General features: G+C 70.4%; 48 protein-coding genes and 3 tRNA genes (1 of these 51 only partly in view). 35 read left to right on the top strand and 16 right to left on the bottom strand.

Annotation, left to right across the window (positions count from 1 at the left end; translation table 11 throughout):
* The 11 genes from dnaA to J7E97_RS00305 form a co-directional block, all read left to right on the top strand.
* Positions 1-925: the 3' portion of a chromosomal replication initiator protein DnaA gene (dnaA, locus tag J7E97_RS00355; RefSeq protein WP_215021223.1), read on the top strand. Its footprint begins 896 nt before the window's first position; only the last 925 of its 1821 coding nucleotides appear in the window; its start codon lies beyond the left edge, outside the window; the stop codon is at positions 923-925.
* A gap of 879 nt (positions 926-1804) precedes the next feature.
* Positions 1805-2935: a DNA polymerase III subunit beta gene (dnaN, locus tag J7E97_RS00350; protein ID WP_215021222.1), complete on the top strand. Its 1131-nt coding sequence runs from the start codon at positions 1805-1807 to the stop codon at positions 2933-2935.
* Positions 2936-3128: 193 nt separating this feature from the next.
* A complete protein-coding gene (gene gnd / locus J7E97_RS00345; protein ID WP_215021221.1) occupies positions 3129-4004 on the top strand; it encodes a phosphogluconate dehydrogenase (NAD(+)-dependent, decarboxylating) in 876 nt (291 codons plus the stop codon).
* Positions 4005-4108: 104 nt separating this feature from the next.
* A complete protein-coding gene (gene recF, locus J7E97_RS00340) occupies positions 4109-5299 on the top strand; it encodes a DNA replication/repair protein RecF (RefSeq protein WP_215021220.1) in 1191 nt (396 codons plus the stop codon).
* Positions 5296-5847, top strand: a complete 552-nt coding sequence (locus tag J7E97_RS00335; protein ID WP_215021219.1) for a DUF721 domain-containing protein — start codon at positions 5296-5298, stop codon at positions 5845-5847. Before recF ends, J7E97_RS00335 begins: the two co-directional genes overlap by 4 nt.
* A gap of 350 nt (positions 5848-6197) precedes the next feature.
* Positions 6198-8255 (top strand): DNA topoisomerase (ATP-hydrolyzing) subunit B, encoded by a 2058-nt coding sequence (gene gyrB / locus J7E97_RS00330; protein WP_308346115.1) that lies wholly within the window; start codon positions 6198-6200, stop codon positions 8253-8255.
* A gap of 40 nt (positions 8256-8295) precedes the next feature.
* Entirely contained in the window at positions 8296-10935 is a 2640-nt protein-coding gene (gene gyrA / locus J7E97_RS00325; protein ID WP_215021217.1) for a DNA gyrase subunit A, read from the top strand.
* An 86-nt stretch (positions 10936-11021) separates the two neighbouring features.
* Entirely contained in the window at positions 11022-11567 is a 546-nt protein-coding gene (locus J7E97_RS36750) for a DUF3566 domain-containing protein (protein ID WP_374224089.1), read from the top strand.
* A 118-nt stretch (positions 11568-11685) separates the two neighbouring features.
* A tRNA-Ile gene (locus J7E97_RS00315) sits at positions 11686-11759 on the top strand.
* Between the two features lie 146 nt (positions 11760-11905).
* A complete protein-coding gene (locus J7E97_RS00310; RefSeq protein ID WP_208809277.1) occupies positions 11906-12040 on the top strand; it encodes a DLW-39 family protein in 135 nt (44 codons plus the stop codon).
* 166 nt (positions 12041-12206) lie between these two features.
* A complete protein-coding gene (locus J7E97_RS00305) occupies positions 12207-13508 on the top strand; it encodes a hypothetical protein (RefSeq protein WP_215021215.1) in 1302 nt (433 codons plus the stop codon).
* A gap of 61 nt (positions 13509-13569) precedes the next feature.
* On the opposite strand, the gene J7E97_RS00300 is transcribed toward J7E97_RS00305, so the two are convergent.
* On the bottom strand, positions 13570-14901 hold the full coding sequence (locus tag J7E97_RS00300) for a serine/threonine-protein kinase (RefSeq protein WP_215021214.1): 1332 nt from the start codon (positions 14899-14901) through the stop codon (positions 13570-13572).
* A gap of 32 nt (positions 14902-14933) precedes the next feature.
* Positions 14934-15485, bottom strand: a complete 552-nt coding sequence (locus J7E97_RS00295; protein ID WP_215021213.1) for a DNA-binding protein — start codon at positions 15483-15485, stop codon at positions 14934-14936.
* A 161-nt stretch (positions 15486-15646) separates the two neighbouring features.
* Between J7E97_RS00295 and J7E97_RS00290 the strand changes: the two genes are divergently transcribed.
* Positions 15647-15719, top strand: a tRNA-Ala gene (locus J7E97_RS00290).
* A 654-nt stretch (positions 15720-16373) separates the two neighbouring features.
* Here J7E97_RS00290 and J7E97_RS00285 read toward each other — a convergent pair.
* Both J7E97_RS00285 and J7E97_RS00280 read right to left on the bottom strand, forming a co-directional pair.
* Positions 16374-18773, bottom strand: coding sequence for a 2OG-Fe(II) oxygenase (locus tag J7E97_RS00285; RefSeq protein WP_215021212.1), 2400 nt, complete (start codon positions 18771-18773; stop codon positions 16374-16376).
* A 228-nt stretch (positions 18774-19001) separates the two neighbouring features.
* On the bottom strand, positions 19002-19553 hold the full coding sequence (locus J7E97_RS00280; RefSeq protein ID WP_215021278.1) for a Uma2 family endonuclease: 552 nt from the start codon (positions 19551-19553) through the stop codon (positions 19002-19004).
* Positions 19554-20397: 844 nt separating this feature from the next.
* Between J7E97_RS00280 and cseB the strand changes: the two genes are divergently transcribed.
* The 4 genes from cseB (at position 20398) to J7E97_RS00260 (ending at position 26000) form a co-directional block, all read left to right on the top strand.
* The gene (gene cseB / locus J7E97_RS00275; protein ID WP_215021211.1) at positions 20398-21093 is read left to right on the top strand and encodes a two-component system response regulator CseB; all 696 of its coding nucleotides are present in this window, start codon (positions 20398-20400) and stop codon (positions 21091-21093) included.
* Positions 21094-21099: 6 nt separating this feature from the next.
* Positions 21100-22356 carry a HAMP domain-containing sensor histidine kinase gene (locus J7E97_RS00270; RefSeq protein WP_215021210.1) on the top strand — a complete coding sequence of 419 codons (1257 nt, stop codon included), beginning with the start codon at positions 21100-21102 and terminating at the stop codon, positions 22354-22356.
* 220 nt (positions 22357-22576) lie between these two features.
* Positions 22577-23368 carry an ABC transporter ATP-binding protein gene (locus J7E97_RS00265; protein ID WP_374224088.1) on the top strand — a complete coding sequence of 264 codons (792 nt, stop codon included), beginning with the start codon at positions 22577-22579 and terminating at the stop codon, positions 23366-23368.
* 70 nt (positions 23369-23438) lie between these two features.
* The gene (locus J7E97_RS00260) at positions 23439-26000 is read left to right on the top strand and encodes an ABC transporter permease (protein WP_215021209.1); all 2562 of its coding nucleotides are present in this window, start codon (positions 23439-23441) and stop codon (positions 25998-26000) included.
* A 102-nt stretch (positions 26001-26102) separates the two neighbouring features.
* Here the strand turns inward: J7E97_RS00260 and J7E97_RS00255 are convergent, their stop codons facing one another.
* Positions 26103-26651, bottom strand: a complete 549-nt coding sequence (locus J7E97_RS00255) for a Uma2 family endonuclease (protein WP_251053514.1) — start codon at positions 26649-26651, stop codon at positions 26103-26105.
* A gap of 217 nt (positions 26652-26868) precedes the next feature.
* On the opposite strand from J7E97_RS00255, the gene J7E97_RS00250 reads away from it, so the two are divergent.
* The gene (locus J7E97_RS00250; RefSeq protein WP_215021207.1) at positions 26869-27549 is read left to right on the top strand and encodes an NAD(P)H-dependent oxidoreductase; all 681 of its coding nucleotides are present in this window, start codon (positions 26869-26871) and stop codon (positions 27547-27549) included.
* A gap of 130 nt (positions 27550-27679) precedes the next feature.
* On the opposite strand, the gene J7E97_RS00245 is transcribed toward J7E97_RS00250, so the two are convergent.
* The gene (locus J7E97_RS00245) at positions 27680-28588 is read right to left on the bottom strand and encodes a helix-turn-helix transcriptional regulator (protein WP_215021206.1); all 909 of its coding nucleotides are present in this window, start codon (positions 28586-28588) and stop codon (positions 27680-27682) included.
* A gap of 340 nt (positions 28589-28928) precedes the next feature.
* On the opposite strand from J7E97_RS00245, the gene J7E97_RS00240 reads away from it, so the two are divergent.
* Entirely contained in the window at positions 28929-30377 is a 1449-nt protein-coding gene (locus J7E97_RS00240; protein ID WP_215021205.1) for an MFS transporter, read from the top strand.
* A 267-nt stretch (positions 30378-30644) separates the two neighbouring features.
* Here J7E97_RS00240 and J7E97_RS00235 read toward each other — a convergent pair whose 3' ends face one another.
* Positions 30645-32114: a hypothetical protein gene (locus tag J7E97_RS00235; protein ID WP_215021204.1), complete on the bottom strand. Its 1470-nt coding sequence runs from the start codon at positions 32112-32114 to the stop codon at positions 30645-30647.
* A 474-nt stretch (positions 32115-32588) separates the two neighbouring features.
* Here J7E97_RS00235 and J7E97_RS00230 point away from each other — a divergent pair, with 474 nt between their 5' ends.
* On the top strand, positions 32589-33407 hold the full coding sequence (locus tag J7E97_RS00230; RefSeq protein ID WP_215021203.1) for an isocitrate lyase/phosphoenolpyruvate mutase family protein: 819 nt from the start codon (positions 32589-32591) through the stop codon (positions 33405-33407).
* 145 nt (positions 33408-33552) lie between these two features.
* Here J7E97_RS00230 and J7E97_RS00225 read toward each other — a convergent pair whose 3' ends face one another.
* Positions 33553-35061, bottom strand: a complete 1509-nt coding sequence (locus tag J7E97_RS00225) for an MFS transporter (protein WP_215021202.1) — start codon at positions 35059-35061, stop codon at positions 33553-33555.
* A 152-nt stretch (positions 35062-35213) separates the two neighbouring features.
* Between J7E97_RS00225 and J7E97_RS00220 the strand changes: the two genes are divergently transcribed.
* Positions 35214-35693 carry a MarR family winged helix-turn-helix transcriptional regulator gene (locus J7E97_RS00220; RefSeq protein ID WP_215021201.1) on the top strand — a complete coding sequence of 160 codons (480 nt, stop codon included), beginning with the start codon at positions 35214-35216 and terminating at the stop codon, positions 35691-35693.
* Between the two features lie 112 nt (positions 35694-35805).
* Positions 35806-36294 (top strand): LysM peptidoglycan-binding domain-containing protein, encoded by a 489-nt coding sequence (locus J7E97_RS00215; protein WP_251053491.1) that lies wholly within the window; start codon positions 35806-35808, stop codon positions 36292-36294.
* An 82-nt stretch (positions 36295-36376) separates the two neighbouring features.
* On the opposite strand, the gene J7E97_RS00210 is transcribed toward J7E97_RS00215, so the two are convergent.
* Positions 36377-37174 carry a DUF5324 family protein gene (locus tag J7E97_RS00210; RefSeq protein WP_308346111.1) on the bottom strand — a complete coding sequence of 266 codons (798 nt, stop codon included), beginning with the start codon at positions 37172-37174 and terminating at the stop codon, positions 36377-36379.
* Positions 37175-37324: 150 nt separating this feature from the next.
* On the opposite strand from J7E97_RS00210, the gene J7E97_RS00205 reads away from it, so the two are divergent.
* Both J7E97_RS00205 and J7E97_RS00200 read left to right on the top strand, forming a co-directional pair.
* On the top strand, positions 37325-37852 hold the full coding sequence (locus J7E97_RS00205) for a peptidylprolyl isomerase (RefSeq protein WP_215021200.1): 528 nt from the start codon (positions 37325-37327) through the stop codon (positions 37850-37852).
* Positions 37853-38092: 240 nt separating this feature from the next.
* A complete protein-coding gene (locus J7E97_RS00200) occupies positions 38093-38986 on the top strand; it encodes a rhomboid family intramembrane serine protease (RefSeq protein ID WP_215021199.1) in 894 nt (297 codons plus the stop codon).
* Between the two features lie 129 nt (positions 38987-39115).
* On the opposite strand, the gene crgA is transcribed toward J7E97_RS00200, so the two are convergent.
* Entirely contained in the window at positions 39116-39370 is a 255-nt protein-coding gene (gene crgA, locus J7E97_RS00195; RefSeq protein WP_215021198.1) for a cell division protein CrgA, read from the bottom strand.
* Positions 39371-39461: 91 nt separating this feature from the next.
* Between crgA and J7E97_RS00190 the strand changes: the two genes are divergently transcribed.
* The 6 genes from J7E97_RS00190 to J7E97_RS00165 all read left to right on the top strand — a co-directional run bounded on the left by J7E97_RS00190 (position 39462) and on the right by J7E97_RS00165 (position 43405).
* On the top strand, positions 39462-40238 hold the full coding sequence (locus J7E97_RS00190; protein WP_215021197.1) for a DUF881 domain-containing protein: 777 nt from the start codon (positions 39462-39464) through the stop codon (positions 40236-40238).
* Positions 40207-40974, top strand: a complete 768-nt coding sequence (locus J7E97_RS00185) for a class E sortase (protein WP_215021196.1) — start codon at positions 40207-40209, stop codon at positions 40972-40974. Before J7E97_RS00190 ends, J7E97_RS00185 begins: the two co-directional genes overlap by 32 nt.
* Positions 40975-41039: 65 nt before the next feature.
* Positions 41040-41240, top strand: coding sequence for a hypothetical protein (locus tag J7E97_RS00180; RefSeq protein WP_215021282.1), 201 nt, complete (start codon positions 41040-41042; stop codon positions 41238-41240).
* On the top strand, positions 41237-41875 hold the full coding sequence (locus J7E97_RS00175; RefSeq protein ID WP_215021195.1) for an aminodeoxychorismate/anthranilate synthase component II: 639 nt from the start codon (positions 41237-41239) through the stop codon (positions 41873-41875). Before J7E97_RS00180 ends, J7E97_RS00175 begins: the two co-directional genes overlap by 4 nt.
* Positions 41872-42678 (top strand): class E sortase, encoded by an 807-nt coding sequence (locus J7E97_RS00170; RefSeq protein ID WP_215021194.1) that lies wholly within the window; start codon positions 41872-41874, stop codon positions 42676-42678. Before J7E97_RS00175 ends, J7E97_RS00170 begins: the two co-directional genes overlap by 4 nt.
* Positions 42679-42688: 10 nt before the next feature.
* A complete protein-coding gene (locus tag J7E97_RS00165) occupies positions 42689-43405 on the top strand; it encodes a class E sortase (RefSeq protein WP_215021193.1) in 717 nt (238 codons plus the stop codon).
* A gap of 183 nt (positions 43406-43588) precedes the next feature.
* On the opposite strand, the gene pknB is transcribed toward J7E97_RS00165, so the two are convergent.
* The 6 genes from pknB to J7E97_RS00135 form a co-directional block, all read right to left on the bottom strand.
* Positions 43589-45619, bottom strand: a complete 2031-nt coding sequence (gene pknB, locus J7E97_RS00160; RefSeq protein WP_215021192.1) for a Stk1 family PASTA domain-containing Ser/Thr kinase — start codon at positions 45617-45619, stop codon at positions 43589-43591.
* 215 nt (positions 45620-45834) lie between these two features.
* On the bottom strand, positions 45835-47301 hold the full coding sequence (locus tag J7E97_RS00155) for a penicillin-binding protein 2 (RefSeq protein ID WP_215021191.1): 1467 nt from the start codon (positions 47299-47301) through the stop codon (positions 45835-45837).
* Entirely contained in the window at positions 47298-48734 is a 1437-nt protein-coding gene (locus J7E97_RS00150; RefSeq protein WP_215021190.1) for an FtsW/RodA/SpoVE family cell cycle protein, read from the bottom strand. Before J7E97_RS00150 ends, J7E97_RS00155 begins: the two co-directional genes overlap by 4 nt.
* A 31-nt stretch (positions 48735-48765) precedes the next feature.
* Entirely contained in the window at positions 48766-50244 is a 1479-nt protein-coding gene (locus tag J7E97_RS00145) for a PP2C family serine/threonine-protein phosphatase (protein WP_251053488.1), read from the bottom strand.
* Between the two features lie 147 nt (positions 50245-50391).
* Positions 50392-50898 (bottom strand): FHA domain-containing protein, encoded by a 507-nt coding sequence (locus J7E97_RS00140; protein ID WP_215021188.1) that lies wholly within the window; start codon positions 50896-50898, stop codon positions 50392-50394.
* A 10-nt stretch (positions 50899-50908) separates the two neighbouring features.
* Entirely contained in the window at positions 50909-51781 is an 873-nt protein-coding gene (locus J7E97_RS00135) for a DUF3662 and FHA domain-containing protein (RefSeq protein WP_215021187.1), read from the bottom strand.
* Positions 51782-52073: 292 nt separating this feature from the next.
* On the opposite strand from J7E97_RS00135, the gene J7E97_RS00130 reads away from it, so the two are divergent.
* The 6 genes from J7E97_RS00130 to J7E97_RS00105 all read left to right on the top strand — a co-directional run bounded on the left by J7E97_RS00130 (position 52074) and on the right by J7E97_RS00105 (position 57659).
* Positions 52074-52156: transfer RNA gene (locus tag J7E97_RS00130), tRNA-Leu, on the top strand.
* A 212-nt stretch (positions 52157-52368) separates the two neighbouring features.
* Positions 52369-54063 carry a histidine kinase gene (locus J7E97_RS00125; protein WP_308346110.1) on the top strand — a complete coding sequence of 565 codons (1695 nt, stop codon included), beginning with the start codon at positions 52369-52371 and terminating at the stop codon, positions 54061-54063.
* A gap of 23 nt (positions 54064-54086) precedes the next feature.
* Positions 54087-54734 carry a response regulator transcription factor gene (locus J7E97_RS00120; RefSeq protein ID WP_215021273.1) on the top strand — a complete coding sequence of 216 codons (648 nt, stop codon included), beginning with the start codon at positions 54087-54089 and terminating at the stop codon, positions 54732-54734.
* 57 nt (positions 54735-54791) lie between these two features.
* Positions 54792-56240, top strand: a complete 1449-nt coding sequence (locus tag J7E97_RS00115; protein ID WP_215021186.1) for a DUF2252 domain-containing protein — start codon at positions 54792-54794, stop codon at positions 56238-56240.
* A gap of 138 nt (positions 56241-56378) precedes the next feature.
* Entirely contained in the window at positions 56379-57212 is an 834-nt protein-coding gene (locus J7E97_RS00110; RefSeq protein WP_215021185.1) for a hypothetical protein, read from the top strand.
* 102 nt (positions 57213-57314) lie between these two features.
* A complete protein-coding gene (locus tag J7E97_RS00105) occupies positions 57315-57659 on the top strand; it encodes a rhodanese-like domain-containing protein (protein ID WP_215021184.1) in 345 nt (114 codons plus the stop codon).
* Positions 57660-57671: the final 12 nt, after the last annotated feature.

Here is a 57671-nt window from a genome sequence, read left to right as displayed (position 1 = left end):
GTACAACCCCCTCTTCATCTACGGGGAGTCGGGCCTCGGCAAGACGCACCTGCTGCACGCCATCGGGCACTACGCGCGGAGCCTCTACCCCGGGACCCGGGTGCGGTACGTGAGCTCCGAGGAGTTCACCAACGAGTTCATCAACTCCATCCGCGACGGCAAGGGCGACGCCTTCCGCAAGCGCTACCGCGAGATGGACATCCTGCTCGTCGACGACATCCAGTTCCTCGCGAGCAAGGAGTCGACGCAGGAGGAGTTCTTCCACACCTTCAACACGCTCCACAACGCCAACAAGCAGATCGTCCTCTCCTCCGACCGGCCGCCCAAGCAGCTCGTCACCCTGGAGGACCGGCTCCGCAACCGCTTCGAGTGGGGCCTGATCACGGACGTCCAGCCGCCCGAGCTGGAGACCCGCATCGCGATCCTGCGCAAGAAGGCCGTCCAGGAGCAGCTCAACGCCCCTCCGGAGGTCCTGGAGTTCATCGCCTCCCGCATCTCGCGCAACATCCGCGAGCTGGAGGGGGCGCTGATCCGGGTCACGGCCTTCGCGAGCCTGAACCGGCAGCCGGTCGACCTGGGCCTGGCCGAGGACGTCCTGAAGAACCTGATCCCCGGCGGCGAGGACAGCGCGCCCGAGATCACCGCCAGCGACATCATGGCCGCCACCGCCGACTACTTCGGCCTCACCGTGGACGACCTCTGCGGCTCCTCGCGCAGCCGCGTGCTCGTCACCGCCCGGCAGATCGCCATGTACCTGTGCCGTGAGCTCACGGACCTCTCCCTGCCCAAGATCGGGGCGCAGTTCGGCGGCCGCGACCACACCACCGTCATGCACGCGGACCGCAAGATCCGCGCCCTGATGGCGGAACGCCGCTCCATCTACAACCAGGTAACGGAGCTCACCAACCGCATCAAGAACGCCTGACACGGGTCCCGTGAAGGGCCTTACGGGCGCCGTCAGGCCTCCCCAAAACGCTTTCAGAGGGCGCTCCCGGGTCACTTCGGGGGGCGCCCTTCTTCGTGCGTGCGCCCCCGATCTGTTCGAATACGCCCCCTTGGAGCCAAGTCATCCACAGATCGGGCGACTTTCTTCCGTCCACACCCTGGGGACGGCCCGCGTCGCCCACAAAACTATCCACAGGGCCCAGGCATGAGACACCATCAGGGCTGGTCAGCCCCCTGTGGAATTGTGAGCAACCGTTGTCCACAGGCTGTGGACAGAATTTTCATCCACAGGCCCGTCCACCGCGTTGTCCACCGGCGGTCCACAGCTTGCGGTGTCCTGTGCACAGGATCAGACGACTTCCCCACACCGTTGTCCACTGTTCGGCAACGAAGGAGCCCCTCTCACCGCCCCGAGTGAAAGCGGTCACACTGAAGTCGACGTTTGGGTTGTGGAGTACTCGGGAAAACCTGGGGACGCACCTGTGGAGTAATCGGGGTCACCTGGGGACGGCCTGTGCAGAACTTTTCGTTCTCCACAGAGACACGGGGTTGTCCACCGGTGTCACCCACAGGGTGTGGGGATAAAAAACGCGGCCTGACCTGCGAAAACGGGCTTATCCACCGTTTCCACAGGCCCTACTACTACCCCCATAGAGAGAGAAGCCGGTTTCGGTTTTCAAGCAGGCCCTGTGCACAACTCGGTGGATCGGCCTCCCCAACACCTCGCTCCCGACTTGACCGCCAGCAGCGACGACTGTCGGCGCCGTAGGTCAGACTGGTCCCCGGCATCGGTCGAGGCATCGACGAGCCGACGACGAAGGCCGGCAGACGAGCGAGCAACAGCAGGAGGCGGTTTCCGGTGAAGATCCGGGTGGAGCGCGACGTACTCGCGGAGGCGGTGGCCTGGGCTGCTCGTAGCCTCCCGGCCCGGCCGCCGGTGCCCGTTCTCGCGGGCCTGCTGCTCAAGGCCGAGGAGGGCAAGCTGTCCCTCTCCGGCTTCGACTACGAGGTCTCGGCCCGCGTCTCCGTCGAGGCCGACGTCGAGGAGGACGGCACCGTCCTGGTGTCCGGCCGGCTGCTCGCCGACATCTGCCGCGCCCTGCCCAACCGGCCGGTGGAGATTTCCACAGACGGTGTACGGGCGACCGTGGTCTGCGGCTCCTCCCGGTTCACACTCCACACCCTGCCTGTGGAGGAGTACCCGGCGCTGCCGCAGATGCCCACCGCGACCGGCACCGTGCCCGGCGAGGTCTTCGCCTCCGCCGCCGCCCAGGTCGCCATCGCCGCCGGCCGCGACGACACGCTGCCCGTGCTGACCGGTGTCCGCATCGAGATCGAGGGCGACCGCGTCACCCTGGCCTCCACCGACCGCTACCGCTTCGCGGTCCGCGAGTTCCTGTGGAAGCCCGAGGACCCGCAGGCCTCCGCCGTGGCCCTGGTCCCCGCCAAGACGCTGCTGGACACCGCCAAGTCGCTCACCAGCGGCGACACGGTCACCATCGCGCTGTCGGGCTCCGGCAAGGGCGAGGGCCTCATCGGCTTCGAGGGCGCCGGCCGCCGCACCACCACCCGCCTCCTCGAGGGCGACCTGCCGAAGTACCGCACGCTCTTCCCGACCGAGTTCAACTCCGTCGCGGTGATCGAGACCGGCCCGTTCGTCGAGGCCGTCAAGCGCGTGGCCCTGGTGGCCGAGCGCAACACCCCGGTCCGCCTAAGCTTCGAGCAGGGCGTGCTGATCCTGGAGGCCGGCTCCTCCGACGACGCACAGGCTGTGGAGCGCGTCGACGCGAAGCTCGAGGGCGACGACATCTCGATCGCCTTCAACCCGACCTTCCTGCTGGACGGCCTGAGCGCGATCGACTCGCCGGCCGCGCAGCTCAGCTTCACGACCTCGACCAAGCCCGCGCTGCTCAGCGGCCGCCCGGCCGTCGACGCCGAGGCCGACGAGGCGTACAAGTACCTGATCATGCCGGTCCGCCTCTCCGGCTGAGGCCGCGAGACAGCAAGCACATCGTCGGGCCCGGTCACGCTTCCCGCGGGGCCGGGCCCGACGTCGTCCCTCCGGGCCGCCCGGAGTGCCCGTGGAGCCCGGCCCCGCGGCCCGGCGTAGGCTCGGGACGGGGAAGGTCCCGGGCACCCGGGGCCCCCGGCACAGACGGCCACAACGCTTAAGGAACCACCTGATGGAGCTTGGTCTCGTCGGTCTCGGCAAGATGGGCGGCAACATGCGCGAGCGCATCTGCCGCGCCGGCCACACCGTCATCGGATACGACCGCAACCCGGACCTCGCCGATGTCCACAGCCTGCGGGAACTTGTGGACAGCCTGCAGGCCCCCCGCGTGGTGTGGGTGATGGTCCCGGCGGGGGCGGCGACCCAGTCCACCGTCGACGAGCTCGGCGAACTGCTCTCGCCCGGCGACATCGTCGTCGACGGCGGCAACTCGCGCTGGACCGACGACGAGAAGCACGGCGCCGAGCTGGCCGCCAAGGGCATCGGGTTCGTGGACTGCGGCGTCTCGGGCGGTGTCTGGGGCCTGGAGAACGGCTACGCGCTGATGTACGGCGGCGACAAGGAGCACGTCGCGGTCGTCCAGCCGATCTTCGACGCCCTCAAGCCCGAGGGTGATTTCGGCGCCGTGCACGCCGGCAAGATCGGCGCCGGCCACTTCGCGAAGATGGTTCACAACGGCATCGAGTACGCCATGATGCAGGCCTACGCCGAGGGCTGGGAGCTCCTGGAGAAGGTCGACTCGGTCACCGACGTCCGCGAGGTCTTCCGGTCCTGGCAGGAGGGCACGGTCATCCGTTCCTGGCTGCTGGACCTGGCCGTGAACGCGCTGGACGAGGACGAGCACCTGCAGCAGCTGCGCGGCTTCGCGCAGGACTCGGGCGAGGGCCGCTGGACGGTCGAGGCCGCGATCGACAACGCCGTGCCGCTGCCGGCGATCACCGCCTCGCTCTTCGCCCGCTTCGCGTCGCGCCAGGACGACTCCCCGCAGATGAAGATGATCGCCGCGCTGCGCAACCAGTTCGGCGGCCACGCGGTCGAGAAGAAGTAATCCACAGCCGCTCCACAGCTGTGCACGGCCGGACGGCGGTGGACGGCTGGGGACGGCGGAGCAGCAGCACAGAACAGCAGGAAGCCGGGGGAGGTCGGCGCCGCATGCATGTTTCGCATCTCTCGCTGGCCGACTTCCGCTCGTACGCCCGGGCCGAGGTTCCCCTCGACCCGGGCGTCACGGCTTTCGTGGGTCCCAACGGCCAGGGCAAGACGAACCTGGTCGAGGCGATCGGCTACCTCGCGACCCTCGCCAGCCATCGCGTCTCCGCCGACGCGCCACTGGTGCGGATGGGCGCTGACCGGGCCGTCATCCGGGCCGCCGTCACGGAGGGCGAGCGGCAGCAGCTCGTGGAGCTGGAGCTGAATCCGGGCCGGGCGAACCGGGCCCGCATCAACCGGTCCTCGCAGGTCAGGCCCCGGGACGTGCTGGGCATCGTACGGACGGTGCTGTTCGCCCCCGAGGACCTGGCCCTGGTCAAGGGCGACCCGGGGGAGCGGCGCCGCTTCCTCGACGAGCTCGTGACGGCCCGCTCGCCGCGCATGGCGGCGGTCCGCTCGGACTACGAGCGGGTGCTCAAGCAGCGCAACACCCTGCTGAAGTCGGCGGCGATGGCCCGCCGGCACGGCGGCCGCTCCATGGACCTGTCCACCCTCGACGTGTGGGACCAGCACCTCGCGCGCACGGGCGCCGAACTGCTGGCGCAGCGTCTCGGTCTGATCGCGACGCTGCTGCCGCTGGCGGACAAGGCGTACGAGCAGCTCGCGCCCGGCGGTGGCCCGCTCGGGATCGCGTACAAGTCCTCGGCCGCCGCCGAGGCCGTCGGTGAGGCGGGCGTGGCGGACGGTACCGGCGCCGGGTCCGGCGCTGCCGCTGACGGCGGCGGGGCCCCCACCCGCGAGGCGCTGTACGAGGTGCTGCTCGGCGCGCTGGCCGACGTGCGCAAGCAGGAGATCGAGCGCGGGGTGACCCTGGTCGGCCCGCACCGCGACGACATGACGCTGCGCCTGGGCGACCTGCCGGCCAAGGGGTACGCGAGCCACGGGGAGTCCTGGTCGTACGCGCTGGCGCTGCGGCTGGCCTCCTACGAGCTGCTGCGCTCCGAGGGCGGCGAGCCGGTGCTGATCCTCGACGACGTGTTCGCGGAGCTGGACGCGCGGCGCCGGGAGCGGCTGGCGGAGCTGGTGGCGCCGGGCGAGCAGGTGCTGGTGACGGCGGCGGTCGACGACGACGTCCCGGGGGTGCTGGTCGGGACGCGGTTCGCGGTGTCCGGCGGTGAGGTGACCCGGTTGTGAGCGAGGACGAGCACGGCGGGGGCGGTGGCCCCCAGGAGCCCGCGCGGAAGGTCCCGGAGCCCTCGGGCGTGGACCTGGCCCGCCAGGCGCTGGCGGCCGCGAAGGAGGCGGCGCGCGCCCGGGGCAACGCCGCCACGGGCAAGAAGCGCCCGTACCAGCCGGGCCTGCGCTCGGGGGCCCGCGCGGACGGCCGGGACCCGATGCCGCTGATGGCGGCGCTGGACCGGCTGCGGACCGAGCGCGGCTGGGAGATGCCGATGGCGGTGGCGGGCGTGATGGAGCGCTGGCCCGAGATCGTCGGAGCGGACATCGCGGCGCACTGCGTGCCGGACCGGTACGAGGACCGCGAGCTGGTCGTGCGCTGCGACTCCTCGGCGTGGGCGGCGCAGCTGAAGCTGCTGGCCCCGCAGCTGGTGGCGCGGCTCAACACGGACCTGGGGCAGGGCACGGTCCGGCTGATCAAGGTGCACGGGCCGGGCGGCGGGCCGAAGCGGTACGGGCCCTGGCGGGCGCCGGGCAGCACGGGTCCCGGGGACAACTACGGGTGAGCGCCCGAGTGCCCGTACGGGTGGCCCGCGACCGGACGTACGCCCGTCGCGAACGCCTGTGCGGGTGGCGTCCCTCACCGTAGTGGGAGGTTGACAGCCCGAAGCGCTCAATGCCCGTGTGAGCCTCTTTGGGCCCCTGCCTGGATATGGGGAGTCGGAGAGAGGAGTTTCCGGGCGGCACATGCGGACTCAGGTACCGGCAAACGCCCATTCATGGGGGTGATGCCGGTAGACTGAACGAGAATCCCGCGCTTGCGCGGGATCCAGTCGAGTAAAGCTGACCACCGCTGACAAACGCAGATCGACGCAGCCGCTCCCGCTTGCATGCCTGCCGGCCCGGAGTACGGCCTGTGCTGTGCCAGAAAGGGCGCTTCGTGGCCGATTCCGGCAACCCCAACGACAACCAGTCCACAGTCGGCCAGAACGGCGAGGTCACGTCCTCGTACGACGCCAGTGCCATCCAGGTCCTCGAAGGCTTGGACGCGGTCCGCAAGCGGCCCGGCATGTACATCGGCTCGACCGGTGAGCGCGGGCTCCATCACCTCGTCTACGAGGTCGTCGACAACTCGGTCGACGAGGCCCTGGCCGGGCACGCGGACACCATCGACGTGACGATCCTCGCCGACGGCGGCGTGCGCGTGGTCGACAACGGCCGCGGCATCCCGGTCGGCATCGTGCCGTCCGAGGGGAAGCCGGCCGTCGAGGTCGTGCTGACGGTCCTGCACGCGGGCGGCAAGTTCGGCGGCGGCGGCTACGCCGTCTCCGGCGGTCTGCACGGCGTCGGCGTCTCCGTCGTGAACGCCCTGTCGACCAGGGTCGCGGTCGAGGTCAAGACCGAGGGCTACCGCTGGACCCAGGACTACAAGCTCGGCGTCCCGACGGCGGCCCTCGCCAAGAACGAGGCGACCTCCGAGACGGGCACCTCGGTCACCTTCTGGGCCGACGGCGACATCTTCGAGACCACCGAGTACTCCTTCGAGACGCTCTCGCGCCGCTTCCAGGAGATGGCCTTCCTCAACAAGGGCCTGACCCTCTCGCTGACGGACGAGCGCGAGTCGGCGAAGGCGACGATGGGCGCGGACACCGCCGAAGAGGCGGACGACCAGCAGGCGCGCACGGTCAAGTACCACTACGAAGGCGGCATCGTCGACTTCGTGAACCACCTGAACTCGCGCAAGGGTGAGCTGATCCACCCGACCGTCATCGACGTCGAGGCCGAGGACAAGGAGCGCATGCTCTCGGTCGAGATCGCGATGCAGTGGAACTCGCAGTACACGGAGGGGGTCTACTCCTTCGCGAACACGATCCACACGCACGAGGGCGGTACGCACGAGGAGGGCTTCCGTGCGGCTCTGACCGGTCTGGTGAACCGTTACGCGCGCGAGAAGAAGTTCCTTCGCGAGAAGGACGACAACCTCGCCGGCGAGGACGTCCGCGAGGGTCTGACGGCGATCATCTCGATCAAGCTGGGCGAACCGCAGTTCGAGGGCCAGACGAAGACCAAGCTGGGCAACACGGAGGCCAAGACCTTCGTGCAGAAGGTCGTCCACGAGCACCTCAACGACTGGTTCGACCGCAACCCGAACGAGGCCGCGGACATCGTCCGCAAGTCGATCAACGCGGCCACGGCGCGCGTCGCGGCCCGCAAGGCCCGCGACCTCACCCGCCGCAAGGGTCTGCTGGAGAGCGCCTCGCTGCCGGGCAAGCTGTCCGACTGCCAGTCGAACGACCCGGCCAAGTGCGAGATCTTCATCGTCGAGGGCGACTCGGCCGGCGGCTCGGCGAAGTCCGGCCGCAACCCGATGTACCAGGCCATCCTGCCCATCCGCGGCAAGATCCTGAACGTCGAGAAGGCGCGCATCGACAAGATCCTCCAGAACACCGAGGTCCAGGCGCTGATCAGCGCCTTCGGCACGGGCGTGCACGAGGACTTCGACATCGAGAAGCTCCGCTATCACAAGATCATCCTGATGGCGGACGCCGACGTCGACGGCCAGCACATCAACACCCTGCTGCTGACCTTCCTGTTCCGCTTCATGCGGCCGCTGGTCGAGGCCGGTCACGTGTACCTGTCGCGCCCGCCGCTGTACAAGATCAAGTGGGGCCGCGACGACTTCGAGTACGCGTACTCGGACCGCGAGCGCGACGCCCTGGTGGAGCTCGGCAAGCAGAACGGCAAGCGGATCAGGGAAGACTCGATCCAGCGCTTCAAGGGTCTGGGCGAGATGAACGCCGAGGAACTGCGCATCACCACGATGGACATCGACCACCGCGTGCTCGGCCAGGTCACCCTGGACGACGCCGCGCAGGCCGACGACCTGTTCTCGGTGCTGATGGGTGAGGACGTCGAAGCCCGGCGCTCCTTCATCCAGCGCAACGCCAAGGACGTTCGCTTCCTCGACATCTGAGTCGGCTCAGCTGACCGCCTGAAAGGACCTCTGACCAGCAATGGCCGACGAAACCACGCCCACTGCCGAGAACACCGAGGAAGAGCAGCCCGTCGTACGCATCGAGCCCGTGGGGCTCGAGACGGAGATGCAGCGCTCCTACCTCGACTACGCGATGTCCGTCATCGTCTCGCGCGCGCTGCCCGACGTACGGGACGGCCTCAAGCCCGTCCACCGTCGCGTGCTGTACGCGATGTACGACGGCGGCTACCGGCCCGAGAAGGGCTTCTACAAGTGCGCCCGCGTCGTCGGCGACGTCATGGGCACGTACCACCCGCACGGTGACAGCTCGATCTACGACGCCCTGGTCCGCCTGGCCCAGCCGTGGTCGCTGCGCATGCCGCTGGTGGACAGCAACGGCAACTTCGGCTCCCCGGGCAACGACCCGGCGGCCGCGATGCGCTACACCGAGTGCAAGCTCATGCCGCTGGCCATGGAGATGCTCCGGGACATCGACGAGGAGACCGTCGACTTCACGGACAACTACGACGGCCGCAACCAGGAGCCCACCGTCCTGCCGGCGCGGTTCCCGAACCTGCTGATCAACGGCTCCGCGGGCATCGCGGTCGGCATGGCCACCAACATCCCGCCGCACAACCTGCGCGAGGTCGCGGCCGGCGCCCAGTGGGCGCTGGAGCACCCGGAGGCCTCGCACGAGGAGCTCCAGGACGCGCTCATCGAGCGGATCAAGGGCCCGGACTTCCCGTCGGGCGCCCTGGTCGTGGGCCGCAAGGGCATCGAGGAGGCGTACCGGACCGGTCGCGGCTCCATCACGATGCGCGCCGTGGTCGAGGTCGAGGAGATCCAGAACCGCCAGTGCCTGGTGGTCACGGAGCTCCCGTACCAGACCAACCCCGACAACCTGGCGCAGAAGATCGCCGACCTGGTCAAGGACGGCAAGGTCGGCGGCATCGCCGACGTCCGCGACGAGACCTCGTCCCGGACCGGCCAGCGCCTGGTGATCGTCCTCAAGCGCGACGCCGTCGCCAAGGTCGTGCTGAACAACCTGTACAAGCACACCGACCTGCAGACGAACTTCGGCGCGAACATGCTGGCGCTGGTGGACGGCGTGCCGCGCACGCTGTCGATCGACGCCTTCATCCGCCACTGGGTGACGCACCAGATCGAGGTCATCGTCCGGCGCACGAAGTTCCGCCTGCGCAAGGCGGAGGAGCGCGCCCACATCCTGCGCGGTCTGCTCAAGGCGCTGGACGCGATCGACGAGGTCATCGCGCTGATCCGGCGCAGCAACACGGTCGAGATCGCCCGCGAGGGCCTGATGGGCCTGCTGTCGATCGACGAGATCCAGGCGAACGCGATCCTGGAGATGCAGCTCCGCCGCCTCGCGGCCCTGGAGCGGCAGAAGATCGTCGCCGAGCACGACGAGCTCCAGGCCAAGATCAACGAGTACAACGCGATCCTGGCCTCCGAGGAGCGCCAGCGGCAGATCGTCAGCGAGGAACTGGCGGCCATCGTCGAGAAGTTCGGCGACGACCGGCGCTCCAAGCTGGTGCCCTTCGACGGCGACATGTCCATGGAGGACCTGATCGCCGAAGAGGACATCGTCGTCACGATCACCCACGGCGGGTACGTCAAGCGCACCAAGACCGAGGACTACCGCTCGCAGAAGCGCGGCGGCAAGGGCGTGCGCGGCACGAAGCTGAAGCAGGACGACCTCGTCGACCACTTCTTCGTGTCCACCACCCACCACTGGCTGCTGTTCTTCACGAACAAGGGCCGCGTCTACCGGTCCAAGGCGTACGAGCTCCCGGACGCCGGGCGGGACGCGCGCGGTCAGCACGTGGCGAACCTGCTGGCCTTCCAGCCGGACGAGAAGATCGCCCAGATCCTCGCGATCCGCGACTACGAGGCGGCGCCCTACCTGATCCTGGCCACCAAGGGCGGCCTGGTGAAGAAGACGGCGCTCAAGGACTACGACTCGCCGCGTTCGGGTGGCGTCATCGCTATCAACCTCCGGGAGACCGAGGACGGCAGCGACGACGAGCTGATCGGCGCCGAGCTGGTGTCCGCCGAGGACGACCTGCTGCTCATCAGCAAGAAGGCGCAGTCGATCCGCTTCACGGCGACCGACGACGCGCTGCGCCCGATGGGCCGCGCCACCTCCGGCGTGAAGGGCATGAGCTTCCGCGGCGGGGACGAGCTGCTCTCCATGAGCGTGGTCCGCCCCGGTACCTTCGTCTTCACCGCGACCGACGGCGGCTACGCCAAGCGGACGCCGGTGGACGAGTACCGCGTCCAGGGCCGTGGCGGCCTGGGCATCAAGGCCGCGAAGATCGTGGAGGACCGCGGCTCGCTGGTGGGCGCGCTCGTGGTGGACGAAACGGACGAGATTCTCGCCATCACCCTCGGCGGTGGTGTGATTCGTACGCGAGTCAACGAAGTGCGGGAGACCGGCCGTGACACCATGGGCGTCCAGCTGATCAACCTGGGCAAGCGGGATGCCGTCGTCGGCATCGCCCGCAACGCGGAGGCCGGTCAGGAAGCTGACGAGATCGACGACAGCGAGACCGACAGCGAGACCGAGAACGAGACCGAGATCGGGACCGGAGCGGCCGTCGAAGGACAGGCCGCCGAGGCCGCCGGGGGCACGGAGCCTTCGGCTGGGGAGCACGAGGAGTAAGCGTGAGTGGAGCCACGGGCGCCGGACCGGCCGAGACTGGAGAGAACGGTGCCCGTGGCCCCGCCGCGGGCTCCCAGGGGGGAACTGTGACGGACACCCGAGGACCGCAGCCGCCTCAGTCGCCGCAGACGCAGGCCGGCCAGCAACAGCCCTACCACCCGCCGCAGGCGTACTCGGCGCCCTCGGGCGCCGGGGCGCCGCGCGGCGGCGGTGACCCGGGGGCGCAGCGCAAGCCGCGCCCCGGGGCCCGTACGGCGCCCAGGACGCGCAAGGCGCGCCTCAGGGTGGCCAAGGCCGACCCGTGGTCGGTGATGAAGGTCAGCTTCCTGCTGTCGATCGCGCTGGGCGTGTGCACGATCGTCGCGTCGGTGGTGCTGTGGATGGTCATGGACGCCATGGGCATCTTCTCCAGCGTCGGCGGCACGATCAGCGAGGCGACCGGCTCGAACGAGAGCAACGGCTTCGACCTCCAGAGCTTCCTGTCGCTGCCGCGCGTTCTGATCTTCACATCGGTGATCTCGGTCATCGACGTGGTGCTCATGACGGCGCTGGCGACCCTGGGCGCGTTCATCTACAACCTGTCGGCGGGCTTCGTCGGCGGTGTGGAGCTGACCCTCGCCGAGGACGAGTAGCCCGCTGCGGGGTCGTGGGGCGCAGGGGCGGATGACCTGCGCAGACGGGTCACGGCAACCAATTTTGGAGTCACCGGGTCTGTGCGCTAACCTTCAGAAGTCAGCGCGCAGCGCGGATGGGGCTATAGCTCAGTTGGTTAGAGCGCATCCCTGATAAGGATGAGGCCACAGGTTCAAATCCTGTTAGCCCCACAGTGTCGAAGACCCCCAGGCCCATGGCCCGGGGGTCTTCTTCGTAGGGCCAGTTGAGTGGTGGCCAGGTCACCGATCGGTATCGGTCGGTGTGTATTGTTGGGCGCCAGAAGTCTCCCTACGTCAACGAAAGACGAGGTCGCGCGGTGAAGAAGCTGCTCCTGGTCGCACTGGCCGCCATCGGCGGGCTCCTCGTGTACCGCCAGATCCAGGCGGACCGCGCCGAGCAGGACCTGTGGACGGAGGCAACTGACTCCGTGCCTTCTGGTTCCGGTGTGTGAGACCCGAGGTTGATCCCAGAGCCCCGACTGCCGCTGCGGTCGGGGCTTTGTGCTGCTGTGTGACGAAAAGTTGTAGTACGCAAAGATCCGGCTCGTGCCGGCGAACTCGGGGTGGGTGGGCGTGATGGGGCGGGTACGTCGGCGGGTTCGGCGGGTTCGCCGGTCGGTGCGGAGGCCCGCCCTGGCCGCGGTGGTGGCGCTGGCCGCCCTGGGGCTGTCGGCGGCCCTGCCGGGGACCGCCGGGGCGGCCGGTACGCCGCAGCCGCAGCCGGTGCCCGCGTACCGCGGCGCGGAGGGCGCGAAGGCGGTCGACGGGAAGCCCTCGACGGCCGGCTCCCCGCTGCTGGAGGCCGGGTCGCTCTACAAGGACTCGATCGCGCCGGGGGAGCGCTACTACCGGCTCTACCTGGACGACCGCTCCACCGTGTACGTCTCCGGAGTGCTCCAGCCCCCCGCTGGTGCCAAGGTCGGCTACAGCGACGGCGTCGAGGTCCAGGTCATGAACACCGAGAACCGCTACTGCCCGGGCAACCCCGGACGGGCCGGCTTCGGCTACGACCCCGTCCCGATCAGCGCCGTGGGCTCGCGCATGCTCCAGGAGGACGCCGGCTGCCAGGGGGCCGGCACCTACTACGTCAAGGTCACGCGTACCGCGGCCAAGGACGGCGACCAGGCCGCCTGGCCCCTGGAGCTGCGGGTCCAGCGCGAACCGGGCCTGGGCACGGGCAGCGCGCCCACCGCCGCGCCCAGCGTCTGGCCGTCGGCCTCCCCGACCCTGCCGGGCACCGATCCGAAGTCGCGGACGGGTGGCAGCGGCTTCAACGACGCGCGGGCGCTGGGCGCCGGGGTGTGGAGCGACGAACTGCGGCCCGGCCAGACCCGCTTCTACCGGGTGCCGCTCGACTGGGGGCAGCAGCTCGGCCTCGGCGCCGAACTCTCCGCCGCGAAGCGGACGAAGGAGTACGGCTCGGCCGCGGACGGCCTCACCGTCTCGCTGTACAGCCCGTACCGGGCCCTGGTCGACTCCAAGGACACCTCCTACGACGGCAAGCAGGCGAGCGTCACCCTGCCGCGGACGGCGCCGGTGGCGTACGAGAACCGCTTCTCCGACGACCGCGAGGTCGGACCGGTCCGGATGGCGGGCTGGTACTACATCGCCGTGACCATGGGCGGCAAGGTCGGGGAGTTCACCGAGGACGCGGTGCCCGTGCCGCTGACGCTGCGGATGGACGTCATCGGCGGGGCGGGCAAGGCCCCCGCGTACGCGGAAGGGCTCGCGGCCGGGGGATTCGGCGTCGGGGCCGAGGACCGGACCGCCGCCAAGGAGGGCACCACGGCCGTGGAGGCCGCGCAGGCCTCGGCGGACCGGTCGGTGATGCGGACGGTCGCGGGCGCCGGCTTCGGCGCCGGGACGCTGCTGCTGCTCGTCCTGGGCGGCTGGATCCTGCTGGCCAGGCGGCGGGCGTAGCCGGCCGGTCCGGCGCCGGCCGGCGCCTCGGGCTGGGGCGTGCCCGGGGCTGGGGCGGCGCCTAGAGCCGGGTCAGCGCCCAGATGCCGACGGTGAAGCACAGCAGCGCGGCGAGCACGATGCCCGCGGTGACCTTCGGGGGCGGCGGAGCGATCCCGCCCGTACGGGGCTGCGCGGGCGGGTGCGGTTGCGCGTACGGGTGCGGCTGCGCGTACGGGGAGGTCGGGATCGCCGAGGTCGTCGGGGGGACGGGGGCCGCCCCGGGGAGCGGCGGCTGGAGGTGGAAGCTGCCGGTCTCCGAGGGCGCGTGGACCGGGGTGGGGGCCGTCGCGTACGGCGCGTACGGCGCGGCCGGGGTGGACGGCGTGGACGGTGTCGGCTGGAGGGGATGCGCGGGGTGGTGCGTCGGGTGCGTCGGCTGTACGGCCGGCGCGGCCCGGGTGGGCACCGTGGCGGCCATGACGGCGCCCTCGTGACCCTTGTGGCCCTCCCGGCCGTCCTGGTGACCGAGGCTCTCGGGCCCCCGGGGCGTGAAATCGGAGGGCACCGGACCGAGTTGGTCGAACACCTCCACCGACGGCTCGTCCGTGGCGGGCGGCGGCAGCAGCTCCACGGCCTCGGCAAGGGCCCTGCGCGCCCCTGTGGCCGTCTTGAACCGGATCTGGGGGTCGGGCTGGAGCAGCGCGGCCAGTACGTCCCACAGCGGTGCGGGGACGCCCTCGGGCGGGCCGGGCGTCCCGTGGGTGAGGAAGTGCGCCACCAGGGCCTGGGAGTCGGGCTTGCGGCCGTGCAGCAGGTAGAGGCCGACCAGTCCGACGGCGAACAGGTCGGCGGTGAAGTCGGGTTCGGAGCCGAGGAGTTGTTCCGGAGCGAGGTAGCCGGGGGTGCCGACCACGTAGGCGGTCTCGGTCAGTCGGGGCTCGCCCTTGCGCATGGCGATGCCGAAGTCGGACAGCCGCAGGTGCGGCCGCCCGGTTCCAGTGGCCTCCATCAGGATGTTGGCCGGTTTGATGTCGCGGTGGACCACGCCCTCCGCGTGCACCGCCGCCAGCCCCGCCAAGAGCTGGTCGAGCAGCGTGCACACGAACCGGGGCGGCAGGGCGCCGTAGTCCCCGATCACGTGGGCGAGGGAACCGCCCGCGACGAGGTCCATCGTGAACAGGACCTTGTCGTCGTCCGCCGCCCAGCTGGCCGGGGCCAGTACGTGCGGGTGGTCGATCCGCAGCGCCTGCTCGCGGACGAACCGCAGCAGGGTGTGGGCATCGCTCTGCAGGAGGACCTTCGCCGCGACGTACCGCCGGCGCCGGTGATCCCAGGCACGCCAGACGGCACCCGCGCCGCCACGTCCGATCGGATCGATCAGTTCGTACCGGCCCGCGAAGATCTCACCCATCGCTGCGCCCCGTCCCCCGTTTCAAGTCGCCGTCAGTTCTGGTGGTTCTCGTAGTGCGAGACCGCGTCGGACGTACGGCCCGCTCCGTACACCCGGAGGAACTCTGCCAGCTCCGGGTGGCTGGGAGCGAGGGAGTTGGCCGCGTCGATGATGTCACCGGCCGCGGAGATCGAACGCAGCAGCGACTGGATCTCGCGCACCACGCGCTTGACGGTGGGTGCCCCGGAGCCGGTGGCGGCCTGACCGGTGCTGTTGCTGAGGACGGAACCTCCCTGGGTCTTCTTGATCTCGTCCATCCGGTCGGTCGCCTCGGCCGCGCTGACGCTTCCGTCGGCCACCTGGCCGGCGAGATCCTGGAGAGCCTGGACCCGCTGGACCACGGCGGGGTTGCCGATCTTGGCCCGCTGTCCGCTCATCAGCTGGGACAGCATCGGTGCCGACAGCCCGAGGACGGCAGCGAGGCGGGCCTGGTTCAAGCCGAGGTCATCTATGAGCCGGCGGAAGAGTGCTCCGAGCGGCTCCCCGTACCAACTCCGTTGAAGTTCCCGGGCTCTGGCCGTGGCCTCTTGCTGTACTGCGTCCACTCTTACAACTCCCCTTCGCTGGTGCGAACCTCGCGAGCATCTTACGGAGAGTGGTCGCGGGGCGGGAGTCCCTATCATTTTGCGGGATGAGGGGGTACACCCGGTACTCTGTTCTGCGGAACGGTCGCTCCCTCCCGGGGGAGGGCTGTGCCCGGACACCCGGGGCCTTAGCTCAGTTGGTAGAGCGCTGCCTTTGCAAGGCAGATGTCAGGAGTTCGAATCTCCTAGGCTCCACACTTTTGCACCCCTCTGAGCTGCGGAAACGCAGTCAGGGGGGTGTTTTTGTCCCGATTTTCCGTGCTGGCATGTCAGCACGGTGGTGCTGACGTGAGGCTCGTGGGCCCAGTGTTTTCAAGGGTTGTTCCGCTGCTGGCTCTCCTGGCGGATCTCCTGGGTGTCATGGGGTGGGGGTATGGCAAGGGAGCGGTCCAGGCTCATCGAACACGTCGGGCAGCTGGAGGTCCTCCACACCCTTGACCTCGCCTACGCGGGGAGGTACGGCGTGATGCTGCTGCACCGGGAAGAGGTGTACCGGCGGGGATCGCGGCCTCGCTTCACGCGGCGCGGAGTCTGTTGCTCGAACCGGAGAGTGATGCCCTGGTGGCGACGGTCGCCCCGGATGCGTGCGAGGGGGATGGGGTGCGGGTCTTCGGCCTCAACCGCTGACCGGGGCAGCTGACGAGTACACCTCGGCCGTGCCCTATTGGTTCGGTGAGGAGGCCAGGTTCGTCCTGGCAGGGGTGGCGATGAAGGTGCGCACCGAAGTCGAGCAGGTCCGCTGGGGCGGGTGCGCGAGGCCAGGCGACGGGGTAGCCCTGGGCGGCGGTGACCGCGCCCAGGGTGCGGGCGGCCTCTTTCAGTTGTGCCGACTGCGGGTTCCGGTGATCTTCAGCCGCGTGGCCGGGGCCATTTCTCCCGGAGCCAGGCCAGATCGGTTTCGGCGCGGGCGCGGGCCGTCCGCTCGCGGGTGAACACCGCGTCCGTCTTGGTCAGGACCAGGGTGTAGGGGCGTCCCTGGCGCCGGGTGGTGTGAGAAACGGGCAGGCCAGCCAGGTCGATACGGCTGTGGATGTGCTGGCGCCTGTCCTTCGCGAGCGGCCACTCCATGACCCGGCGGGTGCGGGAGGTGAGGAAGGCGTCCAGGTCGGGGCAGAGGTCGCAGCCGGAGCGGCAGGTACCGGCCGGGGCGAGGGACCAGTCGTCCGCAGCTCGTACGGGGAGGGCGCCGGCTGCGGTCAGCCGGGCCTGACAGTGGTCGGCGAGCGACTGGAAGGCGCCGCCCGCGGGGGTCTCGTCGCCTACGGCGGCCGGGTGGCGTGCCGCGGAGCGCAGGGCCGGGAGCAGGCATTCCAGGGCGGTGTCCGGCAGCCCTCGCAGGGTGGTGGTGATCGTGTCGGCGGTCCGGGGGTCGGCTGCTCGCACGATGTGGGCGAGTGTGGTGCCGAGCCGCTCTATGGCCGGGCGGCGTTCCGGCTCCCGGCCTATGCCCAGCCAGCCGGTGAGCTGCTCCTCGATCGCTTGCCAGGCCCCTTCGGCCAGCGGTGTGGCCACCGCTTCCCCGTCACCGTCAGCGCTCCGGAGAGCGGCACATAGGCCGGGTAGGGATGCGAGCCATGCCGCGCGGTCGGCCCCGGTGTAGGCGCCGACCGGCCCGAACCAGCTGGCGACGGTCTCGCGTGCCCACGTCGGTCCGTACCGTGCGGCCGCTTGTGCGAGGTCGGGGGCGTGGTCCTCACTCAAGGTCTCCACCCCGAACGGCGCGAGGAGCATCACGGCGGTGTCCGCCTCCCCCACACCCACCGCGACGCTCAGGGTGGCGGCGAAGAGCGAGGCGGCGGCCGGGCCCGAACCGTGGGGCTTCCAGATCGGGGCGAGCGACCGGGCGAACGTACGTGCGAGCTCCAACTGGCCGGTGTCCAGGTGGCCCTGGAGCTCGCGCAGGACTCCCTCGGAGCCCGCCTCGGCGCGTGCTTCGAACGAACGCTGCCGGGGCCAGAGCACCACTGCGGCCCGCCGGTACCAGCGGTCCAGGGTGTTGCCGTAGTTGCCCATGTAGCCCTCGTACTCGGACTGGTAGGGCGTGAGGTCCTTGTTCTCGGTGGTAGCGCACACCTCGGCGTACGGAACGGGCAGGGAGATCTGCTCACCGACCGTGCCGTCGGGGCGGGTCCACCAGCCGAGGGTGATCTCGTCGTCGATCAGGTCGTTGAGTTCGTAGTCGGAGAAGTCTCCGCTGCGGCGGCGCTCGGCTCCGGGCTCGCCGTCGGGGTCGAGGAGGCAGTCGCCCTCGCATTCCTCGTCCTCGCAGCCGTCGAAGTGCTCGGTCTCGCCGTAGTAGTCGTAACGGTCGTGGGGCGGTACGGCGTCCCACGTCTCCTTCACCTCCGCCAGCGCGAGGACCGCTTCGCAGTCTGCCTGCCCCGCGGCCTGGCGGAGCAGGACGGCGCGGGTGGCGTCCACGCCCTTGAGGCGGTCCCAGTCCAATCCGCGCTGGGTGTACTCGTGGTCGAGGAGGTAGACGAGCCGGTTGGGCCGCGTGGCCTTGGTACGGCCGTAGCCGTAGCGGTCCTCGGCAGGCTGGGCGAAGTGCTCGCTCAGGCAGTGGGCCAGGTCGACCACCGGCCCGCTGCCTGCCGCGTCGGCCGGCCGGACGGGCTCGGCGAGAAGGTTCATGGTGAGGGTGATGCGGTACCCGGATTTGACGGGCTTGACCTCGTGACGGCAGTCCGCGTAGAAGGCGGCAAAGGCCAGCCGCTCCCGGGACGCCTGGTACGTGACGCTGCGGCCGGCGTGTTCGACAACGAGTTCGCCGCCGGTGTGGTGCGAGGGCAGCGAGACTACGAGGCTGCCCACCATGGAGTCGTCCTTCTCGGAGTCCTGGTGCGGCAGGAAGAACTGCCCCTTGCCGTAGACGAGCAGCGCGTGCGGTTCGGCGCGCAGGACGGTGGTGGGCGGCAGGCCGAGCGCGGTACGAACCCCGTCGAGGACACCGCTCAGCGTGCGGTCCCAGTCGGGGCCGCCCAGGGTGAACCGGTCCGCAGTGATCTCCCAGGTGTCGCGCACGCCGGTGTCGGCCAGGGTCTGCTCACCGCGGCCGAAGCGGGCCTGCCGGGCCTGGGCGATCAGCTTCTTGGTGATCGGGGCGCGCAACGGCAGGGGCAGCTCGCCGACACCGTCGACCTCGATGCGCAGCGCCCGAGCGGGCATCTCGATGCGAGTACTGAAGTCCCCGTGCCGTTCCGAGCCGTCGAGCAGCTCCGCGAGTCGCTTCCGTGCCTCTTGCCCCATAGTGCATCCGTCTCCCTGCTCGGAGGCGTGCCGTTCCGGCCGTCCCGACAACCTAGTGCTACAGGGAGGCCCTGCACACGGTCGACAGGATGATCTTGACATTCGGGGAGTACGTGGGTAGGGGGCGAGATCGACGTGGACCGCGTGATGGGGATGACGGCACTGCCTGTTCCCCGGCAAATTGCCTGCCCCGCCAAGGTGTGGCGGCGGGCCGAGCGGCTTGAACGGTCAGCGAACCCAGTTCTTGAGCGGTTCGGTGTCGAGGGCGAAGCCGAGCGGGGCGGGAAGTTCGACGGTGCGGCCGAAGGGGCGGCGTAGCAGGCTGGCGTAGGTGTCGCCGTCGGGTTCGCTGTAGACGAGGGTTTCGCAGGTGCCGCGGTCGATCAGCAGGTAGACGGGGATGCCGGTCTGGGCGTACGCGGCTGGCTTCTCCTCGCGGTCACGCTTGTCGGTGTCGCTGTCGTAAGAGGTGACCTCGACGACCATGACGACCTGCCCGGGGTCAGCCCACTCGCCTTGTCCGGCGAAGCTGCCTTCAGGGGCGAGAGCACCGTCCGGTTTGGCGTTGCCCCTGCGGTAGCGCTCGATGCGCAGGCCGCGTTCGGGGTAGAGCCACAGGTCGGGCTGGTGCTGCATGCAGTGCTTCATCAGCCAGCGGATGATCTCGTCGTGGTCGCCGTCGGGCACCGCTTTGACTCCCAGCCTGCCGTGGATGAACTCCATCCGAACGCCTTCACGCTCGGCGGCGGCAGCGATGCGCTCGAACTCCTCGGCCAGCATCTGTGGCCGGTCCTCAGTGATGGACACCACACACCTCCCGCGCCCAGTGTAGGCAGCGCAGGGCGGAACGGGGACGGCGTCGGCGATCTGGCTTCGGCTCACCGTGTTCTTGGCAAGCTGCACGGGCGGATGGCTGTGGCGGCTGTGAGGGCATTCAGAGCAAATTGCTCTTTGCTCTGCTCTGCAGCGCCGTGAGCAGGCATTTTCGTAGGTGTCGTTCATGAAATGCAAACGTCGTTGAGCCCGTGCTGACATGTCAGCACGGCACCGGGATCGAGGGGGACCGAGCCGGACAGAGGAGGATGAAAACAGGCGGGTTTGTCGCGATTCCCCGGCGCTTTCGCAGGTCAGCTAGGGAACAATTTCGGGTTCGAATCTCCTAGGCTCCACACATGAAATGCCCCCTGACCTGCGAAAATGCGGTTTCAGGGGGCATTTTCCGTGCCCATGGGCGAGCACGTCCGCTGACCTGAGGGTTTGTATCAGGCGGGTATCAGGAAGCGCTTAGTTGGCCATCGGGTCAGTGCGCCGGGCCATGGCGAACGGGGCCCACGGGCCGCTGGAGTGCCGTTGGCCCGGCGGCCGCGGAGCCGTGTCATCCCCTCTGATCTGGGTGTTCGTGGAGGAAGGATGCGGTGGGGGTGCGATGCGTGGCCGTTGTAACGACGCGGTTGCCGCGTCCGGTGTCTGCCCTATCGTTTCGTTCAGGTCCTCGGCTGCGCACGCTCACATCGGCTGCGCGGGCGTACATGCGGGATCGATGCCCCACCTGAATCGTCCGAACAGGAGTCAGCCGCTCGTGTCCTCGTCCGCCCCGGCCGGGGCCTCTTCGCGACCTGTCCGCGTGTTGCTGGTGGAGGACGACGATCTGATGCGCCGGTCCTTCGCCGTCGCCCTCGAGCGGTACGGCTATGAGGTGAAGGCCGCCGCCGACGGGCTCTCGGGGCTCGAGCTCTTCCGCGACGAGAGCTTCGACCTGTTGGTCCTGGACGTGATGCTGCCCGGGTTGGACGGGATCGGGCTGTGCCGCCGGGTGCGGGAGAGCAGTTTGGTGCCCGTCCTGATGATGTCCGCCCGTGGTGACGGGCTCGATGTCGTCGCCGGTCTCGAGGCCGGAGCGGATGACTACGTGGTCAAGCCCGTGGATACGTACGTGCTGCTGGCACGTATCCGGTCGTTGCTGCGGCGGGCGACGTACGCGCCTGCCGCAGGGGGCGAGCGCGGCGCGGGCGAGGGGTCGGCGCCGTCCGAGGGGGAACTGCTCGTCTTCGGCGACCTCACCATCGACACCGGTGGTCTGGAGGTGTCCGTCTCCGGGAGCCCGGTGGCGCTGACCCCGACCGAACTGAAGCTGCTCCTGGAGTTCGCCGCCCACCCGGGCGTCGTACTGGAGCGGCACACCCTGCTGCGCGACGTGTGGGACTACGGCTGGGACGGCGACAGCCGGGTCGTGGACCTGTGTGTGCAGCGGCTGCGCAGAAAGCTGGGGCGGGACCGGATCGAGACGGTCCGCGGCTTCGGCTACAAGCTCAGGCGCTGAGAGCCGGTGCGTCCGCTCCGCCGGCCGCGGCCGGACCTTTCGTCCCTGCGCTGGAAGATCGCCGCGCTGGCCGCGGCCACGGCATGCCTGGTCGTGGCGGCGGTGGGCGTGCTGGTGCACGTGTGGACCGCGGACGACATCCGCGACCGGGCCGAAGCGCGAGCGTTCAACAGCCTCTACTCGGCCATGGACGTCCACCGGCGTACCGGAACGCTGTCCGACGGCGCCGAGCTCGATCCGGCCGACCTGCCCGCCGCACTGCGTCACCCCGCCGATGGCGACCGGCACACGGCGTACGACGGGCGCGTCGAGGGCAATAGCGGGCCGGGTTTCTGGGGCGCCCAGCGGACCGGCGGCCCGGACAGCCCGGTACTCGCCCTCTACATCAACATGAGCTCGGAGTTCCACACCCTGCGCCGGCTCGACGCGACCATGGCGGTTTCCTCACTGGCCGTGCTCGCCGCGGCCGCGCCCCTGACCGCCTACGGGGCCGGGCTGCTCGCCCGCAGGCTGCGGCGGGTCTCCGAGACCGCGCGCCGGATCTCCGCCGGGGACCTCGACGCACGGACCGGGCCCACCAGGGGCCGCGACGAGGTGGCCGACATCGCCGCCACCGTCGACCTCATGGCCGACAGCCTCGGCCGACAGCTGCGCACCGAGCGCCGGTTCACCGCGGACGTGGCCCACGAACTGCGCACCCCCGTCGGCGGTCTGCTGGCCGCCGCCGACCTGCTGCCGCCCGGTGAGACGGAGGATCTGCTGCGGTCCCGGGTGCGCGATCTGCGCGGCCTGGTCGAGGACCTCCTGGAAGTCTCCCGGCTCGACGCCGGTGCCGAACAACCGGTCCGCGCCCTTGTGCCACTCGGCGCCGTCGTCTCCGAGGCCGTGGCGCGCACCGGATTCGACACCGAGGTCACCGTCGCCGGGGCCGCCTTGGGCGCGCGGACCGTGGAGACCGACCCGCGCCGTCTGGAGCGGATCGTCGGCAACCTCGTCGTCAACGCCCACCGGCACGGAGCAGCACCGGTGCAGGTCACCGTCGAGGGCCGCACGGTCGTCGTACGCGACCACGGCCCCGGCTTCCCGGAGGACCTGCTGCTCCACGGTCCGCGCCGCTTCCACACCGGTGCGAAGGAGCGTGGCTCGGGCCACGGCCTGGGGATGACCATCGCCCTGGGCCAGGCCCGGCTGCTCGGCGCCGAACTGCACCTGGACAACGCCCCGGACGGCGGCGCCGTCGCCACCCTGCGCCTGCCGGTCTGACCATCCGGCGGGCGGCCGTACAGGCCGTTCATGCGGCCATCCATGCCGGCCATAAAGACGAGGCCATACAGACAAGGCCATACAGACAAGGCCATACGGACAAGGCCATACAGAACCGCTACGAAGTGGCGCGGGCGCCGATATACGGCGGCCCAGACCCCCGATACGTTCCCCGGACACCCTTCGAAGTGCGCCTTCCCGTACTCGAAGAGGAGCCCCCGTGACCGCCCACCGCGCCCACCCCCTTGCCCCGCACGCGCCGTACATCACCCCAGGAGTCGCGGCCGCCACCACCGATCTGACGAAGGCCTACGGCAGCGGCGACACCCAGGTCGTCGCGCTGGACCGGGTCAGCATCGACTTCCGGGAGGGCGAGTTCACCGCGATCATGGGCCCCTCCGGCTGTGGCAAGTCGACCCTGATGCACTGCGCCGCCGGGCTCGACTCGCCCAGCTCCGGCTCCGTCCGCATCGGCACCACCGAACTCAGCGGGCTGGGCGACCGGCAGCTCACCCAGCTGCGCCGCGACCGGATCGGCTTCATCTTCCAGGCGTTCAACCTGCTGCCGACGCTGACGGCCCTGGAGAACATCACGCTGCCCCTGGACCTCGCCGGACGCCGCCCCGACCAGCAGTGGCTGGACCGCGTGATCTCCATGGTCGGACTCTCCCAGCGCCTCGACCACCGGCCCGCGCAGCTGTCCGGCGGGCAGCAGCAGCGCGTCGCGATCGCCCGCGCCCTGGCCTCCCGCCCCGCGATCGTCTTCGGCGACGAGCCCACCGGAAACCTCGACTCCCGCGCCGGGGCCGAGGTCCTCGGCTTCCTGCGCGACTCGGTGCGCGAGCTGGGCCAGACCGTGGTCATGGTCACCCACGACCCGGTCGCCGCCGGCTACGCCGACCGCGTGGTCTTCCTCTCCGACGGCCGACTCGTCGACGAGATGGCACACCCCACCCCGGACCGGGTCCTGGACCTGATGAAGAACTTCGACGCCCGCTCACACACCCGCTGAGCCGACCTCGCCCCAGGACCGACCCAGCCCACCGCTCGCATCCACCGAGCCCACGTCTCCGGAAGCCCCCATGCTGAAAACAGCCCTGCGCAACCTCCTGGCGCACAAGGCCCGTCAGATCATGACTGTCCTCGCCGTCTGCCTGGGTGTCGCGTTCGTCAGTGGCACCCTTGTCTTCGCGGACTCCACCGCCGCGGCCCACCGCGCCGCCGCCTCGAAGAACTTCGCCGACATCGCGGTCACCGTGACCGACAAGGAGTCCCCGTCCGGGGCCCCCGCAGACCAGCGGGGCAGCGTGCTCGACGACGCGCTCGCGCGGAAACTCGCCGACCTGCCCGGTGTCGCCGCCGTGCGCCCGTCGGTCGACGGTTCGGCCGCCCTGAACGCGGCGGACGGCACCCCCCTGCGCGTCAAGCCGGGGGCGAACCCGGCCGCCGCCTACGTACCCGGCACGGACGGCAAGGACAGCCGCTACCCCCTGGTCGAGGGCCGCGCCCCGCGCAACAGCGACGAAATCGCCGTGGACAGCGGTACCGCCGCCGCAGGCCACCTCCACATCGGCGACACGGTCACGCTCGCCACCGACGGGCCGGTCATGGAGAAGCGGCTCGTCGGCACGGTCACCACCAAGGACACTCGGGTGACCGCCGGCGGCACCTTCGCCCTGTTCGACAAGGCGACCGCCCAGAAGATGTTCGCCTCCCCGGGCCACTACACCGGCATCGACCTGTCCGCCAAGCCCGGCACCGCCCCGTCCGAACTCGCCGACCGGGTCACCGACATGCTCCCGGCCGACCAGGCCGAAGCCACCACCGGCGCCGCCCAGGCCGCCCAGCAGGCCGGCTACGTCGACACCCTGACCCGCGGCTACGAGAAGCTGCCGCTGGTCTTCGCCGGGGTCTCGCTGTTCATCGGCTCCTTCCTCATCATCAACACCTTCACCATGCTCGTGTCGCGGCGCACCCGTGAGATCGCGCTGCTGCGGGCGATCGGCGCCTCGCGCCGCCAGGTGTCCCGCTCCGTGCTCCTGGAGGCCCTCCTGGTCGGCCTCCTCGCGTCAGCGGTCGGCTTCCTGCTCGGCCTCGGCCTCGCCGCGGTGCTGCCCGACATCCTGAGCACCGAGGGGAACACGCTGCCTCAAGGCCCTCTGGTGATCGGCCCGCGCTCGGTCGTGGCGACGCTCGGCGTGGGCGTGGGCGTCACCGTGCTCGCCGCGTGGCTGCCGTCCCGCAGGGCGGCGAAGGTCGCGCCCGTCGAGGCGATGCGCACGGCCGGACCGCCGTCCTGCGCCACCCGGTCCCGGCTGCGCGGCGTGGTCGGCCTTGCCCTCCTCGTCTTCGGCGCCGGTCTGCTGATCTCGCTCACGGGGGCGAAGGACGCCTCGGAGAAGAACCTCCAGACAGCGATGTTCGGCTGCGCCCTCGTCGTCGTCGCCTTGATCGTCCTCGCACCGCTGCTCGCCACCCCCGTGATCCGGCTGACCGGACGGCTCACCGGCCGCTTCGGGATCACCGGCCGTCTCGCCCGAGAGAACGCGCTGCGCGACCCGCGGCGCACCGCGGCCACCGCCGCCACCCTGCTGATCAGCACCGCGCTGGTCGCCGGCCTCGCCGTCATCGGAAACTCCACCGCGCGGGCCCTGGACCGCCAGGCCGCGACCGGCCTCGGCGCCGACTACGTGATCGGCACCCGCTCCACCATGACCGGTATCGACCCCGTCGCCGTACGGCGGGTGGCCGACACCTCCGGAGTGCGGGGCGCGAGCGCCGTCACGGACGTGACCGGGGTCATCGGCGGCCGTGTCCAGAACATCTCCGGCGTCGACCCCCGCACCGTGAACGACGTCATGAAGCTCGACTTCGTCAGCGGCTCCGTCAAGGATCTCGGGCCGGGCCGGATCGCCGTCTCCAGCACCGTCGCCCGGGACAACGGGGTGACGGCGGGCGGCGAGCTCAACATCCGGATGGGCCAGAGCCGACAGTTCGAGAAGTACACCGTCGTGGGCGTCTACCAGGACAACCCCATCGCCCAGGACGCGCTGGGCGCCCGTACCGAGGTAGCGAAGAACAGCTATGCGCCCGGCTCCGTCCAGCGCATCCTCGTACGCACCGACGGGGGCGCGGTCTCGAAGACCACCGAGGACCGGCTGCGCACCGCCGTGGGCAACAGCCCGCTGCTGAAGGTGCAGGACCGGGAGCAGTTCGTCCACGAGGCCGCGGGCACCATGGGCGACCTGCTGACCCTGATGTACGGGATGCTCGCCATCGGCATCGTCATCGCCGCGCTCGGCATCATGAACACCCTGGCCATGTCGGTCGCCGAACGCACCCGGGAGATCGGCGCCCTGCGGGCCATCGGCATGGACCGCTCCGGCATCCGGCGGATGATCCGCCTGGAGGCGGTGACCGTCGCCGCGTTCGGCACGCTCCTCGGCCTGGCGGGCGGCCTGTTCGGCGCCTGGGCGGTCGGCTCGCTGGCCAACGGCGCGATGGCGCAGTACTCCCTGGCGCTGCCCTGGGGGACGCTGCTCCTGGTGTGCCTGCTCTCCCTGGCGATCGGTGCGCTGGCCGCCGCCGTCCCGGCCCGCCGGGCCGCCGCCCTGAGCCCGCTGGAGGCCGTGGCGGAGGCGTAACGCGCGGCCTTGGGGCCGCCGTGCCATCTCCGCTGGGAACCGGAGCGTCACCCGTTCGTTCAGCCCGGTGCCATGGTGAAGCACGTCAGGGCCGGCAGGTGGTCAGGGCACGAGGCTGTCGAGGTCGATGTCGACAAGGAACGGGACGGAGACCTTCAGTCGGCCTCGGTGGATGCCGGTGGCAACATACGTGCCGGTCATGCCGTCGAGTTCGTAGGTGTGGACGGCGGGGACGCCGGCCTCGTCTTCGACGCGCCAGAAGTGGGGGATCTTGGCCTGTGCGTACTTGAAGGGCTTCAGGGACCTGTCGCGGTCCGCTGATTCCTCCGAGACGACCTCAACGACCAGGGCAACGTCTTCGGGCGCGTACCAGGTCCGGTCGGGATCATACGCGGCGGTCGTGACCAGGATGTCCGGCTCGGGGCGGCTCTTCTTGTCGAGCCGGATGGTCATTTCCCGCTCGGTCTCGAAGCCGGCGGGGGCGGCATACCGCAGCGCGAAGGTCAGGTTCTCCACGAGCCGGGAGTGCCAGGACCGCTGCGGCGACATCATGAAGATCAGGGCTCCGTCGATGAGTTCGGTGTGCCGCGGTGCCTGGGGGAGGTGGTCGAGGTCGTCGGCTTCCCACCCGCTCGGCCTGGGCGGGATCATCCAGTCGGGGAGTTCGGCGGTCACGGCTTCCTCCAGGCGCCTCGAAGAGGGCGGTCAGGGGCCTTGATCCCGGATCGCGGACGCGGTCGGACGGCTGGTGCCAGCGTAATTGATGCGGTTGCCCGTCGAGTGGCCCATGGTGCACCGCTGTGGTCCAAGTCGCCTGGTGCGGACGCCGGTGCATTGACGTATCGGGGTACATCGATATGATCTCCGTATGTCGACCCTTGATGCCGCTCCCACCGCCCTGATCGTCCACGCCCATCCCGAGCCCCACTCGTTCAACGCCGCCCAGATGGCGACCGCCGCTCAGGCCCTCCGTGACGCCGGCTACAAGGTCGACGTCCTGGACCTCTACGCCGAGGCCTGGGCACCGGTCCTCGCCCGCGAGGAGTTCGCTCCGCTGGACGGCCCGTTCAAGCCGCAGGCCGAGCAGATGCGCGCGGTCAAGGACGGCACGCTCGACGACGCCGTCAAGGACCACCTCGAGCGGCTGCTCGCCGCCGATCTCCTCGTGCTGTCGTTCCCCATGTGGTGGTTCTCGCTGCCGGCCATCCTCAAGGGGTGGATCGACCGGGTCTTCGTGATGGGCGGCCTCTTCGGCGGGGAGCACGGGTTCTTCGACACCGCCGCGCTCGCCGGCAAGCGTGCGGTGCTGCTGTTCACGACCGGCGGCTCCAGCGAGACGTTCCAGCCCGACGGCGCCTTCGGCTCGCTGGACCACTTCCTGTTCCACATCCACCGCGGGATGCTGGAGTTCGTCGGCTACGAGGTCCTGGAGCCCGTGATCACCTACGGTCCGGCCCACCTGAGCGACGAGGACAGGGCGGCGGCGCTGGAGGCGGTCCAGAAGTCCGTCACGCTCACCGCGGCGGCCGCCGCGCCCGCGGCCCGCTGACATCGGGTCACCTGCTCGCACTCGGGCGCAGCAGCCGCAGTCACCGCCGGTTCACGGGCCCGGAAGCAACACGGCGCCCGTGGACCACGCACTTCGCGTGGTCCACGGGCGCATTCGTGTGTCCGGGCCGTCAGCGCGCCGACGGGGACGTGACGCGGCGCCGTGCCGCTGTGTTGTCCTGCGCCACCGGAGCGGTCGCGCTGCCCAGGAGGCGCAGTGCGGCCTCCGACGGCGAGCCGGGCTCGGCCGTATAGGCGATCAGGCGCTGGCCCGAGGTGCCGGGGAGGATGAGGTTTTCGAAGCTGAGCTCCATCGCGCCGACCAGCGGGTGACGCAGGTCCTTCACTCCGGAGGTGCAGGTGCGCACCGGGTGCCTGGCCCACCGGGAGGCGAACTCATCTGAGTTCATGGTGAGTTGACCGACGAGCTCGGCGAGCGAGCGGTCGTCGGGGTGGCGGCCGGCGACCTGGCGCAGGGAAGCGACGGCGAGTTGTGCCTGGTCGTCCCAGTTCGCGTACAAGCTCCGGTACTGCTCGTCGAGGAACAGCATCTTCGTCAGGTTGGGGCGGGCCGAGGGGGTGTCGGGGCTCTCGGGTGCCAGGTGTCCGGCGAGCAGGGCGTGGCCCAGTTGGTTCCATGCGAGCACGTCGTTGCGCCGGTCCATGACGAGGGCCGGCACGTCGGTCATGGCCGTCAGCAGCTGCCGGGCCGAGGCGCTGGCGTGCGCCACCCGGGGCGCCGCGGGGCGGGGCGTCGCGGCCGCGGGGCGGGCGAGTTCCTTCAGGTGGACCGTCTCGTCGTCGGTCAGGCGAAGGGTGCGCGCGATCGCCTCCAGCAGGCCGTCGGAGGCACTGTTGGCGCGGCCCTGTTCGAGGCGGGTGTAGTGGGTGATGCTGACGTTGGCCAGCATCGCCAGTTCCTCGCGGCGCAGCCCGGTGACACGGCGCCGGGTCGGATGCGGGGTGATGCCGACTTCCTCCGGGCGCAGCGCGGCGCGGCGCGACTTGAGGAAGTCTCCCAGCTCGGACGAGGTGTCCATTCGTTCCTCCAGGTCGGTGGAGTGCGACAGGCCGTGGCCACTGTCGCCCCGCGATGCCCTCCGGCCCCGAAGGCCCGTATCGAAGGGTGGTCCCGTGATGACTACCCTCGTGCGGCTCAGTGGGTCGCGACAGGGCTGTGGCCACTGGGTTCCCATGATGCCCTCCGGTCCCGAAGGCCGGTAGCCGTAAGGGTAGTCCTGCGATGACTACCCTCGCGTTGGCTGTGCACGGCAGGGTTCTGGCTGGACATCCGGCCGCCGACGATTCTTTTCCACAACAGCGCGTGACGTGACCGAGCGCGCCGCGTGTCAAGAACCATGAGGAAAAGGACTCGACGTCATGTCTGTCACTGAAACGGAGGCGGCCGGCGCCGTAGCCGGCGCTGCCGTCGGCGAGGCACCGGCCGTGCTCACCCCCCGGCTCAAGCTGGTGCTGGTACTGCTGCTCGCAACGCAGTTCATGCTGGCCGTGGACTTCGCCATCCTGAACGTGGCACTGCCGGTGATCGGCAAGGGCCTGGGCTTCTCGATGGGCAACCTGCAGTGGATCGCCACCTCGTTCGCGCTGTGCGCGGCGGGCTTCACCCTGCTCTTCGGCCGCGTCGCCGACCTGTTCGGCCGTCGTCGGCTGTTCCTCGGCGGCCTCGTGGTCCTGGGCGCCGCCTCGCTCATGGGCGGACTGGCGCAGAACCCGGAGATGCTGATCACAGCGCGCGTCCTCCAGGGTCTGGCCACCGCCGCGGTGACCCCTGCCGCGCTGTCGCTGATGACGACCTCGTTCCCGGAGGGCCCGCTGCGCCAGAAGGCGCTCGGCCTCAACGGTGCGCTGATGTCCAGCGGATTCGTCACCGGCGCCATCCTCGGCGGCGTGCTGACCGACCTGCTGTCGTGGCGCTGGGCGTTCTTCATCAACGTGCCCGTCGCCCTCGCCGTGGTGATCATCGCTCCGAAGGTCATCAAGGAATCCCGCCCCGACGTGCGTCCCAAGCTGGACCTGCCCGGCGCGATCACCGTCACGCTCGGCCTGCTGGCCATCATCTACGGGCTCACCCAGGCGGGCGAGAAGGGCTGGGGCTCCGCGGGCGCCCTGGTGTCGCTGGCCGCGGGCGTGGTGCTGCTGATCGTGTTCTACGCCGTCGAGCGCAAGGTGTCCTCGCCGCTGGTGCCGGTCTCCGTGCTCGGCAAGCGGTCGGTGGCCTGGGGCAACTTCGCTGGTCTGCTCGCGTTCCTCACCTTCACTTCCCTGGTGTTCCCGCTGACGCTCTACCTCCAGGAAGTGCTCGGCTACTCGCCGCTCATCGCCGGCCTGTCCTTCGGCTTCCTCGGCCTGGGTACGGTCCTGGGCGGTACCACGGCCTCGAAGGTCATCGGAAAGATCGGCACCAAGCAGACGCTGATCGTGGGCGGCATCATGCAGATGGTGTTCACCGCGGCCCTGGTCGGCCTCGGTGACGACCGCTCGTGGATGTGGCTGATGCTGATCGCCAGCTTCCTCGGCGGCATCGGCAACATGCTCGCGATCGTGGGCTTCATGGTCACCGCCACCTCGGGGCTCGCCAACCACGAGCAGGGCCTGGCCACCGGCCTCGCCACCATGACCCAGCAGGTCGGCATCACGATGGGTACGCCGATCATGAGCGCCGTCGTCACCGCTGCCATGGCCGGCACCGGAGCCACTGCCATCCTCGGCGGTCTGAAGGTCGCGATCGCGGTGAACGCCGTCATCGTGCTCCTCGGCGTCATCACCAGCGCCGTGTTCCTGCGCAGCGACCGGTCGCCCGCGAAGTAACGACCGGGCCCCCTGCCCGGGTGGCGGCCCGACCGCCGCTCCACCCCGACCGCGCCGCCTCCTCCTACACGCCCCCGCGTGTACGAGGGGGCGGCGCGGTCGTATCGCGGGTACGGCGGTGCCCCGCCGCGGCGGATCAGACGGAATGAGACGGATCAGGCGGAGGCGGATCAGGCGGATCAGGACGACGAAGACCGGCAGGGCCGCTACTCAGTAGCGCCCTGCCGGTCTTCGTCGTCCGTCACCACTCCCGGTGGCGCGGTGGGTTCACTTCGAGAAGGGGAACGCGAAGGTCTGGAACAGCTCGGTCTCTCCGGCGTCGGCGCCCCGCATGCGCAGGGCGTAGCTGACGAGGGAGTGGTCGATCATCGAGATGCGATCACCTTCTTCCTTGGCGCCTTCCGACAGGTTGTCGATGACCCAGGAGATGGCCGAGCTGCCCTCGTAGCGGTCCCGGGGAGTGAAGATCAGCTCTGAGGCGCCGATCTCTCCGAGGACGTTGAGCACGTAGCTGACCGGGAACGCGCGGTTCTCCCGGTCGGTGGCGGTGTGGTCCAGATCGGGGAACGAATCGACCATGCGCTCCAGCGCCGCGTCCGGAATCAGAACCGTCCGCCCGGTCATCATCGAGAGCTCGATGATGTAGGGATAGGCGTTTCCTCGCGGGGAGTAGTTCTCTCCCGGGTCGACGATGTCCAGGACGGCCACGACGTCCCGCAGGAAGGCGTCCAGGTCGGGTATCTGGTCCGCCAGGCGCCCCAGGTTGTGCAGGGCGATCACGTAGTACTGCGACATGTGGACCCGGATTTCCCAAGGGATCTGGCTCATCAGGTCCTTGGCCTCGGCCAGGGCGTCGATCGGACGGGTCAGATACTCCGCACGGCCGCACATGGCGACGGCGTTGAGCATCGTCAGCAGCGGATAGACCTTCTTCCAGGGAGTCGTCAGGTGGTTGTGGAAGAAGGGCCAGTTTCCCACCTCGTCGGCCCGCGTCAGGTATTCGAGGACCTCCGCCATGTAGTCGCGGTCGCCGTCGAAGATGTACTCGGTGTAGCCGAGCAGCGCGGTCACGGACATCAGCATTCCGCCCACTCGCCCGCAGAAGTAGGGGCTGGGGAAGCCGTCCAGCAGGTTCAGCGCCTCGACGATGTGGTTGCGCTCGGCGGTGACCAGGCGGTCCCGCAGACCCAGTTGACCCAGGGCGAGGAAGACCGTGCAGCAGGCGGAGACCCGCTCGTACTCTCCGTGCCGCCCCTGGTTCTCGTCCTGGATCCCGTCCGGCGTGATCTCGTCGATCATGCCGAGGACCTCTGCCGGAAAGTCCAGCTCGTCGTTGACCAGCAGCGACAGCTCGAGGCCGAGCTTGGCGAAGGCGTCCATGAGGATGCTTCCGGCCGTGGCCCGGTAGTACGGGTTGGATACGGACCGGACGGCTTCGAGCAGCGGCCCCACAGCCGGCTCCAGCCAGGCGCGGTCACGGCCGGGTTCGACGACCTTCAGCGTGAAGTCCGCCATTTCGCGGGAGAACCGGGTGTAGCCGTCGGACGGCGACACCTTCGTGGCCAAGTGGTCGAAGGTGTCGCGGATGTGGCCGGCGACGGTCGGGTCGTAGTCGATGGGGTACTGGCCGAGGCCGATGCCGCGCAGCATCCGGCTCCACGGGGTCGCGATCATCCGGGACTCGTTGGGCATCTCGCTCAGTCCGGAAAGGGGAAGGGAGCGCGGGATATGGTTCATGAATGAGATCCTCCAAATAGGGGCGGTCGTACGTCTGGCCCAGGCCTATCCGAGGACGTCTTCGGCGAACACCGGTCGTGCGGACACAAGCTTCGCCTCTCGGGTTCTTCCAGGCGATGACTCATCGCACGCTCGCCTCTGGGCGCACGGAAATCCGCGTGCGCGAGTACAACGAATTATTTCCGCTGGCCGAATCCGCTTCAATGCCTTGCGATACAGGCTTGTTCAAGCCTCTGTGAGTCTCTGTAAGGGAACGTCAGGGAACGTGAAGGAACGGGCCGGCACGGTGCGGGAGATCCGGGCGGGCACGGCCTGCCGGCTGCTGTCGGCTTCCGGCATCACCTGAGGTCAGCCCGGCCAACGCCGCTGACATGGCCGGTTATTGACGGCCAGGTGCGTCACATGCTGGCTAAAGTCCGTACCGGACAGGCCGATATGACGATCATTCGGCAGGGCAAGGCTGAGGAGTTCCGGATGACTGTGGATGCCAAGACCACCGAGAGGGCGCTGCGGCTGCGGAAGTTGGGCGAATCGTTGCTCGTGCTGCCCAACGCCTGGGACGCGGGCAGCGCGGCGGTGATCGTGGCGGCCGGTGCGCCGGCCATCGCCACGACCAGCGGTGGGGTGGCCTGGTCGATCGGGCGCGGGGACGGCCAGCACGCGACGCGTGCGGAGATGCTGGAAGCCGCCGCCCGGATCGTGGCCGCCGTGGACGTGCCGGTCTCCGTGGACGTGGAGGGCGGCTACGAGGACGTCGCGGCCACCGTGCGCGAGGTCGTCGCGGTGGGCGCCGTCGGCATCAACCTGGAGGACTCCAAGGCCTCCGACGGCACGCTGTACACCCCTGCGGAGCAGGCCGGGCGGATCCGCGCCGCCCGCGGGGCGGCGGCCGCCGCCGGGCTGCCGGAGCTGGTGATCAACGCCCGCACCGACGTGTTCCTGTTCGGCATCGGCGAGGAGTCCGGCCGGCTGGCCGACGTGCTCGCGCGCGTCGAGGCGTACGCGGCCGCCGGCGCCGACGGGATCTTCGTGCCCGGGCTACTGGACCTGGAGGCCCTGGGCGAGATCGCCAAGGGGGCGCTGCCGGTCAACGCCATGGCGGGCCCGGGGGGTCCGTCGGTGGCGGAGCTCGCGGGGGCGGGGGTGCGCAGGGTCAGCGTCGGCACCGGCGTGGCTCAGTCCGCGTACGCCGCGGCCCGTGCGGCTGCCGTCGAGCTGTTGGGGCAGGGCACCTACGGGTCCCTCGGCGGATCGCTGGACTACTCGACGCTCAACGGGCTCTTCGTGAAGTAGGCCTTCGGACGCATGCGCCGGTGGGCCGCTCCGAAGGTGCGGAGCGGCCCACCGGCGTGTCCGGCAGTCGGCGGTCGGCGGTCGGCGGTCGGCGGTCGATGTTTCACGTGAAACATCGCCAGACAGTGGCCGGTGAAGACCGGAGCTACGGGCGCGGGGTGCTCCGCAGCGCTACCGCCGTCACCACGAGGGCCGTGATCAGGAGGCCGGAGCCGATCCCGAAGGCCAGGTGGTAGCCGGAGGTCAGGGCCTCGGCGCGGCTGTGGCCGGCACCGAGCCGGGCCTCCGTACGGGAGGCGGCCAGGGTGGACAGGACGGCGACGCCGAGGGCCATGCCGATCTGCTGGGTGGTGTTGAACAGGCCCGAGGTGAGGCCCGCGTCCCGCTCGTCGGCGCCGGACATGCCCAGGGCGGTGAGGGCCGGCAGGGCCAGGCCGAAGCCGGCGGCCAGCAGCATCACGGGCAGCAGGTCGGTGACGTAGTCGGCCCGGACCGGGAGCCGGGTCAGCAGGCCCAGGGCCGCCACCAGCAGGACGAGGCCGGTCAGCAGCACGTTGCGCTCGCCGAAGCGGGCGTTCAGCGGGGCGGAGGCGCCGAGCGAGACCGCGCCGATGACCAGGGCCGCCGGGAGCATGGCGAGCCCGGTCTCGGCGGCTCCGTAGCCGAGCACGTTCTGGAGGTAGAGGGCGACCAGGACCTGGAAGGAGAACAGGGCGGCCACCATCAGCATCTGGACCAGGTTGGCGCCGACCACGGTCCGGGAGCGGAAGATCCGCAGCGGCACCAGCGGGGTCCGGGCCTTGGCCTGGCGGAGCGTGAAGCCGGCGAGCAGGGCCAGTGAGAGCGTCCCGAGACCCAGGGTGTGCGCGGAGAGCCAGCCGTACTGCTCCACCTCGACGACGGTGTAGATGCCCAGCATCAGACCGGCGGTGACGAGGGCCGCGCCGAGGACGTCGGCACCGGCCCGCCGCTCGGGCCCGGCCTGTGCCCCGTCCGAGGGGAGGGCGGGCAGGGCCAGCGCCAGGGCGGCGAGCCCGATGGGCAGGTTGATGAAGAAGATCCAGTGCCAGTCGAGGGCGTCGGTCAGGACCCCGCCGAGCACCTGCCCCAGGGAGGCCCCGGCCGCGCCGGTGAAGGAGAAGACGGCGATGGCCTTGGCCCGCTCGCGGGCCTCGGTGAACAGGGTGACCAGGATGCCGAGGCTGACGGCCGCGGCCATGGCACTGCCGAGGCCCTGCAGGAAGCGCGCGGCTATCAGCACCTCGGGGGAGCCGGCGAAACCGGCGAGCAGCGAGGCCCCGGTGAAGACGCCGGTCCCGGCGAGGAACATCCGCTTGCGGCCGATCAGGTCGCCGAGCCGGCCCGCGAGCAGCAGCAGGCTGCCGAAAGCGATGAGGTAGGCGTTGACGACCCAGCTGAGTCCGGCGGGGGTGAAGCCCAGGTCGTTCTGGATGGCGGGCATCGCGACGGTGACGATGCTGCCGTCCAGGACCGTCATCAGCACGCCGGTGGACAGCACCCCGAGGGCGGTCCAGCGGGAACGCAGCCCGCGCGGGGCGGCCGGCGCGGCGACGGCCGGGGCGGGGTCGATGCCGCGGTCGACGGCACGGTCGGCGGCTGAGGAAGGAAGGGCGGGAGCGGAAGCGGCAGGCATCTGGCTCTCCAGTCTGTGATCGGCGGCCCGTCATCGGCGGCCCGTCCTGGGCGGCAGCCCGTTCTGGGCGGAGCGAGGGCGACTGGTATGACCGTAGCAGATAGTTTCGTTGCAGACGATTTCTTTCGGATCGAATTGCTAGGCTGGGCGGTATGACTGCCATGGCACCCGCCCAGACCGAGCCGGATCTCTCCTTCCTCCTGGACCACACCAGCCATGTCCTGCGCACCCGCATGGCGGCCGCCCTCGCCGAGGTGGGACTCACGGCCCGCATGCACTGCGTCCTCGTGCACGCGCTGGAGGAGGAGCGCACCCAGATCCAGCTCGCCGAGATCGGGGACATGGACAAAACGACGATGGTCGTCACCGTCGACGCCCTGGAGCAGGCCGGACTCGCGGAGCGGCGCCCCTCCACCAAGGACCGCCGGGCCCGCGTCATCTTCGTCACCGAGCGGGGCGCGGCCCTCGCCGAGCGGAGCAGCCGCATCGTCGACCGGGTGCACGCCGACGCCCTCGCCTCCCTCGGGGACGCGGACCGCGCGGCTCTGCTGCGCGGTCTGAAGCTGCTGACCCAGGGCGATCTGGAGACCCCGTCGGAGGGTCCGCGGCCCGCCCGGCGCGCTCGGCAGTAGCCGGCCGGTGTCGCCCTGACGGCTCAGTCACACGGCCGCCCGACGCCTTCTGGCCGAGAGTGGGGAAGGGCACTCAGCCCAGGGGGCAACACCACGCCGGAGGCGTACACACATGGGACTCTTCGATTTCCTGAAGTCCGACAAGGACAAGAAGAAGGAACACGAGGGCGAGAAGGCGACGGAGCAGGTGCAGCAGCAGGCCGCGGCCGGTCCGCGGCCGCCGGCCGCGATGCCCGACAAGACCGGGACCAAGTACACCGACTCGGCGGCGGCCACCAAGGCGGCCGCCGAGCGCATGGCGGCCTCGGCGCCCCGCACGCCCACGGCGGCCCCCGCCCCGCCGCCCGCCGCCCGCCCCGCTTCGCACACCCCCACGCCGGCCTCCGCCGCACACAAGGCGGTGCCCGCGGCCCCGATGAAGCCCGCGCCCAAGGCGCAGCGCACCTACACCGTCCGCCCCGGTGACTCGCTCTCCGCGATCGCCCGCCGGGAGCTGGGCAACGAGGGCCGCTGGCGCGAGCTCTACGCCATGAACAAGGGCGTCGTCGGGTCCAACCCCGACATGATCCACCCGGGCATGAAGCTCACGCTCCCCAGCTGACCCGGACAAAGCGAAGAGGGGCCCGGATCCGAAAAGGATCCCGGCCCCTCTTTTCCGTCTTCTCGTTCCGTCTTCCGTGCCCTCAGCGGTGCTTGCGCTTGGCGTCTTCCGCGTCGATGCGCTCCTGCGCGGCCTGGGCCTCCGCCTCCAGGGTGGAGACCCCCGGTTCCGCCGCGAGTCCGGTCTGCGCCTCGTGCTCCTTCGCCGCCAGCTCGTCGTCGAAGGTCGCCGGGGCCGCCTCGTCCCGCGCCGGCACTTCGGTGGCCGCCGGCGGCTCGACGAGCCAGTCCGGGTTCGACTGCTGGTCCCACCACTTCCACGCCGCGAAGGCGCCGCCGGCCAGGAGGCCGATCAGCGCGGCGCCCTTGAGCAGCCGGCCCGTCCGGCACCGCCGCTCATTGCGCCGTACGAGCTTCTGCACGTCCTTGGCCGTCACCTGGCCGCGCAGCGCCGCCAGCGCGGCCGCCGACCGGGAAGCGGCCTCCTCGGCCACCGGCTGGGCAGCCGCGAACGCGCTCTCCAAGCGGGGCTGCGTGTAGTCCGCCGCGTGCCGGGCGGCCAGCTTGGTCTGCCGTACGGCATTCGTCGCGGCCCGGTCCACATGCGGCGGCACGTGGGCGCGCGCCGACTTGATCCGCGGATGCAGGTGGCTGTCGTAGGTGACGCGGGCTTGTTTGGCGGCCTCGTTCGCCGCGTACGAAACCTTCGGGGCGAGCCGTTCATTCGCTTCGTGGGCGTAATGCACCGCGGCGTGCCTGGCGGATTCCGCGTACGGCGCCACCACTTCCGCTGCGTGCCGCGCGGTATCCCTGGCACTCGTCGCTGCCAGGCGCACGCTTTCCTTGCGGGTCACGGGATCCTCCTCTTCGGTGGCGGACACGGTTCTCACCTTTCCACCCTTTGTCGGATCATGCCTCTCATCCCGCCGTCCGGCATGCGTGACATGGCATATGGGTGGACGATTTCTACCCGGCGCTTTCCTCCGTGGGAGGATCTGAAACCGACAGTGATGACTAAGGAAGGCGGATCCGTGGCCGAGAAGCTCTACGCCACCCTGAAGACCAGCCACGGCGACATCGAGGTCGAGCTGCTGGAGAACTTCGCCCCCAAGACCGTGCGCAACTTCGTGGAGCTCGCCACGGGCGCCCGCGAATGGACGCGTCCCTCGGACGGGCAGAAGACCACGGACCCGCTCTACGACGGCACCGTCTTCCACCGCGTCATCAGCGGTTTCATGGTCCAGGGCGGTGACCCGCTCGGTAACGGCACCGGCGGTCCCGGCTACCAGTTCGCCGACGAGTTCCACCCCGACCTGACCTTCACCAAGCCCTACCTGCTGGCCATGGCCAACGCCGGCCCGGGGACCAACGGCTCGCAGTTCTTCATCACCGTCGCCCCGACCGCGTGGCTGACGCGCAAGCACACCATCTTCGGCGAGGTCACCGACAAGGCCAGCCAGAAGATCGTGGACGCGATCGCCGCCGGCCCTACCAACCCGCGCACCGAGCGGCCCGTCGACGACGTGGTCCTCCAGTCCGTGGCCATCGAGCGGCGCTGACCGCGGGAGTCGCCCAGCCCAGCCCGGTCCCGCCCCGCCCAGCCCGGTCCCGCCCAGCCCAGCCCGGTCCCGCCCAGCCCAGCCCGGTCCCGCCCAGCCCAGTCCGGCCCGTCGCCGTCCCGTCCCCGTCGGCGCCGTCCGGGAACCTTTCCGACCCGCCCGTCCGTACTCGATACGTACCGGACGGGCGCGCGCGGCGGGATCCGCCGCCCCGCCGCTCGCCGCCGACCGAGGGGACCGATGGACACCGACCGTCTTCCGGGCTGCTACCGCCATCCGGACCGCGACACCGGGATCCGCTGCACGCGCTGTGAGCGGCCGATCTGTCCCGAGTGCATGATCAGCGCCTCCGTCGGCTTCCAGTGCCCCGCATGCGTCCGGGGCGGCTCCGGTACGGGCCGCGGGGCCACCGCCAGCGCCCCGCGCACCATCGCGGGCGGCGTGGTCGCCGCCGATCCGCACCGGGTCACCAAGATCCTCATCGGGATCAACGTCGCCGTTTTCCTCGCGGCGGCGGCTTTCCCCGAGCTGGCGATCCAGCTCGAGCTCCTCGGCCGGTACCGCGAACAGCTCGGCGGTCCCGTCGAGGGCGTCTCCACGGGCGAGTACCACCGGCTGCTGACCTCGGCGTTCACGCACGTCTACTGGTGGCACCTCGCCGGCAACATGCTCGGGCTGTGGTTCATCGGCGGCCCGCTGGAGCAGGCGCTCGGCCGGGCCCGCTACCTCACCGTGTACCTGTTGTCGGCGCTGGGCGGCAGCGCCCTCGTCTATCTGCTGACCCCGCCGAACGTCGCGACCCTCGGCGCCTCCGGGGCCGTCTTCGGCCTGCTCGGCGCCACCGTGGTGCTGGCCCGCCTGAGGCGGTACGAGATGCGCCCGCTGATCACCGTGGTGGTGTTCATGCTGGTCCTGACCTTCGTGCCGTTCGGCGGCCGTCTGAACGTGTCCTGGCAGGTCCACATCGGCGGTCTGGTGACCGGCGCGCTGCTCGCGCTGGGCCTGCTGTGGCCCGCGACCGGCAGCGGCGCGAGGAAGCGCGGGTTCGTCCAGTGGGGAACCTGCGTGGCGGTGTTCCTGCTGGCGGCAGCCGTGATCGCGGTCCGGACGGCGGAGCTCTCCGCACTCACTTGATCACACCGGCGTCAACTCTCCACAGAGTTATCCACAGATCTTCTGTCTTTTCCTCAGGTGTGGATGACGCTGTGGATAACTCATGGGGAGAGCTTGCGCGGCCGGTAGTACCACGCGACTATCGCGGGGCTACTTCCACTGCGTGGAGACGCCGAATCCTGCCGCGATGAAGCCAAAACCGACCACAATGTTCCAATTGCCCAGAGCTTCGATCGGGAGCTGGGTGTCGGACAGGTAAAAGATGACGATCCACACCAGGCCGATGACGAAGAAGGCCAGCATGACCGGGGCGACCCAGTTGCGGTTCGTCAGCTTGATCGCCTGTGGCGTCCGCGTGGGCGGCGGGGTGTAGTCGTCCTTCTTGCGGATACGTGACTTCGGCACGAGGGGCTCTCCTGTCGATGGGCTGGGGACGTTGCCTGCCCCGGGCGTCCGTTAGCGTAGTGGACCTGTGGCGTTGAAGGAGAAGGGTACGTTGAGCAATTCCGACGACTCCTCCGCGGGTCCCCGTCGCCGTGCCAGACCGGTACGGCTGCTGACCGCCGCCGTTTTCGCCCTGGCCGGCTTGATCTTCGTCACCAGCTTCAACACCTCCAAGGGTACGAACATCCGGACGGACGCCTCGCTCCTGAAGCTGTCCGACCTGATCCACGAGCGCAGCCAGAACAACCTGGAACTCGAAAAGGCCACCGGAACGGTCCGCGGACAGGTGGACGCCCTCGCCGAGCGCGACGACGGCAGCACCAAGGCCGAGGACGCCAAACTGGCCGCCCTGCGCGCCGCCTCCGGCACCGAGGAGCTCACCGGCAGGGCCGTGGGCGTCACCCTGAACGACGCACCGCCGAACGCCACCGCCCGCATCCCCAACGTGCCCGAGCCCCAGCCCAACGACCTGGTGATCCACCAGCAGGACCTCCAGGCCGTCGTGAACGCCCTCTGGCAGGGCGGCGCCCAGGGCATCCAGGTCATGGACCAGCGGCTGATCTCCACCAGCGCCGTGCGCTGCGTGGGCAACACCCTGATCCTCCAGGGCCGGGTCTACTCGCCCCCGTACAAGGTGACGGCCGTCGGTGACCCGGCCGCGCTGAAGAGGGCCCTCGCGGCCTCGCCGGCGCTGCAGAACTACCAGCTGTACGTCAACGCCTACGGGCTCGGCTGGAAAGTGGACGAGCACAAGGCGCTGACACTGCCCGGCTACTCCGGCACAGTGGACCTCCACTATGCGAAGCCGCTGGAGCCCGCCACCCCGTGACGTCGTACTGCGCCTGCTGGTACGGACGTTCAGCGAGGTGTCCCTGACCGCCGGGTCGCTGATCCTGCTCTTCGTGGCCTACGTGCTGCTGTGGACCGGGGTCAAGGCCGACCTGGCCATGGACGGCGAGATGGCCCGCATGCGCGACCGCTGGGCGGCGGCGCCCGCGGCCGCCCGGCCGCCGCCCGCCCCCGCGGCCCCGGAGGCAGGGGCGGCCCCCGGGGGACCGGCGGTCCCCGCGTCGCCCGCGCGGCCCGCCGACTACCCGCCCGGCCGGGCCTTCGCCGAGATGTACGTCCCGCGCTTCGGGCCGGACTGGAACAAACCGGTCCTGGAGGGCACCGGCACCGAGCTGCTGAAGAAGGGCCTCGGCCACTACCCGGGCACGGCCCGGCCCGGAGGCACCGGGAACTTCGCGGTCGCCGGCCACCGCCGCACGTACGGCGACCCCTTCAAGGACGTTCCGGAGCTGCGGCCCGGGGACGCCGTCATCCTCAAGGACGCGACCACCTGGTACACGTACACGGTCCGCGCCGAACCGCTGCGCACGCTGCCCACCGAGGTCGGCGTGGTCGACCCGGTGCCGGTGCGCTCCCCCTTCACCTCTTCCGGCAGCTACCTCACACTGACCACCTGCGACCCGGAATGGGGCCACAGCCACCGGCTCGTGGTCTGGGCCGAGCTGACCCGGACGCGGACCGTCGCGGAGGGCGGGCCGGAGGGTTTGGCAAGGTGACCCTCCGCGCCGGCCGGGTGGCTTTAGGCTGTGGACGTACCGCCCCCGCGGTGCGTTGAACGATCGTGGACGAAAAGGACACAGGCGGCATGTACGGCTGGATCTGGCGGCATTTGCCGGGTAACGCGTGGGTACGCGTGGTGATCTCCCTCGTACTGGTGCTCGCGGTGGTGTTCGTGCTGTTCCAGTACGTCTTCCCGTGGGCCGAGCCGCTGCTTCCGTTCAACGATGTGACGGTGGACGAAGGATCGGGAGCCACTCCGTGAGCGCGCGCATTCTGGTTGTCGACAACTACGACAGCTTTGTCTTCAACCTGGTCCAGTACCTCTACCAGCTCGGTGCCGAGTGCGAGGTGCTGCGCAACGACGAGGTCGAGCCCGCCCACGCCCAGGACGGCTTCGACGGCGTCCTGCTGTCCCCGGGACCGGGCACCCCGGAAGAGGCCGGCATCTGCGTGGACATGGTCCGCCACTGCGCGGACACGGGCGTACCCGTCTTCGGCGTCTGCCTCGGCATGCAGTCGATGGCCGTCGCCTACGGGGGCGTCGTGGGCCGGGCTCCGGAACTGCTGCACGGCAAGACCTCGCCGGTGGTCCACGAGGGCCTCGGCGTCTTCGAAGGGCTGCCGTCGCCGTTCACCGCGACCCGTTACCACTCCCTCGCCGCCGAGCCGCAGACCCTCCCGGACACGCTGGAGGTCACGGCGCGGACCGAGGACGGGATCATCATGGGCCTGCGCCACCGGGAGCACGACGTGGAGGGTGTGCAGTTCCACCCCGAGTCGGTGCTGACCGAGTGGGGCCACCGGATGCTCGCGAACTGGCTGGTGCGCTGCGGTGACGCGGGCGCCGTGGAGCGCTCGGTGGGGCTGGCCCCGGTGGTGGGCAAGGCCGTCGCGTGACGACGTTCGCGCCGCCCGCGTCCACGGAGGGCCGGGCCGCGCGGCGCAGGGCAGCTCAGGAGGCCGCGAAGCGTGCGCGGGGCCGGGGCCGGCGGCGCAAACGGCCGGCCTCGGGCGGCCCGGTCGTGGTGCTCAGCCGGCTCGCCGGGGAGCTGTTCATCACGCTGGGGCTGGTGATGCTGCTCTTCGTCGGTTATCAGCTCTGGTACACGAACCTCCTCGCGGACCGCACCGTCAAGGACACCGCCGGTTCGCTGCTGCAGAACTGGGACCGGAGTCCGGCCGCGGCCGACGCCCCGCCGGTGGCGGCCTTCGAGCCGGGTCAGGGCTTCGCGATCCTGTACATCCCGAAGCTGGACGTGAAGGTGCCCGTCGCCGAGGGGACGAACAAGGCGAAGGTGCTCGACAAGGGGCTCGTCGGCCACTACGCCGAGGAGCCGTTCAAGACCGGGATGCCGGCCGACCGCCAAGGGAACTTCGCGCTGGCGGGCCACCGCAACACGCACGGCGAGCCGTTCCGCTACATCAACCGGCTGGTGCCGGGGGACAAGATCGTGGTCGAGACGAGGGACGCGTACTACACGTACGAGATGACCTCGCAGCTGGCGCAGACCCCGCCGGCGAACGTTTCGGTGATCCGGCCGGTACCGGTGGGATCGGGCTTCACATCCCCGGGCCGGTACATCACCCTGACCACCTGCACCCCCGAGTTCACCAGCACCTACCGGATGATCGTATGGGGCAGGATGACCGGTGAACGCCCCCGCAGCCAGGGTGCTCCGCCCGAGCTGAACAGCCCGTAGAGGATCCGCAGTGTCACGTGCCGCACCGCCCCCGAGCCGCAGTTTCCTCGCGGGATTCCTGAGCCTGCTGGGCGAGCTCCTGATCACGGTGGGCCTGGTGCTCGGCCTGTTCGTGGCGTACTCGCTGTGGTGGACGAACGTCCTCGCGGACCGGGACGCCTCGGCGCGCGGCGACGCCGTCCGCCAGCAGTGGGAGCGGCCGGCACCGACGCCCTCGACGCCCGCCGCGCCGGGGGCGCTGGACACCCAGGGTGGGATCGGCTTCCTGCACGTGCCGGCGATGAAGAACGGCGAGGTGCTGGTCAAGAAGGGCACCGCCGCGGACGTCCTGAACGACGGGGTCGCCGGGTACTACACGGAGCCCGTCACCTCGGCGCTGCCGTGGGACCCGTCGGGCAACTTCGCGCTGGCGGCGCACCGGGACGGGCACGGGGCCAAGTTCCACAACATCGACAAGCTGAAGAACGGCGACGCGGTCGTCTTCGAGACGCGGGACACCTGGTACGTGTACAAGGTCTTCGCCGAGCTGACCCAGACGACGAAGTACAACGTGGACGCGATCAGCACCGTACCGAAGGAGTCGGGGAGGACGGCGCCGGGGCGGTACATCACGCTGACGACCTGCACGCCCGTGTACACCTCGAAGTACCGCTACATCGTGTGGGGCGAACTGGTCCGCACGGAGAAGGTGGACGACAAGCGCACGCCCCCGGCGGAGCTGCGCTAGCGGGACGACGCTCGCGGCGCGGGCGCCGCACGCGGCCCACGGGTCACATGGGCTCCTCAAGCCCCCTGGCGGGGGCTGTGGCGGCGCGGGACGCCGAGGACGGCAAAAGGGTCCGGCCCCTCTCATCGAGAGGGGCCGGACCCTTTTGCGTGGTTCGCCGAGGCGGGCCGGTGGCTACGATGGCTAACCGCCGAGGCCTCCGAAGAAGCCGCCGCCGTTGCCTCCGTTGCCGTTGCCGCCGTTCTGCTGGCCGCCGAAGGTGGTCACGTTGACCACCGTGCCCGGTGCGACCGGAGAGTTGGCGGCCGGGTCCGAGGTCAGGACGATCGCCTTGCCCTCGTTCGGGCCCGACGTGACCGAACCGAAGCTCAGGCCCTTGGAGGCCAGCTCGGCCCTGGCCTGGTTGACCGTCTTGCCCGCCAGGTTCGGCACCGGGACCGTCTGGGGGGCGGCCTTGGCGATGGAGACGTTGACGGACGTGCCGACATCGACCGAGTCGCCCACGGCGCGGTCCTGCTGGACCACCGTCTTGGGGGCCGTGCCCGGGGGCGCGTCCACCTCCGTCACGCTGCCGAGCTTCAGCTTGGCGTCCTGGAGCGCCTTGGAGGCCTGCTCCTTGGTCTTGCCCGTCAGGTCCGGCACGGAAGCCTTGGACTTCTCCTTGGCCACGTCCAGCGAGACGGACGAGCCCTTCTCGGCCTCGCCGCCGCTCTTCGGGTTCTGATCGAGGACGGTGCCGGGGGACCGCTCGGACTCGACGAGCTTCTTCTCGACCTGGAAGCCCTTGTCCTTCAGTGCCTTCTCCGCGTCGGCGATCGGGATGTTGATGACGTCCGGCACGGCGACCTTGGCGGCGCCCGTGGAGACCTTCACCTTGACGACGGAGTTCTTGTCGACCTTGGTGCCTTCGACCGGGGACTGCTCGCAGACGCTGCCCTTGGGCTGGGCGTCGCAGGCGATGTCCCCGTCCTTCTGGACGACGAGGCCGACGTTGTCGCCGCTCTTCACGGCCTGCTCGAAGGCTTCGCCCACGAGGTTGGGCACGATGGGCCGGTTGTCGGCGCCGCCGCTGAAGAGGGAGCGGCCGATGAGGATCGCGCCGACCAGGACGAGGACGCCGGCGGCCACCAGCAGGATCGTGGAGGCCTTGCTCTTCTTCTGCGGGCGCCGGCCGTGGCCGCCCTGGTCGTAGCCGGCCTGGTCCCCGTACCCGTATCCGCCGTCGCCCGGGGGCATCGGCGGGAGCATGGAGGTCTGGCCCGGGTCGGCGGTGCGCAGCGCGGTGGTCGGCTGGTCGTAGCCCTGGTGGCCGTAGCCGCCCTGGTCGGGGTAGCCGTAGCCGGCCGCGCCCATGGCGGCGGTGGCGGCGACGGGCTGGCCGTCGAGGCAGGCCTCGATGTCGGCGCGCATCTCGTCGGCGGACTGGTAGCGGTAGTCGGCGTCCTTGACCAGCGCCTTCAACACGATCGCGTCCATCTCGGGCGTGATCTCGGAGTCGAAGTTCGACGGGGGCTGGGGCTCTTCCCGTACGTGCTGGTAGGCGACCGCGACCGGGGAGTCGCCGATGAACGGCGGCCGGACGGCGAGGAGCTCGTACAGCAGGCAGCCGGCCGAGTAGAGGTCGGAGCGCGCGTCGACCTGCTCGCCCCTGGCCTGCTCCGGGGAGAGGTACTGGGCGGTGCCGATGACGGCGGCGGTCTGCGTCATGGTCATGCCGGAGTCGCCCATGGCGCGGGCGATGCCGAAGTCCATGACCTTGACCTGGCCGGTGCGGGTGAGCATGACGTTGGCGGGCTTGATGTCGCGGTGCACGATGCCGGCGCGGTGCGAGTACTCCAGCGCCTGGAGGATGCCGATGCACATCTCCAGGGTGCGCTCCGGCAGCAGCTTGCGGCCGGAGTGCAGGAGTTCGCGCAGGGTCGAGCCGTCGACGTACTCCATCACGATGTACGGGATGGAGATGTTGTCGACGTAGTCCTCGCCGGTGTCGTACACGGCGACGATCGCCGGGTGGTTGAGCGATGCGGCCGACTGGGCCTCGCGCCGGAACCGGGCCTGGAAGGACGGGTCGCGGGCGAGGTCGGCGCGCAGGGTCTTGACGGCGACGGTACGGCCGAGCCGGGTGTCGTGGGCGAGGTAGACCTCGGCCATGCCACCGCGGCCGAGCACGTGGCTCAGCTCGTACCGGCCGCCGAGGCGACGCGGCTCTTCCATAACGTTGCGGCCCTCTCCGTCAGTCCCGACCGCACCCGTGTGTGGTCCGGCGGTGTGCTGTTCGCGCAAAGGCTACCGGCCGATCGCCGGTGATCGGTTCGTGACCACAGGCTGATACCGGACCGGTACCGTACGCTCGGATCCGGTCGTTTTACGTGATCCGGATCACCCTTTTGTGTCCCTTGCGGCCCTCGCGTGGTGCCGGGTCCCGCCCGTCACCCCTTGCTGGTCTTCAGGACGGCTTCCATGACCGCCTTGGCGACGGGGGCGGCGAGGCCACCGCCGCTGATGTCGTCGCGGCTCGCCTCGCTGTCCTCGATCACCACGGCGACGGCGACGGGCGAGGTGCCGTCGGGGTTCTCGGCGTAGGAGATGAACCAGGCGTACGGGCGCTTCTTGTTGCCCTCGCCGTGCTGGGCGGTGCCGGTCTTGCCGCCGACGACGGAGCCCTTGATCTTGGCGTTGCCGCCGGTGCCCTTCTCCACGACGTCGACCATCATCTCCTGGATCTTCTTCGCGTTCTCCCCGGAGACCGGCCGGCTCATCTCCTGCGGCTCGTGCTTCTCGATGACGTCGAGGTTCGGAGCGGTCAGCTGGTCGACCATGTACGGCTTCATCAGCTTGCCGTCGTTGGCGATGGCGGCCGTGACCATGGCCATCTGCAGGGGGGTGGCCGCGGTGTTGAACTGGCCGATGGCGCTCTGGGCGTTGCCGTCCGGGCTCATCTTCTTGTCGTAGACGCTGGCGAAGGCGCGGACCGGGATGTCGATCTTGTCGTTGTTGAAGCCGAACTTCTCGGCGGTCTTCACCATGTTGTCCCGCCCCACCTTGTCGCCCAGGTTGGCGAAGACGGAGTTGCAGGAGACTTCGAGGGCCCTCATGAGGCTGGCCTTCTCGCACCCGTTGGCGTGGTTGACCATCGGGGTCTTGGTGCCCGGCAGGATGTACGGCTCGGGGGTGTCCGTCGGGGCGTTGACGTCCTGGACGATGCCGTTCTCCAGGGCCGCGGCCGCGGTGACCACCTTGAAGGTGGAGCCGGGCGGGTAGGTCTCGCGCAGGGCGCGGTTGACCAGCTTCTTGTCCTCGCTGTCCTTGAGCTCGACCCAGTTCTTCTCGTCGCCCTTGGAGTTGCCGGCGAAGGAAGAGGGGTCGTACGAGGGGGTGCTGACGAGGGCGAGGACGGCGCCGGTGCGCGGGTCGATCGCCGCGACGGCGCCCTTCTTGTCGCCGAGCTTGTCGAACGCGGCCTTCTGGGCGGCGGCGTTGAGCGTCGTGACGACGTTGCCGCCCTGCTTCTTCTCGCCGGTGAACATGCCGATGGTGCGGTCGAAGAACAGCCGGTCGTCGTTGCCGGTCAGGATCTGGTCCTCGAGGGATTCGAGCTGCGTGGAGCCGTAGGCCTGCGAGGCGTAGCCGGTCACCGGGGACCAGAGGGTGCCGTCGATGTAGGTGCGCTTGTACTTGTAGTCGCTGCCGTCGGTGACCGCGGAGCCGGTGATCGGCGTGCCCTCGACGATGATGTTGCCGCGCTCGGTGGCGTACTGGGCGATCTGGACCCGGCGGTTCTCCTTGCGGGTGCTCAGCTCCTCGGCCTTGACGTACTGGAGCCAGTTGGTCCGCACGAGCAGTGCCAGGACGAGCAGCCCACAGAAGATCGAGATGCGGCGCAGGGGCTTGTTCATGACGGACGGACCACCTGGGTCATCTCGGAGTCGGGGGACGGGGCCGGGGCCGGGGCAGGGCGGCGTGCGGTGTCGCTGATCCGGATGAGGATGGCGATGAGGATCCAGTTCGCGAGGACGGACGAGCCGCCGGACGCGAGGAAGGGCATGGTCATGCCGGTCAGGGGGATGAGGCCCATGACTCCGCCGGCGACCACGAAGACCTGGAGCGCGAAGGCGCCGGAGAGGCCGATCGCGAAGAGCTTGCCGAAGGGGTCGCGGGCGGCGAGGGCGGTGCGCACGCCGCGCTCGATGATCAGGCCGTAGAGCAGCAGGAAGGCCATGACCCCGGCGAGCCCGAGCTCTTCGCCGACGGTGGAGAAGATGAAGTCGGAGTTGGCGGCGAAGCCGATGAGGTCGGAGTTGCCCTGTCCCCAGCCGGTGCCGAGGACCCCGCCGGAGCCGAAGCTCATGATCGACTGGGCGATCTGCTCGCAGGCTCCGGCGTCGAGGCCCCTGCGCTGCCAGCAGCCGAACGGGTCCAGCCAGGCACTGACCCGGGCTCCGACGTGGCTGGAGAAGCCGGCCACCACGACGGCGCCGCCGACCGACATCAGCAGGCCGATGATGATCCAGCTGGTCCGCTCGGTGGCCACGTACAGCATGATCACGAACATGCCGAAGAAGAGCAGCGAGGAGCCGAGGTCGTTCTCGAAGATCAGGATGAGCAGGCTCATCGCCCAGATCGCCAGGATCGGACCGAGGTCGCGCCCGCGCGGCAGGTAGAGGCCCATGAACCGGCGGGAGGCCAGGGCCAGGGCGTCGCGCTTGACCATCAGGTAGCCGGCGAAGAACACCGCGAGGACGATCTTCGCGAACTCACCCGGCTGGATGGAGAACCCGGCGACGCGGATCCAGATCTTGGCGCCGAAGACGTCCGCGCCGAGGCCGGGAACGAGCGGCAGCAGGAGCAGGACCAGGGCCGTGACCATGGAGATGTAGGTGAACCGCTGCAGGACGCGGTGGTCCTTGAGAACCACCAGGACACCGGCGAACAGGGCGATCGCGAGGGCCGTGTACATCATCTGCCGGGGCGCGGACTCGGAGAAGGCGCCGAAGGACCGCTTCGCCAGGTTCTGCAGCCGCGAGGACTGGTCGAGACGCCAGATCAGCACCAGGCCGAGCCCGTTGAGGAGCGTGGCGATCGGCAGCAGCAGCGGGTCGGCGTACTTGGCGTAGCGCCGTACGACGAGATGGGCGATGCCCGCCAGGACGCCGAGGCCGAGCCCATAGGTGAGCATGCCCGGGGGCAGCTTTCCGTCGATCGACAGGCCTGCGTTGGCGTAGGCGAAGATCGGGATGACCACGGCGAAAGCGAGCAGCAGGAGCTCGGTGTTCCGCCGGCTCGGGAGCTCGATGGCGCCGATGGTGGTCGTGTTGGTGACAACGCTCATGGTGTGGCGGGCCCCCTGTGCCCGCGTATGTCTACTGCTTCTCGCACAGGCCGACGAACTGCTGCTCGGCGGCAGTCAGCGCGGGGCCCGGTGTCTGGTTTCCCTGTCCCTCGGCGGCGCGGCGCTCCTCGTCCTTCTTGCAGGCGGAGGCCTGGGTGCCGAGCTGATCGATCTTCTCGCGGGCGCCGTCCAGGCTGTTCTCGCTGATGGTGGCCTGGACTTGCTTGCGCTTGAAGGTCGGCAGGTACTTCAGTTCGATGTCGGGGCGGTCGGTCTCCACCTTGGAGAGCTCCAGGGGCCCGAGCTTCTGGCTGATGCCGCGGAAGAGCGCCACGTGCTCGCCCTTCACGCCGATGTAGAACTGCGTCTGCGTCCAGCGGTAGCCCGCGTAGAGGCCGCCGCCGAGGAGGCCGAGGACGACGAGCAGCATCAGCGTCCGCGTCGTCCACTTGCGGCCCTTGCCGCGCCGCCTGCGCGGGTGGTCGTACGTGTCCTCGTAGCCCGCGTCCGCATCGTACGGGTCGGCCTCGCCGAAGCTGCCGTACCCGCCGCCGGCTCCACCGCCCTGTCCCGGGGCGCCGTAACCGCCGTGCCCAGGGGCCTCACCGCTGCCGGGAGGGCCGAAGGCTCCGGCGGGCGTGGGGGTCTGGCGGCCGAGGCCGGAGGCCCGGCCGGCCGGGGTCTGCATGGCGTTGCCGCCGTCGAAGAGCTGGTGGTGCTGGTTCTCGGCGACCGCGCCGACGACGACGGGGGTGTCGTTGACCTGAGCGGCCAGGGTGTCGCCGCTGTCGGTGTCGAGGACGTCGGCCACGATGCAGGTGATGTTGTCGGGGCCGCCGCCGCGGAGCGCGAGCTGGATGAGCGAGGCCACGGTCTCGCGGGGACCGTGGTAGTCGGCGAGGGTCTCTTCGAGGGTCTGGTGGGAGACGACGCCGGAGAGCCCGTCGGAGCAGATGAGGTAGCGGTCGCCGGCCCGGACCTCGCGGATGGAGAGGTCGGGTTCGACGATGTCGCCGCTGCCGAGCGCTCTCATCAGCAGGGAGCGCTGCGGGTGGGTGGTGGCTTCCTCTTCGGTGATCCGACCCTCGTCGACGAGGCGCTGGACCCAGGTGTGGTCCTGGGTGATCTGCGTGAGGATGCCGTCACGGAGCAGGTAGGCGCGGGAGTCCCCGACGTGGACCAGGCCCAGGCGCTGGCCCGTCCACAGGAGGGCGGTGAGCGTGGTGCCCATGCCCTCGAGCTGGGGGTCCTCCTCGACCATGGCGCGCAACTGGTCGTTGGCGCGCTGCACGGCCGTGCTGAGCGCCGTGAGCATGTCGGAGCCCGGGACGTCGTCGTCGAGCTGGACGAGGGCGGAGATCACCTCGGAGCTGGCGACTTCACCGGCGGCCTGGCCGCCCATGCCGTCGGCGATCGCGAGGAGGCGCGGACCGGCGTAGCCGGAGTCCTCGTTCCCCTCCCGGATCATGCCCTTGTGCGATCCGGCGGCGAACCGCAGGGACAGACTCATGCGCACCTGCCCTGTCGACGACGCTGCCTCCGGGTACAACCGGTCTCGAGCCACACTGCCCACCCTCCGGTCGGGAGCGCGCTCGGGTCCGTGTCCTCGATGGGACGGATCGCCGCCGCGCGCTCGCTCCGCTCGCTCATTCTCGTACTACTTCCGCAGCTCGATGACGGTCTTGCCGATGCGGATCGGGGCACCCGGCGGAATGGGCGTCGGGGTGGTCAGCCGGGTCCGGTCGAGATACGTGCCGTTGGTGGACCCGAGATCCTCGACGATCCACTGCCCGTCACGGTCGGGATAGATCCTGGCATGCCTGCTGGAGGCGTAGTCGTCGTCCAGCACGATCGTGGAGTCGTGGGCGCGGCCCAAGGTGATCGTCTGGCCCGCGAGGGCCACCGTGGTCCCCGTGAGGGTGCCCTCGGACACGACGAGCTTGGTCGGCGCACCGCGGCGCTGGCGCTGCTGCGGTGGCGCGGCCGCGGCCTGGCGGCCCTGCTGCTGCGGGGCGCTGGTGGCGCCCGTGCCGCGGCGGGAACCGCGCTGCGTGACTCTCGTACCGAAGAGGTCGCTGCGAATGACCTGGACGGCCACGATGACGAACAGCCACAGAACGGCTAGGAAACCCAACCGCATGACCGTCAGGGTCAGCTCTGACATTGCCCCCGCTTCACCCTTCGGCTTGTCGGTAAATGATGGTGGTGCTGCCCACGACGATCCGCGAACCGTCGCGGAGCGTAGCGCGGGTGGTGTGCTGCCCGTCCACCACGATGCCGTTGGTGGACCCGAGATCCTGGATCGTCGAGGGCGTTCCGGTCCGGATCTCACAGTGCCGGCGCGATACGCCGGGGTCGTCGATCCGCACGTCGGCTTCGGTGCTTCGGCCGAGTACGAGCGTCGGGCGCGAGATCTGGTGGCGGGTGCCGTTGATCTCGATCCAATGGCGCCGTACGGCGCCGCCTGGGGACACGGGCGGTACGGGGGCCCCTCCGGCAGGTCCGGACCGGCCCGGGTGTCCGCCGGGACCCGGCCCGCGCACAGGACCGCCGGGAGGCGGTCCGGCTGGCATGGGCGGCGCGGCGACCGGGGGGTAGCCGTAGCCGCCCGGCTGGGCCGGGGAGGCCTGGTGTCCCTGTCCCTGGGCCGGCTGGCCCGGAGCCTGGGAGGTGCTGGAGGCGAGCGTGCGACTGCGGACCCGGTAGAGCCCGGTGTCCAGGTCGTCCGCCTTTTCCAGCTGCACCTTGATGGGACCCATGAAGCTGTAGCGCTGCTGCTTGGCGTAGTCGCGGACCAGGCCCGCGAGTTCGTCGCCGAGCTGGCCCGAGTACGGACTCAGGCGCTCGAAGTCGCCCGTGCTGAGCTCCACGATGAAGTCGTTCGGGACGACGGTCCGCTCCCGGTTCCAGATCGTGGCGTTGTTGTCGCACTCGCGCTGGAGGGCGCCGGCGATCTCCACGGGCTGGACTTCGGACTTGAACACCTTGGCGAAGGTGCCGTTCACCAGACCTTCGAGTCGCTGCTCGAACCGCTTCAGGACTCCCATGGGGCACCTCCTCCGTCGTTGTCGCCCTGTACTGCTTACTGATCGTATCCACGCGTGGCGGATTCGGGTGGTTCCCCATCGGTCGCGAGGGGATGAGTGTTGGTCCTCACAAGCGATCGTAGGGGCGCCCCAGGGACAGTGTCCCGCACACGGAGCCGAGTACGGGAGGACCCCTCCTCGCGGGGCCCCCGCAGAGCACGAAAAGCGATGTGAATCCACCCCGTCCGACGTGCTAATGTTCCGATGTCGCCAGGGGAACGGCCCGCAAGGGGAGAACCGCTGGTAGCTACTCGGGCGAGTGGCGGAACGGCAGACGCGCTGGCTTCAGGTGCCAGTGTCCTTCGGGACGTGGGGGTTCAAATCCCCCCTCGCCCACTTGACGAAACGGTCGTCATCGCGAAAGCGGTGGCGGCCGTTTCGCGTTGTCGGGGTCCGGCCGGGGTGACGTATCCCTCGGAGGCGGCGGGCGGCGGGCGGCGGGCGGTGGCGGCCGGTGGCCGGTGGGCGGTGGGCCGTCCGACTTTCGTCGCACGGGGAGCGACGAAAGAGAGCGGCCCGGGGCGGGCGGCCGTGTCTAGGGTCGGCGCGTGGATGTGACGGCGAAGACGCGCGCGGGACGGGACTGGCTGAAGGGTCCCGAGCCCTGGACCCGGCGGATGCTGGCCGGGGATCTGGCGCTGGCCGGGGTGCTGGCGCTGCTCGGGCTGGGGGTGGAGGAGCTCGACAACGGCTCCGCGGCGCGGATGCTGGCCGGCGTGGTGGCCGTGGTGCTGCTGACCTTGCTGCGCAGAAGGCTGCCGGTGCTCACGCTGGTGATCGGCTCGGCGGTGGGCGTCTACCTGCCCGGGGCGTTCCTCGTGGCGATCCCGCTCGGCTGGTCGGCGGGGCGGCGCATCATCGGCGTCGGGCGGGCGCTGGGCGCCTTCACCACGGCCTTCGTGGCGGTCGTCGTCCTCAACGTCGTCAAGGAGTGGTCACAGGGCCGCCCGCTGCTGATCATCGTCTTCAGCACGCTGATGTTCCTGGCCACGGTGGTCATGCCCGGTCTGGCCAGCCGCTACTGGTCCCAGCGCAATACGCTGCTGCGCGCCCTCCAGGAACGCAACGGCCGGCTGCTGCGCGAGCGGGCGATGGTCGCCGGGCAGGCCCGGCTGCGCGAACGCCAGCGCATCGCCCAGGACATGCACGACAGCCTCGGCCACCAGCTCGCGCTGATCTCCGTCCACACCGGCGCGCTGGAGGTCGATCCGGCGCTGACCGACCGGCAGCGCGAGGCGGTGGGAGTACTGCGGGAGGCATCGGTCGCGGCCATGCACGAACTGCGCGAGGTCGTCGGCATCCTGCGGGACGGGGTGGAAGCGCCGCAGTTGGTGGAGGAGGCGCAGCCGGCCGCGCGCGGGGTGGCGGGCATCACCGGGCTCGTGGAGGCGGCACGGAGCGCGGGGACCGACGTACGGCTCACGACGACGGGGCGGCCCAGGCCGCTGGTCGCGGCCTGCGACCACGCGGCGTACCGGATCGCGCAGGAGGGGCTGACCAACGCCTACAAGCACGCTCCGGGGGCGCCGATCACGGTGGAGCTGCGGTACGAGGACGACTCGCTGGTGGTGGAGATCGCCAACGGTCCGGTGGCCGGTCCGGGCGCCGGCGAGGTGGTGTCCGGGGGCCAGGGGCTGACGGGGCTGCGCGAACGGGCCCGGCTGGTCGGCGGCATGGTCCACGCGGGGACCGCCGAGGGCGGTGGCTTCCGGGTGGCGGGGGTGCTCCCGTACGGGACCGAGCCGGCCGGGGCGCGGGAGAACGGGGCCGGGGCGGCCGGGCTGGACGAGGTCGCCGACGACTTCGGGCAGCAGGCGCTCGGCATCGGCGCGGCGCCGGTGGACTGGGCCGCGGTCGACCGGAAGCTGCTGCGCGGGAGCGGCCGGTCGGGCGGCGTGGCGCTGGGCTGCGGAATCGCGGTCGCGGCCCTGGTGGTGCTGCTGATCGTGATCGGGGCCGCGGTGGCGCTGCTCGTGGGCTCGGTGAGCGACGCGACGATCAGCCGGGCCGAGTACGACGGCGTCCAGGTCGGCGAGCCGGAGGACACGGTGCGGTCGCGGCTGCCCAGCGGGGACAGCATCCTGACCGAGGGGCTCGACCGTAAGGGGCCGCCGCGCCCGCGGGGTGCCACGTGCGTGGCCCTGCTGGCGGAGGAGGATTCCGGCTTGGGCGCCAACAGCGTTTTCCGGTTCTGCTTCGAGGACGGCAAGCTCGTCGACAAGCAGGCGTACCAGGCCGAGTAGGGGGAGCACGGGTGACAGCCAAGGTGATCCGCGTGGTGATCGCTGACGACGAGCCGCTGATCCGGGCCGGGATCAGGATGATCCTGACCTCGGCGGCGGACATCGAGGTCGTCGCGGAGGCGGCGAACGGGCGCGAGGCGGTGGAGCTGGCCCGCGCGCACGGACCGGACGTGGTGCTGCTGGACATCCAGATGCCCGTGATGGACGGCCTGACGGCGCTGGGTGAACTGGGGCGCTCGGCACCGCAGGTGCGGGCGCTGATCCTGACCACCTTCGGGGAGAAGGAGAACGTGCTGCGGGCGCTGAGCGGGGGCGGTGCGGGGTTCCTGCTGAAGGACTCCGCGCCCGGTGAACTGATCGGAGCCGTACGGGCGGCCGCGGCCGGGGACGCGTACCTGTCTCCGGCGGCGACCCGGCACGTCGTGGACCAGCTGGCGTCCGGGCAGTCCGCGGGCCGCGCCGAGGCGGCCCGGCGCCGGGTGGCGGAGCTGAGTGAACGCGAGCGCGGGGTACTGGCGTTGCTGGGGGAGGGGTTGTCGAACGCGGACGCGGGCCGGCGGCTGCACATGAGCGAGGCGACGGTGAAGACGTACGTGAGCCGGATCCTGGCGAAGCTGGAGTGCGAGAACCGGGTCCAGGCGGCCCTGCTGGCCAGGGACGCCGAGCTCTAGCTGGATCGGTCGGGATACGGTCGGGCCCGAACCGATGGTGACCAGGGGGCGGGACGCATGACGGCGGTACCGGAGCAGCGCGTGGTGGAACCGGAGTCGAAGGAACGGATCCCGGTGGTCGCGGGGTTCGCGCGGAGGTTCGCCGAGGGGCGGGCGGCAGGGACGGACGGTTCGCCGAGGGCGGCCGGCAAAGCGCTGCGCGTCCGCGTCCCACGCGCGGCCCAGGCGTACTTCGAGGCCCCGGCCGACCGCCCGGACGCGGTGCGGGCGGTCGAGGAGTCCAATGTCGGCCGGGTCGCCGAGCTGACGTCCATACGGGTCGGGCGGATGGCCGCCAGCCCCTTCGCGTTCCTGCGCGGTTCGGCAGGGCTGATGGCGCACGACCTCTCCGGCGGTCCGGTGACCGGGATCGGCGCGCAGATCTGCGGAGACGCCCACGCGGCCAACTTCGGCCTGTACGGGGACGCGCGCGGCCGTCTCGTCATCGACCTCAACGACTTCGACGAGACCGTCTTCGGCCCGTGGGAGTGGGACCTCAAGAGACTGGCCACCTCGCTGGTCCTGGCCGGCCGGGTGGCAGGCGCCGACGAGGACACGTGCCGGGCGGCGGCGCTCGACTCGGTGGGCACCTACCGCCGCACCATGCGGCTGCTGGCGAAGCTGCCGTCGCTGGACGCGTGGAACGCCATCGCGGACGAGGAACTGGTCTCGCACACCGATGCCCGGGACCTGCTGGGCACGCTGGAGCGGGTCTCGGAGAAGGCCCGCAACAACACCTCCGCCCGGTTCGCCGCGCGGTCCACCGAGGCCGCTGCCGACGGCGGCCGGGCCTTCGTGGACGCGCTGCCGGTGCTGCGCAGGGTCGAGGACGGCGAGGCGGCGGCCGTGGCGGCCGCGCTGGGCCCGTACCTGGAGACGCTGCAGGGCGACCGGCAGCCGCTGCTGGCCCGGTACGCGATCCACGACGTGGCCTTCCGGGTGGTGGGGACCGGCAGCGTCGGGACCCGCTCCTACGTCGTGCTGCTGCTCGACCACCGGGGCGAGGCGCTGGTCCTGCAGGTGAAGGAGGCCCGGCCCTCCGTGCTGCTGCCGTACCTGCCCGGCCTCGGCTTCGTCTCGCCGCCGGAGGAGCACGAGGGCCGCCGGGTGGTGACCGGGCAGAAGCGGATGCAGGTGGTGTCGGACATCCTGCTGGGCTGGACGACGGTGGAGGGGCGCCCCTTCCAGGTCCGCCAGTTCCGCAACCGCAAGGGCAGCGTGGACCCGGCGGCGCTGGCCGTGGAGCAGATCGACGACTACGGGCGGATGACCGGGGCCCTGCTGGCGCGGGCGCACGCGCACAGCGCGGATCCGCGGCTGCTGGCCGGGTACTGCGGGAAGAACGACGAGCTCGACGAGGCGATGGCCACCTTCGCGGTGGCTTACGCCGACCGGAGCGAGGCCGATCACGCGGTCCTGGTGGCGGCGGTGCGGTCGGGGCGCATCGCGGCGGAGCCGGGGGTCTGATCCCACCGGTGGAAGGGCGATGTTTCACGTGAAACACCGGTTCGGGCGGTCGGTCGGGCGGCCGACCGGGGAAGCGGTCCGGGAACCGGGCGATGTTTCACGTGAAACACCCGGCCGGTCGGGCCTTAGGCTGGCCGGGTGAGCGAGCAGACAGTTCCCGAAGCGCCCGAGCCCGGCTCCGCCCCCTCCGCCGACGCGCGGCCCGAGGCGCGCCTGGAGCGCGCCGTGCGGGCCGCCGAGCAGGCGTTGATCGAGTTCGAGATCGCCGTGGAGACCTTCCGGGTGGAAGTGGAGAACTTCTCCCGCCTCCACCACCAGAAGCTCGGACCGATGTACTCGCGGCTCGACGAGCTGGACGCGCTGATCGCCGAGGCGAAGGCGGCGGCCAGCGGGGACCCGGAGGACCTGCGCCGTGCGCGCGACGCCCGTTCCCTGGTGATGCCCATGCCCGGGGTGGACGAGCTCTTCCACGACTGGCTGGACTCGGACGGGATGTCCGACGACGCGTCCGCGATGCTCACCGACCGCGCGGTGCGGCCCCCGGAGCGGGTGCGCCCGACGGAAGAGGTACGCCGCCTCTACCGCGAGCTGGTCCGCCAGGCGCACCCGGACCTGGCCCAGGACGAGGCCGAGCGGGAGCGTCGCGAGGAGTTCATCGTGCGGGTCAACGCGGCGTACGGCCGGGGCGAGGAGCAGCTGCTGCGCGAGCTGGCGCAGGAGTGGGCGGCCGGTCCGGCGCCGGCCGCCGCGCGGCTGAGCGAGAGCGAGGAGCTCTACGAGCGGCTGGAGTGGCTCTCGCGGCGCAAGGAGCTGCTGTCGGTCGTGGCGCGGGAGCTGGAGGACAGCGCGATCGGATCGATGCTGCGGATGGCTCCCGAGGACCCGGACCGGCTGCTGGAGGAGATCGCCGAGCAGCTGCTCGGCGATGTCGCGAAGCGCGAGGCGGAGCTGGCGGAGCTGCGCACCGCGTGAGGCCGGTCGGGCGACCGCGTGAGCCCGGCCGCGGCCCGGCGCCCCGGGAGGCCCGTCGGATAGGTTGGCTCACCTATCCGTGACGAGAGAAGGCGACAGCTAATGAACTCCGGACCGCTTCCCTCGGTGGCCGCCTCCGCGCTGCCCTCCGAAGCCTTTGTCCTCGACGTTCGCGAGAACGACGAATGGGCGGCCGGCCACGCCGAGGGTGCGCTGCACATCCCGATGAGCGAGTTCGTGGCGCGCATCGGTGAGCTGACCGAGAAGATCAAGGACGACCGTCCGGTCTACGTGATGTGCCGGGTCGGCGGGCGCTCCGCCCAGGTCGCCCAGTACCTGCGCGGCCAGGACATCGACGCCGTGAACGTGGACGGCGGCATGCAGGACTGGGAGGCCGCGGGCCGCCCGGTCGTCACCGACACGGGCGCCCCGGGCTTCGTCGTCTGACGGCTGACGGCT

It is taken from the genome of Streptomyces sp. ISL-66, assembly GCF_018614135.1.
Classification (GTDB): Bacteria; Actinomycetota; Actinomycetes; order Streptomycetales; family Streptomycetaceae; genus Streptomyces.
Note: the sequence above shows the minus strand (reverse complement) of the source record. Positions and strands in the feature narration are given on the sequence as shown.

Bases quoted from the DNA above. Each gene is read 5' to 3' on its own strand.
- gnd (WP_215021221.1), top strand. From the start codon at position 3,129: ATGGAGCTTGGTCTCGTCGGTCTCGGCAAGATGGGCGGCAACATGCGC.
- recF (WP_215021220.1), top strand. From the start codon at position 4,109: ATGCATGTTTCGCATCTCTCGCTGGCCGACTTCCGCTCGTACGCCCGG.
- gyrA (WP_215021217.1), top strand. From the start codon at position 8,296: ATGGCCGACGAAACCACGCCCACTGCCGAGAACACCGAGGAAGAGCAG.
- J7E97_RS00300 (WP_215021214.1), bottom strand. From the start codon at position 14,901: ATGGGTGAGATCTTCGCGGGCCGGTACGAACTGATCGATCCGATCGGA.
- J7E97_RS00285 (WP_215021212.1), bottom strand. From the start codon at position 18,773: ATGGGGCAAGAGGCACGGAAGCGACTCGCGGAGCTGCTCGACGGCTCG.
- J7E97_RS00280 (WP_215021278.1), bottom strand. From the start codon at position 19,553: ATGCTGGCCGAGGAGTTCGAGCGCATCGCTGCCGCCGCCGAGCGTGAA.
- J7E97_RS00260 (WP_215021209.1), top strand. From the start codon at position 23,439: ATGCTGAAAACAGCCCTGCGCAACCTCCTGGCGCACAAGGCCCGTCAG.
- J7E97_RS00255 (WP_251053514.1), bottom strand. From the start codon at position 26,651: ATGATCCCGCCCAGGCCGAGCGGGTGGGAAGCCGACGACCTCGACCAC.
- J7E97_RS00250 (WP_215021207.1), top strand. From the start codon at position 26,869: ATGTCGACCCTTGATGCCGCTCCCACCGCCCTGATCGTCCACGCCCAT.
- J7E97_RS00245 (WP_215021206.1), bottom strand. From the start codon at position 28,588: ATGGACACCTCGTCCGAGCTGGGAGACTTCCTCAAGTCGCGCCGCGCC.
- J7E97_RS00240 (WP_215021205.1), top strand. From the start codon at position 28,929: ATGTCTGTCACTGAAACGGAGGCGGCCGGCGCCGTAGCCGGCGCTGCC.
- J7E97_RS00235 (WP_215021204.1), bottom strand. From the start codon at position 32,114: ATGAACCATATCCCGCGCTCCCTTCCCCTTTCCGGACTGAGCGAGATG.
- J7E97_RS00230 (WP_215021203.1), top strand. From the start codon at position 32,589: ATGACTGTGGATGCCAAGACCACCGAGAGGGCGCTGCGGCTGCGGAAG.
- J7E97_RS00225 (WP_215021202.1), bottom strand. From the start codon at position 35,061: ATGCCTGCCGCTTCCGCTCCCGCCCTTCCTTCCTCAGCCGCCGACCGT.
- J7E97_RS00220 (WP_215021201.1), top strand. From the start codon at position 35,214: ATGACTGCCATGGCACCCGCCCAGACCGAGCCGGATCTCTCCTTCCTC.
- J7E97_RS00215 (WP_251053491.1), top strand. From the start codon at position 35,806: ATGGGACTCTTCGATTTCCTGAAGTCCGACAAGGACAAGAAGAAGGAA.
- J7E97_RS00200 (WP_215021199.1), top strand. From the start codon at position 38,093: ATGGACACCGACCGTCTTCCGGGCTGCTACCGCCATCCGGACCGCGAC.
- J7E97_RS00185 (WP_215021196.1), top strand. From the start codon at position 40,207: ATGCGAAGCCGCTGGAGCCCGCCACCCCGTGACGTCGTACTGCGCCTG.
- pknB (WP_215021192.1), bottom strand. From the start codon at position 45,619: ATGGAAGAGCCGCGTCGCCTCGGCGGCCGGTACGAGCTGAGCCACGTG.
- J7E97_RS00155 (WP_215021191.1), bottom strand. From the start codon at position 47,301: ATGAACAAGCCCCTGCGCCGCATCTCGATCTTCTGTGGGCTGCTCGTC.
- J7E97_RS00150 (WP_215021190.1), bottom strand. From the start codon at position 48,734: ATGAGCGTTGTCACCAACACGACCACCATCGGCGCCATCGAGCTCCCG.
- J7E97_RS00145 (WP_251053488.1), bottom strand. From the start codon at position 50,244: ATGAGTCTGTCCCTGCGGTTCGCCGCCGGATCGCACAAGGGCATGATC.
- J7E97_RS00140 (WP_215021188.1), bottom strand. From the start codon at position 50,898: ATGTCAGAGCTGACCCTGACGGTCATGCGGTTGGGTTTCCTAGCCGTT.
- J7E97_RS00135 (WP_215021187.1), bottom strand. From the start codon at position 51,781: ATGGGAGTCCTGAAGCGGTTCGAGCAGCGACTCGAAGGTCTGGTGAAC.
- J7E97_RS00115 (WP_215021186.1), top strand. From the start codon at position 54,792: ATGACGGCGGTACCGGAGCAGCGCGTGGTGGAACCGGAGTCGAAGGAA.
- J7E97_RS00105 (WP_215021184.1), top strand. From the start codon at position 57,315: ATGAACTCCGGACCGCTTCCCTCGGTGGCCGCCTCCGCGCTGCCCTCC.